Source organism: Ferrimonas sediminum, from assembly GCF_900100175.1.
GTDB classification, from domain to species: Bacteria; Pseudomonadota; Gammaproteobacteria; order Enterobacterales; family Shewanellaceae; genus Ferrimonas; species Ferrimonas sediminum.
Map to the genome: position 1 here is coordinate 243,843 of NZ_FNEM01000003.1, position 57,239 is coordinate 301,081.

Consider the following 57,239-nt stretch of genomic DNA (forward strand, 5'->3'; position numbering starts at 1 on the left):
GTGGCGCTGGCAACTGCTGCGCGCCAGCAAAGCACAGCAGTGGGCGCTGACCCGGCTGGCTTTTGAGCAGGGCTGGCACTACCTGAGCGTCGAAGGCACCATCACCGCCAAGAGCTGGGATGCGGTGCCATGGCGCTTTCCCGACGCCTATGGCGACGACTTTACTCACTTTGCCCGCCAGCGGCAGCTGGACGACACCCTGCTCAGGGCCGTCGCCCGCCGGGAAAGCGCCCTCTACCCGCTGGCCCGTTCCGGCGCCAATGCCTATGGCCTGATGCAGCTGCTGCCCACCACCGCCAAACAGGTGGCCCGCCAGCAAAAGCTGAGCTATTCCGGTGCCCGGTCACTGTATCAGCCCAGGTTCAACATTCAGCTTGGCAGCGCCTATCTGAAGCAACTGATGGATCAATATCAGGATAACCGCATCCTGACGGCGGCCGCCTACAACGCCGGTCCCAACCGGGTGAAGCGCTGGCTGAAGAACAGCGATGGCAAGCTGGCGATGGATCAGTTTGTGGATACCATCCCCTACCGGGAGACCCGGGACTACGTCAAAGCCATCCTCAGCTACCAGTTGATCTATCGCACCCTGCAACAGCGCCCCTCGGACCTGGTCAGCCAACCGGAGTGGCAGCGGCACTACTAAAGCCTGCTCCCCGAATGAAGCTGAACTATTCTTGTTGAAGCTGAATCAACAAGGAGTGTTCGATGCCGCAAGCTCTGGAGCCGGTGATTCACCAGTTACAACAGGTGCTGCTGGACAAACCCGTCGCCATTCGGCTGGCACTCACCTGTCTGATTGCCCGGGGTCACCTGCTGATTGAAGACCTCCCTGGCATGGGCAAAACCACCCTCTCTTACGCCTTGGCCCGTACCCTGGGGCTGAGCCACCAGCGGGTGCAGTTTACCGCCGATATGCTGCCGGCGGATCTCATCGGTGTGTCGATTTACGCCACCCCCAAGCAGCAGTTCGAGTTTCATCCCGGCCCGCTGTTCAGTCAGCTGGTGCTGGCAGACGAAGTCAACCGCGCCAGCCCCAAGACTCAGAGTGCCCTGCTGGAGGCGATGGCCGAAGGCCAGGTGTCCACCGACGGCATCACCCGGGCGCTACCGCAGCCATTTTTCGTCATCGCCACCCAAAACCCCATGGAACAATCCGGCACCTTTCCGCTGCCGGAGTCCCAGCTGGATCGCTTCATGATGAAACTGAGCCTGGGTTACCCCAGCCTGGAAGCGGAAAAACAGCTGTTAACCGGCCAACACCTGGCCGACAGTGGCGAGAACCTCTGTGCCCTGATGGGATCGGCACAACTGCAGGATCTGCAGCAACAGGCCGATGGGGTCGGGGTCGCCGACATGGTACTGGATTACCTGCTTGAGCTGATTCAGGCCAGTCGTCACGGCCATCAGGGCACCACACCATTGTCGCCCCGCTGCAGCCGGGCATTGTTGGCCGCCACCAAAGCCTGGGCCCTCCTGCACGGCCGCAACTTTGCCGTTCCGGATGACGTACAGGCGGTGTTTGCCGCCGTCACCGCACACCGGCTCGATGCCGGCCGTCATCAAGGTAACAGCCGGGCCCAGTCCCTGCTGGAGGCGGTCAACCCGATACGCTGATGAATCTGAAATTCTGGCAGCGGCCGCCACTGCAGGCCAGCCCTCAACGGACTTTGGGCCACAATGACATCCTGATTCTGCCCACCCGTTTCGGAGTGCTGTTTCTTGGCTTATCGCTGGTGCTGTTTCTGTTCGGCTCCAACTACCAGAACAACCTGATATTGATGCTGGCATTCCTGATGGTGAGCCTGTTCAGCTCCTGTCTGTTGATCTGTTATCGCAACTTGGCCGGAGTCACCCTTAGTCCTCAACCGGCGCCCGGCACCCACGCCGGCGACCCGGCCCGGTTCCCGATCAGCCTGTCCGGCACTGGCCACAGCTACCACCTGCAGCTGGGGTTCGTGCAGGGGGACAAACAGCTGCTGCACACGTTGTCGGCCACCCCCTCCCGGTTGGAGGTCGCCTGGCCCTCCCGACGGCGCGGACCGCTGCTCCCACCGCCGCTGATCATCAGCAGCCGCTATCCCCTTGGCCTGTGCCGGGTCTGGAGCCGGCTGGCCCTGAATCAAGCCGCCTGGGTCTGGCCTCGGCCGCTCGCTGGCGACACGCCGCAGGCACACCGGCCCCGGCAAGAGCAGGGGGACAAACATCAGTCGAACAGCAACGATTTCGATGGCCTCAAGCCCTGGCAGCGGGGCCACAGCCTGGGCCGGGTTGCGTGGAAACAGCTGGCCCAGCAACGGGGGATGCTGGTTAAGCAGTTCGACAGCCCCGGCCCCAACCCCGAACTCCTGACCGTTGACAACCGGCACCCGCAGCTGGAGCACCACCTCAGTGAGCTGGCCGGGCGCCTGCACCGGTTGCACCAGCAGGGTGTGCCCGTTGGCCTGTCTACCGACACCGAGACCCTGATGCCAGCGCTGGGCCGGACTCACCTGCACCACTGCCTGACCCTGCTGGCCCGGGTGGAACCCCATGCTTCCTGATCCCCCCTTAACCACCGTCGCCCTGCGCCAGACTCAGGGTTGGCTGCTGATGACCCAGCAGATGCTGGTGATTCACCTGATCGGCATGGTGCCCAACTGGGCGCTGGCCATCGTCAACCTGTCGCTGCTGTGGAGTCTGGCCATCTTCCTTGGCAAAGTCCCGCGCCCCCCTACCTGGCTGCTGTTTACCCTGACCCTGACGGTGCTGCTGGCGCTGTTCCCCATCTACCTGCAACAGGGCATCGCCGTTGCCCTGGGGATCATGATCGCCCTGAGTTACTGCCTCAAGTCCCTGGAGGTGCGCAGCCGCCGGGATATCCTGACCCTGGTACTGGTGGGCTTCTTCCTGATCACCCTCAGCCTGATTGAACAGCAATCCTGGTTGAAACTGATGTCGGCACTGGCGCTGTTTGTGCTCAACGCCACCATACTGCTGAGTCTGCATCGCCCCATGAGCGCCCCCCACAACCTGAAGATGAGCCTGAAGCTGGTGCTAGGCAGTCTGCCAATGGCGTTGATTCTTTACCTGCTGCTGCCTCGGCCGGATCCGCTGTGGCAGCAACCGGTAGGTGGCCGCGCCAGCACCGGCTTAAGCGCCGAGCTGGCCCTGGGGGAGATCGCTCTACTGACCCAATCCAATGAACCGGCCTTCAGCAGCCGCTTTACCCAACCGCCCCTGGATCGTGATCTGTACTGGCGGGTATGGATTCAATCCCATTTTGACGGTCAGGTGTGGCGGTCACTGCCAGCCCTGCCCGGCCGCTCACCGGATAATGGAGAAGGGAAGACTCACCATGGCTACCAGATTCTCGGCTGGCCACAGACAGAGTTACGCGTACCCAGCCTGGCAGGCAGCCAAAGCCAGGATGCCTCGTTGGGTCAGGTTCGCGGTGATCTGTGGCAGAGGCTGTATCAGTCCGGATCACCACAGCTCACCTTTCGCTGGCAACCGGGCCGTGGCCCGACACCGCCCAAGGCGGGCCTGGATTACCTCCAGCTTCCCGAGCACACTAACCCCAGAACCCTGGCCTGGGGCAAACGGCTGCGGTCCGAGGGGCTGGCCCCCACAGCCGTTCTGCAACGGCTGCTGACCTTCTTTAAGCAGCAGCCGTTTGTCTATACCCTCAGCCCACCTGCCACCGGCCGCCACCAGGTGGATGACTTTCTGTTTACCACCCAGGCGGGGTTCTGTGGCCATTACGCCAGTGCCACCGTGACCCTGCTGAGAGCCGCTGGCATTCCCGCCCGCCTAATCAGTGGCTACCAGGGGGGACGCTGGCTACCGGACGGCCGCCTGATGGTGCGCCAGCTCAATGCCCATGCCTGGGTTGAGCTCTGGGTTGAGGGGGTTGGCTGGCTGCGCAGTGATCCCACCCAGCAGGTGTCGCCAGACCGCATCGAACAACTGGGGCAGCAACGATTGTTCCAGGCGTTGTCCTTACCCTCATGGCTGCAAAACCGCGCCCTCACCGACTCACTGAATACCCTGCTGGATCGCCTCGATTACCAGTGGCAACGCAGCGTGCTGGAGTTTGATAAGCAGCAGCAGCGGCAGTGGCTGGCCGAGGTGTTGGCCTACAGCGACAGCCACCAGATCCTGCTGCTGACCGCCGCCCTGCTGGCGGCACTGGTCATGATACAGCTGGGGCTGGCCGGCATGCTGCCGCGCTGGCGGGCACCGGTGTGGGAGTTGCTACTCTGGCGGCAGTTGCGCCGCCTGCTGATTCGACGGGGCCAGGCGCTACCGGCCAACGCCTCCATGACTTCGATCATCAACGATGCCGCCACTCACTGGCCCCGGGCCGCTGCTGATCTCAGGGGATTTCAGCGCCGGTTTGAGCAGTTGCGCTACAACCCGAAACAGACCGGCCACCACCAGGGCCGACGGATTCTATGGCAGCGACTGATGCGGATTCGCCGCCACCTGGCCCGCCCCCCTGCCGACGGGCGGGGGTAACAATGTATACTCAGCGGTGATGCAGATCGGCATCAATGTCTTTGTCGGTGAGTGATCCCGGCACATCAAAGCGCCACTTTGCAAACCAGAGCCAAGCCTGAACGGCAGCCAGTACAAACGTCAGTGTCAGGGTGAAATGAATTAATCCGGTAGTTGCGGTTGAAAATGCTGACATAAACACCTCTCTTTCGCCCGAGGATTACGGAACAAAACCCAGTGACCTCAATCATGTTGGCGCTTTCCAAGTCGATAACGGCAACCCGTTTGCTCCGGTTGCAACGGCATCAGCCGGGTTCTGACAAGCAAACTGTCCATAGACACAGCCCTTGTTCTACTTCGACGTTAGACCAAATAATTAGGCGATACTGCCTAAATTTTAACCAACAGAAAACATCGACGGACCGGGGAGTACTGCAGCCACCAGCTAGCCGTTGATGAGTAGGGCTTGGTTAATCGGCGTATTGAACGCCACTTCAGGAAAGGGAATCCGTCACACCTCGCTTTAAGGCCACCGGTGTTGGAGACCGTCGAATAGGCTCGCCCACTCAATCTGTTAACGGTTATTTTAGAAAAAGAGTGAGTAGGAACGGCTGACAGCGTAAACGGCTGATCCCACGGGATTTCAGCGCCGGTTTGAGCAGTTACGCTCCAACCCTAGACTGGCCTGTGTCCGCTTAGGCCGGCGGCTTCTGTGGCAACGGCTGATGCGAATTCGCCGCCACCTGGCTCGCCCCCCCTGCCGACGGGCGAGGATAGTGGTGTATACTCAGCGCAAACCCTTTAAAAGAAAACAGATTGATGACTGACGGCCCAACTCTGCTGTGGCACGACTATGAAACCTGGGGTGCCAATCCGGCCCGGGATCGCCCGGCGCAATTCGCCGCTATCCGGACTGATCTGGATCTGAACCCCATTGGCGAACCCATAGAACTGTTCTGCCAGCTGCCGGCAGACTACCTGCCCAGCCCGGAGGCGATGTTCATTACCGGCATCACCCCGCAGCGGGCCAATCGCCTCGGCGAGGTCGAAGCCCAGTTTATCGCCAAGGTTGAAGCCCAGATGGCCCGGCCCGGTACCTGCACCGTGGGCTACAACTCCATCCGTTTCGACGATGAAGTGACCCGCTACACCCTGTACCGCAACTTCTTCGACCCCTACGCCCGGGAGTGGCAAAACGGCAACAGTCGCTGGGACATCATCGATCTGGTTCGGGCCTGTTACGCCCTGCGTCCGGAGGGCATCGAGTGGCCACTGCGGGAAGACGGCAACCCCAGCTTTAAGCTGGAGCACCTGACCGCCGCCAACGGCCTGGACCACGGCAATGCCCACGATGCGGTGTCCGACGTGGAAGCCACCATCGCCCTGGCCCGGCTGATCAAAACCCGTCAGCCGAAGCTGTACGACTGGTTTTTCTCCCTGCGCCGCAAACAGGCGGTCTCCAAACTGGTGGACGTACTGGCGATGAAACCGCTGCTGCACGTCTCGTCACGCTTTCCCGCCAGCCAGGGCTGCGCCACTCTGGTGATGCCCATGGCCTGGCACCCGGACAACCGCAATGCGGTGGTGGTGGTGGATCTGCATCAGGACATTACCCCTCTGCTGGAGTGGGACGCCGAGCGACTCAAGCAGCGGCTGTATACCCCCAGCCGGGATCTGGAACCGGGGGAACCGCGAGTGCCGGTGAAGCTGCTGCACTTCAACAAGAGCCCCTTTATCGCCCCGGCGGCCACCCTTGAGGATCAGCAGGCCGAGCGACTGGGTCTGGACAAACAACGCTGTCGCGACAACTATGCCCTGCTGCGCCGCCATCATCAGCAGATTCGTGAAAAGCTCACCGCCTTGTACAGCGACGACCGCGACGGCAACGATGACCGCGACGTCGATCAGCAGTTGTACGGCGGCTTCTTCTCCGATGCCGATCGCAGCCAGATGGAACTGGTGCGCAACACCGCCCCGGAGCACCTGGCGGCACTGAACCCGCAGTTCAGCGATCCGCGGTTGGCACCACTGCTGTTCCGATACCGCGCCCGCAACTACCCCTTTACCCTGTCGGAGCAGGAGCAGAAGCGCTGGCAGCTGCACTGCCAGGAAAAAATTAATGATCCGGAATACGCCATGAAGCTGGAGCAACTAGTGGAAACTCATCAACAAGATGAGACCAAAATGGCGTTACTGAAATCCCTCTACCACCATCTTCAGTCACTGTAAATCTGAGAAATGTCGCCCACTTCCCCTATATTTGGAAGTGGGCGTGATCTTGATCACATCAGATTGATCAACAACTCCCTAAACTGTAATTCAGTTCCATAAATTGAGGATTGAGGATGAACACCCGTTTTAACGACGCGTTAACTCAATTGCCCAAAGCTCTGGCTGACACCGTGTCACCAATGCTGACGGACCATTTTGCCGGACACCTGTCCGCTGAGCAGTTAAAGGAATTAAGCGATCAATCCGGCCTGTCTGGTGCCGAGCTGTATCTAGCTCTGTTACCCATTGCCGCGACGCTTTCATACGCGCCCATCTCCAATTTCTTCGTTGGCGCCATCGCCCACGGTGAGTCGGGAGACATCTACATGGGGGCCAATATGGAGTTGGTGGGCGAAGCCCTGTTCCACTCCGTCCACGCCGAGCAATCCGCCATCAGTCACGCCTGGCTGGCGGGGGAGCAAAAGCTGGTTGGCATCACCGTCAACTACTCGCCGTGCGGGCATTGTCGTCAGTTTATGACCGAACTGAATAACAATGACAATTTAATCATCCGCTTGCCGGAGCAACCGGCCCAACCGCTGACCCACTACCTGCCCTATGCCTTCGGGCCGAAAGATCTGGGCATGGAGGATGGCCTGCTCGATGGCAATGACCACGAGATGACCCTGGACAGCGACGACCCGCTGGTGCAACGTGCGCTACGGGAAGCCAACGCCTCCTACGCCCCCTACAGCAAAACCCCTGCCGCCATCGTGCTGGCCACGGAATCGGGTCAGGTGTTCGTAGGCCGTTACGCCGAAAACGCCGCCTTTAACCCCAGCCTGCCACCGATGCAGATGGCCATTAATGCCATGGCCCGCCAGGGTATCGGCTTTGATCGCATCCACCGCGCCATTCTGGTAGAAGGTGATAAAGGGCAGATCAGCTTCCTCCACAGTGCCAGCGACGCCCTGGGCACCATCAGTCAGGTCCAACTTGAAACCTATAAAGCACAGAGTTAAAACCCGCAAACTTCAGGTGGCCCACCGCCGCCTGAGGTTCCTGCAGGCCGCTTCGGCGAAAAGTCAAACAAACAGCGCTGCCTGAAGGCAGCGCTTTTTTATGCCTTCATCCGGCATCATTTGCTCTTGGGAAGGCGCATCTTCAGTGATGAGGTATCGAAACGACTGCCCCCCAATCGCTGCACATCGGCATAGAACTGATCCACCAACGCGGTCAGCGGCAGTTGGGCACCGTTGCGGCGTGACTCATCCAGGGTGATCCCCAGATCCTTACGCATCCAATCCACGGCGAAGCCAAAGTCATACTCATCCTTGAGCATGGTGGCACCGCGGTTGTCCATCTGCCAGGATTGCGCCGCGCCCTTGCCGATCACCTCCAGTACCTTATCGCCATCCAGGCCAGCCTGCTGGGCAAAATGCATCCCCTCTGCCAGGCCCTGGACCACGCCGGCAATGCAGATCTGATTGACCATCTTGCACAACTGGCCGCTGCCTACCGGCCCTAACCGTTCGGCGCAGCGCGCGTAAGCGTCCATAACGGTCCGGGCACGATTAAAATCCTCCGGCTCGCCACCGGCCATCACCGTCAACACGCCATTTTCCGCACCGGCCTGACCACCGGACACCGGTGCATCCACAAAGCCAATCGATCGCTGGCTGGCCACCGCCGCCAACTCGCGGGCGACATCGGCAGAAGCGGTGGTGTGATCCACCAGCACCGCCCCCTCGCCCATGGCTCCCAGGGCGCCGTCATCCCCGAGCACTACCTGGCGCAAGTCATCGTCATTGCCGACACACACAAACACCAGTTCGCACTCCCTGGCAGCCTCGGCCGGCGTCATGGCGTAGTCGCCACCATAATGCTGCTGCCACTGCTGGGCCTTGGCGGTGGTCCGGTTAAACACCGTCACCTCATGCCCCGCAACCTGAAGATGCCCGGCCATGGGGTACCCCATGACGCCCAATCCGATAAAGGCCACCTTAGCCATCACTTTCCCTCTTTGATGAAGCGCTAAACAGGACTCCATTGTGGGTCAGTGACAAACAGAATGCGAGGCCTTCTGTTCCGACATTCATCCATTTGATATGCCGGCGCTTTATATACTCCACTCCACAGATTGGCCCGACACCGGAAACACCTTCTGCAGCGGCGCTTTGTCCACATCGTAAAACCACACCTCCACCAGAATCTGCTGCTGGTCCCTACCGGTCATCACCTCGGTCTCAAAACGACCGTTGTGGATGCCGCCACTGGCCAGCCGGCGCTGATAATTGGGCTGGTACCCCTGGACGCCCGCTTCAAAGTGGGTATAGAGCGACACAAACGCCCGCTCATCGCCGCCCAGGGACACCACCACTTTCAGGCGGCGGGCCCCCTCGAAACGCATCTGGGGCGAGGCCACCAGATCGGCAGTGGTCAACGGCTGAGGCTCCGCTGCCGGGTCATCCTCCGGCTCATCTTGCGGGTCGTCCGCCGGTGTGGTCGGAGTCGGTGGCTGCGGCGTATCGGATCCACCACCACCACCGCCGCCGCACCCGACCAACAACGCACTCATAAACAGCAAAGACAACAGGTTGATGATTTTCATAATTCGGTCCTTGTCTCAGAATCAGTTAAACAGCTTGTCGGCATTGGCGTTGTTACGGTGGTACCAGTCCAGGTACTGGCCGCCGTCGTACTCGATGTATTGCTGGAACTGGGGATAGGTTTGCAGCAAGTCCTGCTTCTCTGCCGGATAGTGCCAACTCTGGGGAAACTGCAGTCCCCAGGGCAGGCTGTTGCTGTTGCGGTAGTAGCGGTTGCTGCCCGGATTACTGTCGTCGTCAAAGGTACCAAAGTAACTGCTGCTGCCCTGATCCGTCGGCGGGAAGTCCGCCAGATGAATCTCTAACGGCCGGCCCGGTGGCGTATCGAAGCCGGTACGATAACGATTCGGACTGGCAAAGATGAACGGGTCGTAAGGGGCCGCCGGCATAGCGTTGGGCACCACGCCTTCGTTGAACACCAGGATCAGCTGAAACTGAAACTGGAGACCGTCGTCACAACCGGTCTGGGTTCGGTAGAAGCCGCACCCCATGGTCACCTCGTCAAACAGATCCTCACTGAGGATCAACACCGCCTCGCTCTGGCCGCTTTCCAGCACGCCACTGGTATCGGCGGCCACGCCGTTTTTCAGGTATTCCAGCTGGGCCACATCGATATTACTGCGACTGATTTGCGGCAGATGAATGGCAAAGCCGTTGTGCTGCTCGGCGCCCAGCGCCTGCAATTTGCCATTGATGACCACCTTGGTCACTTTGGCCAACTGGGTGTATTCGGTGATCTGCAGATCCATCACCACGTCGTTCATGTCGTAGTCGGCTTCAAACGGCCAGCGATCCTCAAAGGCGATGCTGGCAAACTGGCCCTCATTGGGGTAAGTCTGGGTCGTGGATCCCGGAGTACTCACCGCCACCGCGTAATCCTCCACCTCGCCGTCCGCCGAGCCGCCCTTGGGGCCCAATCCGGTGTCTGAGGAGATTCGGAACCGCGCTTGAGTCAATCCCCCCAGAGCATCTGCCGGCACGGCAATGGAGAGACTGGTGCTGCCGGGTTGCAGTTCCCTGTCGGTGATCACCAACTCATCGACGCCGGCAAACACCCCATCCTGGTTCCAGTCGATGAACCCCTGCAGGTAACCGGATTGCTGAGTGACCTGAACCTGGATCACGGCAGAGCTACCGGCTTCAAAGGCGGTGACAAAATCCACCCCGTCCTCATCATCCTGGCCATCAATGTCGTCACTCCAAGGGGCACTGAAACCGTCGTTGTCGGCGTCCACGAGCTCGCCCAGTTTCGGCCCCAGGCTGCCCAGAGCATGACGGGCGCCATTGTCCTCCATACGGGTACCGTAGCTGGCCGGGGCATCACCGAAGTCCACGTTAACGGGGATCACATCGGCACTGGCGCAGCGGGCGCCGTCGTTGGAGGAGGAAGCCGGCCCATAGGCGAAAAACTCGGCGCTGGCATCCAGCTGGTCGGGGTTACGCAAGTCGATGCGAAAGATATGGCCATCCTGGTTGCGACTCAGGTAGTAGTAGCCACTTTTCTCAAAATAGCCGGCGCCAAAGGTGCCGGTGACGCCGCTGTTGCCCAGCACCTCACGGGAGCCATCGGAAGTATCAATCTGATACAGATTGCCGCTGCTGTTGTCCACCGCGTACAACCGCTGGTTACCGGGATGAAAAGCAAAGTCGGTCAGGATCATGCTGGTGTCGGCCCCCACCACCTGCTGCGCCTGCAGATAGAGGGCAGAAGTTTCATCCAGAGACACCGAGTACAGGCCGTGGTTTCTGTGGTAGATCCAGTAGGTGTCGTTGTGAACATCACCCACATAGAAGTGCACTCCACTGGGCAGCCCGGTCACGCCCAGAGCGGTCGCCTGATAGTCCGAGTCCACCTGAACCACGTCTTTCAGATGTTTACTGAAGCCGTAGATGTAGCGGTCGGTTTCATTAAATCCGATGCCATTGACGTTGCCGGGAATGCCCAGATCATCGCTGAGCTCCTCATAGGCCCCGGTCACCAGATCCACGCCGTACACCACCGTGTCTTTCTGAAACAGATACGCCTCGGTCGGACAGGTGGTAAACGCCGCCCCCTGAGCCTGACCGGCGACCATCGCCCCCAACATCCACCATAGTTTTCCCATTAGCGCGCTCCCGTTAGCAAGATAGGAGTACTTAAGGAAAAATCATGCCAAGTTCATAACGCCATGTTATTTAAAATAAAAAAAACAGGAATGCTTAAGAAAGTTGCATTCTGCAATGGCCGCAGAGGCGCAGGGAGGGTGACAATTCGCAATCCGAACTGTTTGATTTATGAAATTAAAAATCGAGCAATAACAAAAACTAATCTATCAACAGTGACAGCATATCGTTCGGTAATATGTCGCTTACCGATACATCTCAGGGAAAGAGTATGAAACTGCAAATTGAGGCGGTGCGAGCTTTTGTTGCAGCGGCCGAAAACGGTTCATTTACCGCCGCAGGAAAAGAGGTAAAAAAACTCAGGCCGTCATCAGTCAACAGGTTCAAAATTTAGAGATTGACCTCGGTTTTGACCTATTTAGCCGCCTCGGTAAATACCCGGTATTAACCCCCAAGGGCACACGATTGTTGAAAGACGCCCGCGTTATGCTGTCTCAGGTAGAACACTTTTCCAAGCAAGCCCGGGCCATGGAAGGCAACGTCTAACCCAGCCTGCTGCATCAAGATCCCCAGGCCCGCATCTACTTCGATTTCGACCGCAGCGATCTGACTCCGGCTTCGGTGGCAATTCTGAAAGAGGTGGCCCAAAGATTAAAACACAACCCCCGCGCCATCGCCGTTACCGGCCACACCGACGACCGTGGCAGCGCCAGTTACAACCAACAGTTGGGTCTGGCCCGGGCAGACAGCGCCAGCCGGGCTTTGGCAGAGATGGGGGTCGACGAATCCAAACTGGACAGCAGTAGCGCCGGCGAAAGCCAACCCTGGAAAAGCAACGACAGCAGCGAAGGCCGGGCCGCCAATCGTCGAGTGGAGATTCGCCGCGACTGACCCGCCCCAAACACAAAGAACGGCACCAATAGGCGCCGTTTTTTTTCATCACTGTGCCACTTAGCAGCCGCTATAGGTCATGGCCTGGGCCACTTTGTCTGCACCACTGGGGCGGGTCAGTGACAGGTAACACTGAGTCGCCTTGGCTTTGATCACCATGGCGTTGGAGCTTTCACCGTCCACCAACGAATCGAATCCGGAAGGTACTACCACCACCTCGGTTTCCATGGCATCGCCCACCACCACAAAGCCATCTATCTCCATCATGCCGTGGAGGTTATGGGGAGTCAGCTTGATGGTGCCATGGGCAGAGGACACCAACTCGACGTTGTTGTCGTCGTACAGGGCCTGACTGGTGGCCGCATTCATATCCAGCCCCTCCAGCGCAAACTTGGTAATCACCAGCCGCTCCGATTCAGTAAAAGCGCCGGCAAAGGCATTCAGACTCTGTTGCCTGGCTTCAGAGGAGGGGGCGATCAGCGATGGCGCCGCCACCACGGCCAATACCGCCAGCACCACAATGACGATGATCAGTTCAACCAGGGTAAAGCCCCGGGGCTTAGCAACCACGTAGGCCATCTTAGAATTCACATTGGAAGGAGAAAACAGGGGGCACCGGGCGGTGCCCCTTTGAATTAGGCTTTCTTAAACAACAGAGAGCCGTTGGTACCACCAAAGCCGAAGGAGTTACACAGGGCGTAATCCAACTCGGCCTGACGCGCTACCGGACCGACGAAGTCCAGATCGCAGCCTTCATCCGGGTTGTCCAGGTTGATGGTCGGTGGCACCTGCTGATCACGCAGGGCCAGGATGGTGAAGATCGATTCAACCGCACCGGCGGCACCCAACAGGTGACCGGTCATGGATTTGGTGGAACCCATCATCAACTTGTAGGCATGTTCGCCGAACACCGACTTAACGCCGTTCACTTCGGCGATATCACCGGCAGGCGTAGAGGTGCCGTGGGCGTTGATGTAACCCACGGCCTCGGGCGCCACACCGGCGTCATTGAGGGCGTTGGTCATCGCCGCCGCACCACCGCGACCGTCGCTCGGTGGCGAGGTCATGTGGTGGGCATCGCCACTCATACCAAAACCCACCAGTTCGGCGTAGATCTTGGCGCCACGGGCCTTGGCGTGTTCATACTCTTCCAGCACGATCATGCCGGCACCGTCGCCGATCACGAAGCCATCGCGATCTTTATCCCAGGGACGGCTGGCCTTGGTGGGCTCGTCGTTACGGGTCGACAGCGCCTTGGCTGAAGCAAAGCCGCCAACACCCAGTTCGGTGGTGGCCATCTCGGCACCGCCGGCAATCATCACATCGGCATCGCCGTAGGCGATCATCCGCGCCGCGTGACCGATGTTGTGCACACCGGTGGTACAGGCGGTAGTAATGGCGATGTTCGGGCCGGTAAAGCCGTACATGATCGACAGGTGACCGGCAATCATGTTGATGATGGTGGATGGCACAAAGAACGGCGAGATGCGGCGGGGGCCGGACTTAACAAACTGGCTGTGATTGGCTTCAATCAACTGCAGTCCGCCCATGCCGGCACCAATGGCAGCCCCGATACGGTGGGCGTTGCCGTCGTTCACTTCCAGCCCGGAATCCTTGAACGCCTGGATGGACGCGGCCATTCCGTACTGGATAAACAGATCCATCTTGCGGGCATCTTTCTTGGAAAGATAGGCCTCAATATCAAAATCCTTGACCGAGGCAGAGAAGCGGACAGCGAACTCGCTGGCATCGAAGTGGGTAATGGGCGTGACACCACTCTGACCGGCCAGTACGTTGGCCCAGGTAGTATCGACGTCATGGCCAACCGGGGTAACCGCCCCAAGGCCTGTGACCACAATGCGGCGCTTGGTCATTATTATTCTCCGTCAGAAACAAAAACAGGCGGCCCAAGCCGCCTGTTTTAAAATTCGTCGGCTTACTGGTTAGCCGTTACGTAGTCGATCGCTGCCTGAACGGTAGTGATCTTTTCTGCTTCTTCGTCAGGAATCTCAGTATCGAACTCTTCTTCCAGAGCCATTACCAGCTCAACGGTATCCAGAGAGTCAGCACCCAGGTCATCAACGAAAGAAGCTTCAGCTTTTACGTCGTCTTCTTTCACGCCCAGCTGTTCGATAATGATCTTCTTAACGCGTTCTTCGATGTTGCTCATAGTCTTCGCTTTCCTATTTATTTTACGCCATTGCGTAGAGTTGCGAGTAGTTTATTCGATTCGTCTGACAATGCAAGCCACGCTTTTGTGGTCAAACCACGGAGATGACTTCATTTAGCCGAATTTCGCTTCAAATTAGCTACTGGATCACGGTTTCGGCCCAAATCAGGCCATTACCATTCCGCCGTTGACGTGCAGAGTTTCACCTGTGATATAGCTTGCACGATCTGACGCCAGAAATACAACCGCATCAGCAATTTCTTTCGCCTGCCCCAAACGGGCCACCGGCACCTGGCTCATGATGGCTTGCTTCTGGTCATCATTAAGCTCTTCGGTCATGTCGGTCTGGATGAATCCGGGCGCCACCGCGTTAACGGTAATGCCGCGGCTGGCAACCTCTTTGGCCAGGGACTTGGTAAAGCCCAGCAGGCCGGCTTTGGCCGCACAGTAGTTGGCCTGACCCGGGTTGCCCATGGTACCCACCACAGAGCCGATATTGATGATCCGGCCGGCGCGTTTCTTCATCATCGCCCGCAGTACCGCCTTGGAGGTGCGGAACAGAGAGGTCAGGTTGGTGTCGATGATGTCGCACCACTCCTCTTCCTTCATCCGCATCATCAGGTTATCGCGGGTAATACCGGCGTTGTTCACCAGAATATCGATATCACCATGTTCGGCCTTAATCGCCGCAAAAAGTTCCTCAACGGAGGCCTGTTCGGTCACATTAAGTACCATGCCCTGGCCGTGAGTCCCCAGGTACTCACTGATGGCGGCAGCGCCGCGCTCACTGGTGGCGGTACCGATCACCTTGGCGCCGGCGGCCACCAGAGTTTCGGCAACCGCGCGACCGATGCCACGGCTGGCGCCGGTTACCAACGCCACTTTTCCGGTCAAATCGATGCTAATGGTCATGAGAAGTCTATTCCTTATTATAACGCCGCAGCTAAGGTTGCTGGACAGTTCAGCGCCGCAGCGGAGATCGTCTTGTTAATTCGTTTCGCCAGACCGGTCAGGACCTTGCCCGGGCCACATTCGTAGGTGGCTTCAACCCCCTGCTCGGCCATGGCGTTGATGGTTTCGGTCCAGCGTACCGGGCTGTACAGTTGTCGAACCAGTGCCTGACGAATGGCGTCGGCCTCGGTTTCCGCGGCCACATCGACGTTGTTGATCACCGGCACCTCAGGGGTGCTCAGGGTCAGCTCATTCAACGCCAGCGCCAGTTTGTCGGCAGCGGGCTTCATCAGGGCGCAGTGAGACGGCACACTGACCGGAAGCGGCAGCGCACGCTTGGCACCGGCTTCCTTACACAGGGCTCCGGCGCGTTCTACGGCGTCTTTTTCACCGGCAATCACCACCTGCCCCGGGCTGTTGTAGTTCACCGGCGACACCACCTGCCCCTGAGCCGCCTGCTCGCAGGCGGCAGCAATGGCGTCGTCATCCAGGCCGATAATGGCGTACATGGCGCCGGTTCCCACGGGAACGGCTTCCTGCATCGCCAGGCCACGCAACTCCACCAACTTAATCGCGTCTTTAAAATCCAGTACACCGGCACACACCAGGGCAGAATACTCACCCAGGCTGTGACCTGCCATGGCGGCCGGAGCTGCGCCCCCCGCCTGGCGGTAAGCCCGGTACAACGCCACACTGGCGGCCAGCAAAGCAGGCTGGGTGCGCTGGGTCTGGTTCAGATCTTCAGCCGGACCCTGGCTGACCAGGCTCCACAGATCATAGCCCAGAACCTCCGATGCCTCGGCAAAAGTCTGGCTGACGACGTCGTTTTCTGCGGCCAGTTCAGCCAGCATGCCAACGGTTTGGCTTCCCTGTCCGGGAAATACGAATGCAAATTTAGACATGATAATTCCTTAGAATTTAACCAGGGCCGAGCCCCAGGCAAAGCCGGCACCAAAGGCTTCCAGCAACAACACCTGGCCGCGCTGGATACGACCATCTCGTACCGCCACATCCAGGGCGATCGGCACCGAGGCCGCCGAGGTGTTGCCGTGTTCGGCCAGGGTCAGAACCACCTGGTCCATGCCCATGCCCAGCTTCTTAGCCGTGGCTTTAATGATGCGATAGTTGGCGTTGTGGGGAACCAGCCAGTCGATCTCCGACTTGTCCATCTGGTTGTCCACCAGAGTCTCTTCCACCACCTGGGCCAAACGGGTCACGGCGTGCTTAAACACGTCGTTGCCCTTCATAAACATGTATTCCTCTTCGCTGGTGGCGCGAGGGGCCTTGCTGCGAACCGGGTTGGCCGCTTTCAGCAGCGGACCATGGCGACCATCCGCATGGATGTGGGTCGACATCACCCCGGGCTGCTCAGAGGCGCCAACCACGGCGGCACCGGCGCCATCACCAAACAGAATGATGGTGGAGCGGTCATCCGGATCGCACAGATCCGCCAGGGCATCGGCGCCGATCACCAGCACCTTCTGGCAGGCTCCGGATTTGACGAACTGATCCGCCACCGCCAAAGCGTAGATAAAGCCGCTGCAGGCTGCCGCCACATCAAAGGCGGGAATGCCCTGAATGCCCAGCATCGCCTGCACTTCACAGGCTGCAGACGGGAACGCATTGGCGGCACTGCAAGTACCACAGATGATCATGTCGATCTCGGACGCGTCAACCCCGGCCATCTCCAGAGCCTTCACAGAGGCCTGGTGGCTCATGTAGGACACGGTCTCGTCGCCAGTGGCGATATGACGCTGGCGAATGCCGGTGCGCTCCAGGATCCACTCGTCGGTGGTGTCCACCATTTTTTCCAGATCGGCATTGGTGCGGATCTGGGTGGGCAAGTAGCTCCCAGTACCTAAAATTTTTGTATGCATAGGAATATCAACAGGATTTTTCTAGTAGCACCGACTCGAGTCGAGCTTTGATTTTGCCAGGCACCTGCCTTTGAACCTCCGTTATGGCCTCTTCGATGGCGCGCAAATAGGCCATCTCATCGGCGTTCCCGTGGCTCTTTACCACAATATGGCGCAATCCTAACAGACTCGCACCGTTATAGTGGTCGGGGTTCATTTGCAAAAAAAGCTTTTTTAATCGCCCTTTCAACAGCCAGCTCAGACAGCGGGCCATCAGATTCTGTTTCACCGACTGTGCAATCTGGTGCATCAGCAGGCGGGCGATCCCTTCGGTGGTTTTAAGAGTGACGTTGCCGACAAAGCCATCGCAGACGATTACGTCCGCGTCACCGGTAAAGATCCGGTCGCCTTCGACAAAGCCTATGTAATTGATATGGGGAGTACTCTGCAGCAACCTTGCTGCTTGCTGAACCTGATCGTTACCTTTGATCTCTTCGGTACCGATGTTAAGCAGGGCCACTCTCGGATTGGGATTTCCCGTGACCTGTTCCGCCAATACGGCCCCCATGACCGCAAACTGAAACAGGGCTTCCGAGTCGCAACAGGCGTTGGCGCCCAGGTCCAGCAGGTATACCGGCTGTCCATGCATGCTGGGTAGTGCGCTGACCAAAGCCGGCCTGTCCACCCCGGGCAGGGTTTTCAGTACCACTTTAGCCATAGTCATCAGTGCACCGGTGTTACCGGCACTGACGCAGGCGTTGGCCTGGCCATTGGCCACCAGGTCCAGCGCCAACCGCATCGAACTCTGTTTCAGGCGCCGTAAGGCATGCAGGGGCTTGTCGCCCATCTGCACAACCTGATCGGCATGCAAAATCTGCAACCGAACGGATTCGGACGCATGATGCTGACGTAAAACAGAGAGAATCTCGGGGCGATCGCCCACCAGAATAAGATGCAGGTCGGAATAAACCGACAGCGCCTGCAAAGCTGCAGGCACTGTCACATGAGGGCCGTGATCGCCCCCCATGGTATCTAACGCTAGGGTTAGATGAGTCAAGTCGGTAACAACTTACTTGTTGATTACCTTCTTGCCACGGTAGTAACCGTCGGCAGTTACGTGGTGACGACGATGAGTCTCACCAGAAGTCGCATCTACAGACAGTTGACACTCAGTCAGAGCATCGTGTGAACGACGCATACCGCGACGAGAACGAGTCACTTTACTTTTTTGTACGGCCATGGCCCCAATCTCCTAATTACTTACTTTTAAGGTTTTGTAACACCGCAAAGGGATTCGGACGCTCTTCCTCAGGACTGACGGGTGGCAATTCACCCACGACGATCTCAGTTTCAGGGCGGTTGCAATCAGCCAGATCATGCATAGGCATCATCGGTACGGCCAACAACAATTCGTCTTCCACTAATTCCTGTAGTCTGATCTCGCCGTGCTCATTGAGTTCGACGGGATCGTAAGCATCCGGGAGCTCTTCGACCTGTGAATCGTCGGTCACAGGACTGTATGCGAATTCAACTGCGATAGGATGCTGAAAAGTTTCCATACAGCGCTGACACGTCAGAGTGAGCTCCGTCACAGCCTTCCCCTTGAGGTAGACTATCCCCTGGATGTCAGTGCCGCATTCAACGGACACTTCAGCATCAGTGCAATCGCCGGAACTCACACCAATCAAACGCTTCAGGTGCTTGGCTTGAAGGATACCTTCATAGCTAAGACCCCGTTGAGCAGCTCGTTTTGGGTCGAGCGATACCGGAATTTGAACATTCTGCATAGGGCGCGCAGTTTATAGATTGAGTTCCACAGAGTCAAAGAATATTTTAGACCCTGAGTTCCCATCTGAACACGCTGTAATCAGCGCCCTGCCTTAGTCTACTCACCACATCGACATCACCACAACCACGGTGATTCCACTGACGCTCCCCTATCCCCTGATTTACCGCGCCGTCATCCCGCCCTTGGTGGTTTGCCAACACCGTTCACAAACCCGGCAAAACGCCCTGTCAGAATCCAATTCTGAAGAATTTGTGACCCTTTTTCGCCGAAGTTTGCCTCGAGATTGAACCAGATCAAAAACCCGCCAACCCCCCTTATGGTGATTTCGAATCTCATCTGCTAGTCTTGCGGCCTGAAAATTTGTATCAACTTTTGAAGTGTCATCATGAAAAAGCCGCTTATCCTTGGCTCCACCTCACCTTTTCGACGTCAGATTCTCGAAAAACTGAATCTCCCTTTCCGTTGTGAAAAGCCTGAGGTCGATGAAACCCCACTGGACGATGAAACCGCCTATCAACTGGTAATGCGTCTGGCCGAAGCGAAAGCCCGTGCCGCCGGCCAGAGCCACGACGATGCCTGGGTCATCGGTTCCGACCAGGTTGCCGTGATCGACGATGAGATTCTGGGAAAGCCCGGAACCCACGACAACGCCGTCGAGCAACTGCAGGCCGCCAGTGGTAAAAAAGTCACCTTCTATACCAGCCTGTGTCTGCTGAACACCGATACCGGTGAAAGTCAGGTGGATGTCGAGACCTTCAAGGTCTACTTCAAGAACCTCAGCCTGAAGCAGATTGACGCCTACCTGAAAGCCGAACAGCCTTACAACTGTGCTGGCAGCTTCAAGAGCGAAGGCCTGGGTATCGCCCTGTTTGACCGTCTCAGCGGCCGCGATCCCAACACCCTGATGGGTCTACCGCTCATTCGCCTGACCGAAATGCTGCAAGCGGAAGGGTTCGACGTACTGCGCGCCCAGGCGGATCTTGCCTCCTGAATGCAGTCATGATAAACCTGTTCTGGTCAACTTTTGGTCAGAACAGGTTTATGGAACAGCGATTCACCTCATTTCAGGAGTTCTACCCCTACTATCTAGGGGAGCACCAAGACCGCCGCTGCCGCGTGCTGCACTATATCGGCTCTACGCTGGTGCTGCTGACTGCCGGGATTGCCGTGGCCTCCGGCCAACTGCTGCTGCTGCTGCTGCTGCCGGTAATTGGTTATGGCTTTGCCTGGGCCGGTCACTTTGGCTTCGAAAAGAACCGCCCGGCCACCTTTACCTACCCCTTTTACAGCCTGCTGGCGGACTGGGTGATGCTCAAAGACGCCATTACCGGCGAACTGGCACCCAAGCTCAAGCAACTGCAGGCCCCCAAACACAAGCCAGTTCGGTGAAACCGCAGTGACTGCGTTTCAAGCCGAAAACCGGGTTCGCGGGTCGGCTCGCAACCACACCACTGACGCTACCCTCGCCCACGGACGATAGGATACACTGGCGCCCTTCCCGAACTGCACGTACCTGAAATTACCATGAGCCAAGCACGGATTGGCAATGCCCTGGCGGCGTTGTCTTTTGTTCTGTGGGGCATTCTGCCCCTGTACTACCACTTTCTTCCCCAGGCCAACATGAATGAGTTGCTGGCGATCCGCATCATCACCTCGGTGCCGGTGATGCTGCTGCTGATTCGGTTGCTGAGCCGCAAGCCGATGTCGCTGGCGGCAGTGGTGGCCGATCGGCGCTCGCTGGGGTTATGCCTGCTTGCCTCACTGCTGATGTGCGTCTCCTGGTACAGCTTTACCTACGCCCTCACCCATGGGCAGGTACTGGCGGCCAGCCTGGGATTTTTCATCAATCCGCTGATTGCCATCGCCCTGGGAGTGATGTTTCAAAACGACCGGCTGTCACCGGCGCAGTGCCTTGCGGTGGTGCTGGCCACCGCCGGTATCGGCTATCAAGTCTATCAATATGGCGAGCTGCCGTGGATCTCTCTGCTCATGGGCAGCTTTTTTGCTCTGTACGGGCTGGTGAAAAAGTACATCCGCTTCGATTCCCTGACCTCGGTGGCGGTGGAAGCGGTGCTATTAACCCCGCCTGCACTGGCGTTCCTGCTGTACGCCCAGGCCACCTCGGGGCTGTCCTCCCTCGGCGGCAGTGGCAGCACCCTGCTGCTGTATCTCGGTGCCGGCCCCATTACCCTGGCGCCCCTTATCCTGTTTACCCTGGCCATCAACCGCACCTCTCTGACCATGGTGGGATTGATGCAGTACATCGAACCCAGCTTGCAGTTCCTGCTGGCCACCGTCCTGTTTGCCGAGGTGTTTGACCAGGTCAAGGCCGTGACCTTTGGCCTGATCTGGCTGGGGCTGTTGCTGTGCTCGGTCGAAGCACTGACCCAACAGCGGCGAAGACGGCGGTTGGCCCCCTAGACCGCCGCCACTATCAACCTAATCCATGGATGGGGTTCAAAGTTTTTCCATCACAGTGCCCGCCTGGGCGGCTGGAGTGATAGGGTTTACCGATCGCCGTCCCAAGGAGTGGATTTCATGTTCCCCAAGCTGGCACTGTTGGTGGCCTTCAGCATCTTCGGTCTGATGCCGCTGTATCTGCCGCTGATGCCCGGTGCCGATGTGGTAGAGCTCATCAGTCTGCGCATCGTAATGAGCGCCGTGCTGTTGCTGTCGCTGATGCAGTGGCAGGGCCAAAGCCAGCGAATCCTTTACGCCTGCCGCCATAACCGGCCGGCGCTGCTGCGCTGCGCCCTGGCGGCACCGCTGCTGGGGGTCGGGGGCATGCTCTCCACCTGGGCCTTCAGCCACAACCAGATTCTGGCAGCCAGCATGGGGCAGTTTCTGTCACCATTGCTGTCGATGGTGCTGGCGGTAGTGGTGTTTCGCGACTGCCTTAACCGCATTCAGATGCTGGCGCTGATGCTGGCAACGGTCGCGGTGGTGATTCAGTTCCACAGCCATGCCGACAGCATCATTCTGGCCCTGGTACTTGGCGGCCTGTTCGCCGCCTACGGCGCCCTGAAAAAGCAGGTGCAGCTGGACACCCTGACCTCGCTGTCACTGGAGCAACTGGTGGTGCTGCCGCCGGCACTGCTGTATCTGGGCTACCTGTGGCTTAACGGCGATTCGGTTCTGCAGCAGGGTGATGGTGCCCGAATCGCCTACCACCTGGGTTTCGGTATCTTGATTCTGACCGCGGTCATTCTGGTCAACTACGCGGTAAAACGGATCAGTTTCTGCCATTTCAGTTTGATGCAGTATTACGACCCCAGCCTGCAGTTTCTCCTGGCGGTATGGGTCTTCGACGAGGCCTGCCACCCCAATCGCTTACTGGGCTTTATACTGATATGGGGAGGGCTGGCTGCCGTTATCGGCACCGAGCTGTGGCGGCGGCACCGGCGCCCGTCTATGGCCACCACACCACCGAGTTAGCAAACTCACCAACAGTTGGTCAATTGCCGCAACATCTTGTTAACCCCACCAAAATTTCAACATGAAAATCACATAACCCATTGATTTAGAAAGCCTCAAAACTTTGGCACAGAGCCTGCATTGCCGTTGCTAACGTACGACTTAAGCAACCAAGGAACTGTGCTATGAATTGCCGCCTGTCTGTGACTGCCCTGTCTCTGATTCTCATCCTGACCGCCTGTGGCCAGGCTCCCGCCAATGACACCGGCGCCGACACCCCCGAAACGGCCCAGACCAGCGAAACCGACCAAAGCATCGTCACTCTGCCGGTGGAGACCCGGAATGTGGTCAGCGGCACCGTCGCCTCCTACTACAGCTCCACCGCCATCCTGGAAGCTCCGGAAGAGGCGATGGTGGTCAGCCGGGTGCCCGGCATCATTACCCACATCGCCGTCGAAGAGGGAGACAAGGTGGTTGCCGGTCAGTTGCTGGCCAGCATCGAGTCCGAGCGCTACCGCTACAACCTCAACAAGGCCCAGGCCGAGCTGGACGTCATCGACCAGGAGCTGAACCGTCTGAAAAAAATCGCCAACAAACAGCTGGTGAGCGAAGAGACCATGGCCAAACTGGAGTTCCGGCGCCTGTCGGCTATCGCCGATAGGGATCTGGCGGCACTGCAGCTGAAAGAGTCCAGGGCAGTGGCCCCCTTCGACGGCGTGGTCGCCAAACGTCTAGTCAAGCGGGGCAACATGGCCGAGCAATATAAAGAGCTGTTCTATGTGGTACGCCAGGATGAGCTGCATGGCATTTTATACCTGCCGGAGCAGGAACTCAGCCAGGTACGCAAGGGCCAACTGGCGCAGTTGATTCTCGGGGCCAACGACCAGCGCTTCGAGGCTCGGGTAGAGCGCATCAGCCCCATCGTCGACAGCAACACCGGTACCTTCAAGGTCACCCTGACGGTCCCCAATGACCAGGGACAATTGAAGGCCGGCATGTTCGCCAAGGCCAAACTCAAATACGACAGCCATGACAACGCCCTGGTGATTCCGAGAACCGCGCTGCTGCGACAGGATCAGGGCCATGCGGTGTATGTGGTGGAAGAGGGCAAAGCCCGCCGTCGTCAGGTCGAACTGGGGTTTGAGGACGAAGGCCGCGTAGAGATTCTGTCCGGCCTGAGCCTGCAGGACAAAGTGGTGGTTCGCGGTCAGCATCAACTGAAAGAGGACGCCCACGTCGAAGTGATCGAGCCTCTGCAACTGGCCCAGCGCTAAGGGTTCGACATTATGGGAATCATTAATACCTCAGTAAAGCGGCCGGTAACGGTGTGGATGTTCATTCTGGCCGTGGTGATGTTCGGACTGGTGGGCTTCAGCCGCCTGGCGGTCAACCTGCTGCCGGACATGAGCTACCCCACGCTCACCGTGCGCACCCAGTACGCCGGCGCCGCCCCCGCCGAAGTAGAGCAACTGGTCAGCAAACCCATAGAGGAAGCCATCGGCGTCGTCAAAGGGCTGCGCAAAGTCTCCTCCACCTCCCGCGCCGGCTTATCCGACGTGCTGCTGGAGTTTGAGTGGGGCACCGACATGGACCTGGCAGCCCTCGACAGCCGGGAAAAGCTCGATGCCATTCAACTGCCCCTGGACGTCGACAAGCCGCTTATCCTGCGCTTTAACCCCAACCTGGATCCCATCGTCCGACTGGCGGTCACCGCCGAGGACAGCGCCCAGGCCAATCTGGTGCAACTGCGGACCTGGGTCGAAGAGGAGCTCAAACGCACCCTTGAAACCGTCCCCGGCGTGGCCTCGGTGCGCCCCTCCGGCGGCCTGGAGCAGCAGGTGCAGATCCTCATCGACCAGCAGAAGATGGCCCAGCTGGGCCTCAATGTCGAGCAGTTGATTGAACGCATCCGCAATGAGAACATCAACCTGTCAGCCGGCAAACTCACCGAAGGCGATCAGGAACTGCTGATCCGCACCCTCAATCAGTTCCAGAACCTGGACGAGCTGAGGCAGCTGATCGTCTACCGCGACGGCCAGCGCCAGGTGCGGCTGTTCGAGATTGCCCAGGTTCAGGACAGCTTCAAGGAGCGGGACAACATCAGTCGTTCCGCGGGCCAGGAAGCGGTGGAACTGGCCATCTACAAAGAGGGCGACGCCAACACCGTGGCGGTGGCCCAGGCCCTGAAGCGCAAGCTCGACCAACTGCAGCCGGACAGCCGCTACCCCATCACCCTGCTGTATGACCAGTCCCGCTTCATCGAAAGTGCCGTCAGCGAGGTCACCAGTGCCGCGCTGATCGGGTCGGTGCTGGCGATGCTGGTGATCTTCCTGTTCCTGGGCGAGCTCAAGCCGACCCTGATCATCTCGCTGTCGATCCCGGTGTCGGTAATCGCCACCTTTAACCTGATGTACTTTGCCGGCATCAGCCTCAACATCATGTCTCTGGGCGGCATCGCCCTGGCGGTGGGGCTGCTGGTGGACAACGCCATCGTGGTACTGGAAAACATCGACCGCCGCCGCAGCCTGGGGGACGACCTGCAGCAGGCCGCCCGCACCGGTACCGAAGAGGTCAGCGGCGCCATCGTCGCCTCCACCCTGACCACTCTGGCGGTGTTTGTGCCGCTGATTTTCGTCGATGGCATCGCCGGCCAGTTGTTTGCGGATCAGGCCATGACCGTGGCCTTCGCCCTGATCGCCTCGCTGCTGGTGGCCCTGTCCGCCATCCCGATGCTCTCTTCCCGCAAGGGGATTCGCCTGCGCCCGGCGCCGCCGGCAGCCCCCAAGCCCCGGGCCGACACCCGGCTGGGGCTGGTGCGCCAACGGGCCGCCACAGTATTCAGCTTCCCGTTTGTGCTGCTGTTCTCCTACCTGCCGAACCTGCTGATCGCCCTGGTGATGGTGCTGAGCCGGCTGCTGCGCCGAGTCGCACGGCTGCTGTTCATGCCGATCCTGTTGGCCTTTAACGCCCTCTACGGTGCCCTGACCTTGTGTTATCCAAAGATGCTGAATCTGGCGATGTCCGCCCGCTGGGTGACCCTGGCTCTGGCCATTGCCATTACCGGGTTTGCGGCTACCCTGGTGCCTAAGCTGGGCATGGAGCTGATTCCACCGATGAATCAGGGTGAGTTCTATCTGGAGGTGCAACTGCCACCGGGCACCGAGGTCGGCCACACCGACCGGGTACTCAACCACCTGGCCAATGCCATTGTTGATGACGGCGATGTGGATCAGGTCTACTCCCAGGCCGGCAGCGGCGGCCTGCTCAGCTCCGCCTCGCAGATTGGCGGCGAAAACTGGGGCCGCCTGCAGGTGGTGCTGGCCAACGCCGGTGCCCAACCTCGAATCATGGCCCAGCTTCGGGCCGTTGCCAGTCGCATCCCGGATCTGGAGTACACCGCCCAGTCGCCGGAGCTGTTCAGCTTTAAGACCCCCATGGAGCTGGAGATCAGCGGCTACGACCTGCAGCAACTGAAACAGGCCAGCCTGATGGTGTCCCGGGTGCTGGGGCAGTCCGAGCGCTTCAAAGACGTGCAGAACAGCCTCAAAGAGGGACAACCCGAGCTGACGGTGCGCTTCGACCACAGCAAGCTGGCGACCCTGGGGCTGACCGCACCGGAGGTGGCCAACCGGGTGGCCTCGGTGATCGGCGGCAGCGTCGCCTCTCGCTACACCGTACGCGACCGTAAGATCGACATCCTGGTGCGGGCCCTGCCCAACCAGCGGGATCAGATGGAGGATCTGGCCAGCCTGATCGTCAACCCGGACTCGGCGCACCCCATTGCCCTCAATGCGGTGGCCAGCATCAGCGAAGAGATCGGCCCGGCATCCATCAACCGCATCGCCCAGCAGCGGGTGGCCATTGTCTCGGCCAACCTCAGCTTCGGCTCCCTCAAGGAAGCGGTGGCCGACGCCACCACCCTGCTGCAACAGCTGCAGCTGCCTGCCGGCACCAGCATTCAGTTTGGCGGCCAGAACGAGGAGATGGAGCACTCAGTCAACTCCCTGTACATCGCCCTGGCCCTGGCCGTGTTCCTGGTGTACCTGGTGATGGCCAGCCAGTTTGAATCCCTGCTGCACCCGCTGCTGATCCTGGTGGCGGTCCCCATGGCCCTGGCCGGCAGCGTCTACGGCTTGTGGCTCACCGGTACCCACATCTCGGTGATCGTCTTTATTGGCCTGATCATGCTGGCCGGCATCGTGGTCAACAACGCCATCGTGCTGGTCGACCGCATCAATCAACTGCGCAGCAGCGGCCAGGACAAGGCCCGGGCGATTCATGATGCCGCCCATTCACGACTGAGACCGATCCTGATGACCACCCTGACCACCACCCTGGGGCTGGCGCCGATGATGATTGGCCTCGGAGACGGCGCCGAGATGCGCGCGCCGATGGCGATCACCGTCATTGCCGGCTTGCTGCTGTCGACCCTGCTGACGCTGGTGGTCCTGCCGGTACTCTACAGCCTGTTCGACACCAAGGGTTTTGCCACGGAGGCTCGTCATGACCAGTAATCTGACCGCTCTGGCCTTACGGCGGCCGGTGACCGTCTCCATGGCCTTCATTGCCATGTTGCTGATGGGCATCGTCTCCAGCCGCTTGCTGCCACTGGAGATGTTTCCCGGTCTCGACATTCCCGAGATCATGGTGGAGGTGCCCTATCAGGGTGCCTCTCCCCAGGAGGTGGAGCGCAGCATCACCTCGGTGCTGGAGGAGTCGCTGGCGACCCTCAGCGACGTCAAGGCGATGCGCTCCACCTCCACCGAGAATGGCGCCTTTATTCAACTGGAGTTTGACTGGGGCAGCAGCCTGGCCACCAAAACCGTGGAAGCCCGCGAACGGCTGGATTCGGTGCGCCACCTGTTGCCCGAAGACGTAGAGCGGGTGCTGCTGCGCCAGTTCTCCACCGCCGACATGCCCATCTACACCCTGAGGATCTCCTCCGAGCGGGATCTCAGCGGTGCCTATGATCTGCTGGAAAAGCAGCTGAAACGGCCACTGGAACGCCTGCCCGGGGTTTCACAAGTCACCCTGTATGGCGTCGACAAACAGCGCATCGAGATTCGCATCGACCCGGACCGGCTCACCGCCAGTGGCGTGCCCGCCTCGGTGCTGCAGCAGCGCTTGAACCAGGAAAACTTTGTCATCAGCGGCGGCAACCTGCGTACCCAGCAAACCCTGTGGCAGTTGTCGCCCAAAGGGGAGTTTCGCAGCCTCGACGAGATCAAGCAGCTGATCCTGGCCCCCAACATCCGCCTCGGGGATGTGGCCAGCATCGACTACACCCTGCCGGAGCGCATCGATGGCCGCCACCTCAACCGGGCCTACGCCATCGGCCTGGACATCTTTAAGGAGTCCGGCGCCAACCTGGTGGAGGTCGCCGCCCGGGTGACCAAAGTCATCGACGCCACCAATGCCAACCCGCAGTTTCGCGGCATCGAACTGTTCTCCATGGACGATCAGGCCAAAGGGGTCAAAAACTCACTGCATGATCTGCTGATGGCCGGCCTGGTGGGGGCGGCGCTGTCGTTCGGCGTGCTGTTCCTGTTCCTGCGTAACGTCGCCATGACCCTGGTAATCGTGGTATCGGTGCCGATCTCCATCGCCATTACCCTGGCCGCCATGTACCTGATGGGCTACACCCTCAACATCCTGTCGATGATGGGGCTGCTGCTGGCGGTGGGCATGCTCATCGACAACTCGGTGGTGGTCACCGAGTCGGTGCTGCAGGCCCAGGAGCACAGCGACGATGGCGACCGTCACCGGGCGATACTCGATGGCGTCAACAAGGTGGCCCTGGCGGTACTGGCGGGCACCCTGACCACCATCATTGTATTTCTGCCCAACATCTTCGGGGTCAAGGTGCAGATGACCATGTTTTTGGAACACGTCGCCATCGCCATCTGCATCTCGCTGCTGGCGTCACTGCTGCTGGCCAAAACCCTGCTGCCGCTGCTGCTGTCACGGCTAAGCCGCATTCGCCTAGGCTCCCATGGCGAACCCAGGGGCCAGCGCCACTATCAACGCGCCCTGAGCTGGTGTCTGAACTGGCCCAAAACCACCGGTCTTATCACCCTGGTGATCCTGGCCAGTACCGCTCTGCCGATCAGCCAGGTCAACATGGCCGACGACGACGATGCCCAGGACCGGCTCTATCTGCGTTACCACCTTGAAGGACAGCACGCCCTGGCCGTGACCGAGGGGATGGTGAACCGGGTGGAAGCCTACCTGTATGACCATCAGCAACAGCTGGGGTTTGACAGTGTCTACAGCTACTACGCCACCGACAACGTCACCACCACGCTGATCATGAAGGAAACCCTGCCGGCAGACATTGAGACCATCAAGCAGACCATTCGCGACGAGATGCCGAAACTCACCGACGCCAACCCGGAATTTGGCTGGAATGGCGGCAACAACGCCGGCATGCGGGTCACCCTCACCGGACGCTCCACCACGGTGCTGATGGAGTTGGCCGACCAGCTGGTGCCACTGTTCCAGGAGATAGACGGCCTGGAGGATGTGCGCTCCGACGTCAGCAGTGGCCAGTATGAACTTCAGGTGCAGTTCGACCGCCAGCAACTGTCGCGGCTCGGCATCGATATCGCCGACGCGGCTCAGACCGTGGCACTGGCCGTCAGGGGGGATAACCTGCGCTCCTTCCGCCACGACCCCAGTGGCGAAGTGCAGATTTTCCTGGCCTGGGACAAGCAGTGGCACCAGTCACTGCAGCAGCTGAAACAGCTGCCACTGGCTCGACATGAGAACCGGGTCTATACCCTGGAGATGCTGGCCCGCATCACCCTGATGCCCAGACTGCAGGAGATTAAGCACTACAATCGCCAGACCGCCCTGACCATCGGCGGCAACGTCGAGGACAGCTCCCTGGATGAAGCCAAAGCCGCCCTGACCCAGGTACTGGACTCCCTCCACTGGCCGGCGGGATACGACTATCAGTTTGGCGGCGGATTCCGCCAGCAGGAGGACGACCAGGCGGTGATGATCACCAACATGCTGCTGGCCATCGCCATGATCTACATTGTGATGGCGGCGTTGTTTGAGTCGTTGCTGCTGCCCACGGCGGTGATCTCCTCAATCCTGTTCTCCATCACCGGGGTGTTCTGGACCTTCTTTATCCTCGGTCAGGAGATGTCGATGATGGCGATGATCGGCATCCTGATCCTGATGGGCGTGGTGGTCAACAACGGCATCGTGCTGGTGGATCAGATCAATCAGCGTGAACCGGACATCGACAAGCTGAAACAGGCCATTGTCGACGCCGCCGGGTCGCGGCTGCGGCCGGTGCTGATGACGGTGGCCACCACGGTGCTGGGCCTGGTTCCGCTGGCCCTGAACGATACCCGGCTGGCCGGCGGCGGTCCCTCCTACACCCCGATGGCGCTGGCGATCATCGGCGGGTTGCTGTTCTCCACCGTCACCAGCCTGTTCCTGGTGCCTTACTGTTACCTGCTGCTGACGAGAATGCGCCATTTCTATGCGCAGAAGAGCGCTCGCATCAAACAGTGGAGCGACGGCGCCCTGCCCAAGTGGTTGTAAGTCACCAATCTGTTGTTGTATCCCGATGGCCAGTCGTTCCCCTGGCCAGTTTGGAGAGGCCAACGCCTCTCCTTTTTTTATTCTCCCTTAATGATACTGAAAAATGATTTTAAGCCACTGTTTGGTCAATAAAAATCACAAAGACCATTAGAACAGTCCGCGCTGATTTATCGCGTTTGATTCTAATTCCACAAAAATGGAAATGTTAACCTTGCCGCCATTGATATTACCAATAGTTATAAAAAGGCATTTCCTTATGCACTCAAACCTTGTTGCGTTGGCTGTCGCAGCGAGCATTACAGCCCCCCAGACCCTGGCCTCCCAGGACAAGGTCGAAACCATTGAGGTGATCGGCTCCCGCATCGCCCTGCGCACCGCCACCGACAGTGCGGCGCCCATCGACATCATCAGCGGCGAGCAACTGCAGGCCACCGGCATGACCGAAACGGCCCAGGCGCTGCAATTTGCCGCCCCCAGCTACGCCTTTCCGTTCTCCTCGGTCACCGACGGCACCGACGCCGTGCGCCCGGCCAACCTGCGCGGCATGTCACCGGATCACACCCTGGTACTGGTGAACGGCAAACGTCGTCACGGCTCGGCGCTGGTGCACACCAGCGGTACCGTCGGCAAAGGCTCCTCCAATGTCGATCTGAATGCCATCCCCATGGCCGCCATCAAACGGATTGAGATTCTTCGCGATGGCGCCGCCGCCCAATACGGCTCCGACGCCATTGCCGGGGTCATCAATGTGGTGCTCAACGACGCGGATCAGGGCGGCAGCATCGCCACCCAGGTTGGCCAGACCTATGAGGGGGATGGCGAGCAGATTCGAATCGGCCTCAATCATGGCCTGGGCCTCGGCGACGACGGCTTCCTCAACCTGTCACTGGAAGCCCAGCAGAAAAACGCCACCAACCGGGCCGGCGCCGATCCTCGCCAGCAATACCCGACCCTGGCCGATGGCAGTCCGGATCCCCGCGAGGCGACCTTTGACCGCAACAGCCACCACATCGGCAACAGCGACTACGACAACTACGGTCTGTTCGCCAATGCCGGCTACTCCCTCGATGGCGACGACAACCTGTATGCCTTTGGCGGCATCAGTCAGCGTGAATCCAAATCCGGCGCCTTCTACCGCCGCGCCCTGGATGGCCGCAATCTGCCCGAGATCTACCCGGACGGCTTCCTGCCGCAGATCAATCCGGAGATCATCGATTACTCCCTAGTGCTGGGCTACGAGTTTGATCTTGGCCAGTGGCGTCTGGACGCCTCCGCCGGTTACGGCAGCAACAGCTTCGAATACCGGGTGGTCAACAGCCTCAACGCCTCTCTGGGACCGGACAGCCCCACCGAGTTCGATGCCGGCACCCTGTCCACCGAAGAGCTGAACCTGAATCTGGACGCCTCCCGCTACTACGAGTTTTACAACGACTCCGAGCTGGTGGTGGCCATGGGCCTGAGCTGGCGCAACAGCGGCTATCAGATTGAAGCCGGCGACGAGGCGTCTTACATCAAGGGCGACTACCAGGGCAAATCCGGCGGCAGCCAGGGCTTCAGCGGCTTTACGCCGGAGTCGGAAGTGGACGAGGATCGCCACAATCTGGGGCTGTACCTGGAGCTGGAAAATCAGTACAGCGATCAATGGTACTGGGCCGCGGCGGTGCGCTTCGAGGACTACTCCGATTTTGGCACCAACACCAGCTGGAAGCTGGCCGGACGCTACGACATCACCGACAACCTGGCCCTGCGCGCCACCACCAATACCGGCTTCCGAGCCCCGAGCGTGCAGCAGCTGTACTACACCAGCATCGCCACTTTCTTCGATCCGGATCCGGACACCGGCGAGTTTATCCCCAGGGAATCGGGCACCTTTAACACCCTGTCCCCCATCACCCAGGCTCTGGGCATCGATGAGCTGGAACCGGAGATCTCCCACTCCTACAGCCTGGGACTGGTGTACCTGACCGACTTTGGCCTCACCGTCACCGTCGACGCCTACCAGATTGATGTGGATGACCGCATCATCCTGTCCGGCTCGCTGGACAAGGACGCCTCGCCGGCCATCGCCGCCCTGTTCGACGGCACCAATGCCGAGTCCGGCCGCTTCTTCCTCAATGGCCTCGATACCCGCACCCGCGGCCTCGACGTGGTGGCGTCCCAAGAGTTCGACCTGGGCAGCTGGGGCGATCTGGAGGCCAACCTGGCCTACGCCTACAACAGCACCGACATCGAACAGGTGAACCTGCCGGCCATCCTCGACGGTCAGGAGGCGTCGCTGTTCGACCGTCGCGAGGAGATTCGGCGTACCGACGCCAACCTGCACCACAAGGGCAACCTGGGCTTTAGCCACCGCTACGGCGACTTCACCACTCACCTGAGGTTTAACTATTTCGGCACCTACACCGTCGGTTATTCCCGCAGCGAGGTCAAATACGATGCCAGCTGGACCACGGATCTCAGCGTTCGCTACCAGGCCACCGACGCCATCAGCCTCACCGCCGGCGCCCAGAACCTGTTTGACACCTACCCGGAGAAACGGCCCGACGACAACAACTTCAATGGCATCTTCCAGTATCCGGTCACCAATACACCCTATGGCTTCAACGGCGGCTACTACTTCGTTGATCTGACCTACCGCTATTAACCCCCCTCATAGCAACAGCCCGGCGTTGGCCGGGCTGTTGTCACCCCGGCTGGGTTCACTTCAGGCTGTCACACCCCACTGCGCTTTCACTACCCCGCACTGAAAAACGGTGCTATTTTCAACAGTCCCCCTCAATCTGGATGAGTCATTATGCGTAAGCTGCTGCTGTTAACCCTGATCTTTGCCCTGCCCGCCAGCGGCGATGATCGGTTCAAGGATATCGAGATTGTCTCTCAGGAGGTGGCCCAAGGGGTGTACATGCTCACCGGCAGCGGCGGCAACATCGGCGTCAGCGCCGGCGACGATGGCATCCTGATCATCGACGACCAGTTTGCTCCATTGGCGGATCGCATCGCCGCGGCCCTGACAGCCATCAACCCCAAACCGGTCAAGTACCTGCTCAACACCCACTATCACGGCGATCACATCGGTGGCAACGCCGAGTTCGCCAGCCAGGCCACCATCTTTGCCCACCACAATGTGCGCCTGAGGCTGGCCCAGGACAGCAGCCTGACACCGGCCCACCTGCCGGTGGTCACCTACAGCGACGGCATCACCATCCATTTCAATGGAGACCGCCTCAGAGTGGTGCACCTGCCCTCCGGCCACACCGATGGTGACAGCCTGGTGCGCTTTGAGCGGGCCAACGTGGTACACATGGGGGATCTGTTCTTTAAAGACACCTTTCCCTATGTGGATCTGAAAGGTGGGGGCAGCGTCGAGGGCTATTTGAATAACGTCACCACGGCTCTGGGCTGGATGGACGACGACACCAAGGTCATTCCCGGTCATGGCGGCCTGGCCACTAAGGCCGATATGCAAAAATTCCAAGAAATGCTGCTAAACTCAATAACATGGGCTAGAAAGCAACCGATGGACGCGTCATTGCAGCAGTGGCAGGCAGCCTTTCCCGAATCCCTCCACTCCTGGAGCTGGCGCTTTATCACCACCGAACGCTGGGTAACCACCCTGTACGAGGACAAAGCGCGCATTCATGATTGAGCTGCTGCTGTTGATCATTGGCATTATGGTGGTGGCGATGGTACCTGTGTACCTGGCCGCCATTCTGATCCGATCGCCCACCCCGGGGCTGTTCATCGGCATCATTACGGTGGCGGTGTCATTGACCCTGATCGAGTTGTCCCTCAGGCAGGTCGAGGGCCAGTGGGGCTGGGTGGTGGCAGGCGCCTTTGCGGCGGTGAGTTTCAGCCTGCTGTTTGCCACCAAAACCTGGCGGGGAATATTGTTGGCGGCAGTGTTATGTGCCACCTACTCCTACGGCACCGATCACCTGTTGCACGGCAAAAGCCTGGGGGCAAAATTGACCGCCCAGGCCAGTATCGCCCAACAGCAGCTGTGGCCGAAGTAGCGGCTCAGCGACTCAGAATCGCCTGAACCCGGGCCAGATCTTCCGGTGTGTCCACCCCGGCTGGCGGCGTTTCCACCGCCCGGGCCACATGAATCGACTCACCGTAATACAGCACCCGCAACTGCTCCAGTGACTCAATCGCCTCCAGCGGGCTTGGCGCCCAGTTCACATAGCGACGAATAAAGCCGGCACGATAGCCGTAGATCCCCACATGGCGCAGTGCGCCCGGGCTGACCGCCGGGCCCTTTGCAAAGGCATCGCGATCATGGGGAATGGCGGCGCGGGAGAAATACAGCGCTTTACCATCTTCGGCGCACACCACTTTGACCGCATTGGGATTGAACATCTCATCGCTGTCATCGATGGCGACGCCCAGGGTGGACATCGGGGTGCCACTGGCCACCAGGTTATCCGCCACCTGGCGAATGTTGGCCGCCGGGATCAGCGGCTCATCCCCCTGAACGTTGACCACCACCTGATCGTCATCCAGGTTCAACAGAGAGACCACCTCAGCCAGCCGTTCGGTACCGGAGTTGTGGTCGGCAGAGGTCATGATCACCTCCCCGCCAAACGCCGTCACCGCCTGCTGCACACGAACGTCATCGGTGGCCACCACCACCCGCTCGGCACCGGATTGCTGCGCTTTTTCGCACACCCATTGAATCATCGGTTTACCGGCAATGTCGGCCAGCGGCTTACCGGGAAGACGGCTGGATGCGTAACGCGCCGGAATCACCACCACAAAGGACATGAGTTATTCGCCTTTCATCTCGGTAGCACGGTTTTCCAGCAACACCGGAATGCCATCATCGATGGGGTACACCAAGCGATCGCCCTTGCACGTGAGGGTTTGCTCGGCCGCGTTAAACTCCAGTTTGCCTTTGCATACCGGGCAGGCAATGATTTCCAGCAATTTTGTATCAAACGCCATGTTGTTATTCCTTCAGTCGTGACAGCAACGCGCCGTCAAAATCTTTCGACAAGCTAGCAGCAACCGGTAAGTAAAACCAGTTGGGCTGCGCAAAAGCGCGGCATTTAACCGCATCTTTTTCAGTCATTAATAGGGTTTCGGCCGCCGGCGTCAGCTGCCTCAGCTCGGGGGCGGTATAGGGGTGATGATCGTCAAAGGGCACACAGCGTACCGGCATCAGCCCCTGGCTCTCCAGCGAGGTAAAAAAGCGCGGCGGGTGGCCGATGCCGGCCATGGCAACAATGTCCCGATCCGCATCAAACGCACGGTCGCTGCCGTCCACCGCCCTCAGCGGCAGCGGCTGCAACTGCATCGGGTACTCACCGGGCCTGGCGGTGCCACCGTTGCAGATCACCAGGTCCACGCTGGTTAACCGGCTCACCGGCTCCCGCAGGGGGCCCATGGGCAGTCGGTGGCCATTGCCGAAGCGACGCTCACCGTCCACCACCACCAGCTCAACCTGACGGCCGAGGCGGTAGTGCTGCAGGCCATCATCGGACAGAATCACATCGACGTCGGCACGCTCCAACAGCATCTGGGCGGCAGCGATGCGATCCGGCCCCACGGCCATGGGCACACCGGTTCGCTGAACGATCAACCTGGGCTCGTCTCCCACCAAGGCGGCGGGGGTATCGCGACCGACCCACTGTGGCCAACTGTCGGCTTCGCCGCCATAACCACGGGAGATGACTCCGACCCGCTTACCCTGCGCCTGCAGCAGTTCAATCAGGTACAGCACCACCGGTGTCTTGCCATTACCACCGACGCTGAGGTTGCCCACCACAATCACCGGCACCGGCAGAGTGACGGATTTCAACAGGCCGACCGAGTAAGCCCAACGGCGCAGGCCACTGATCACAACGAACAGCAGGGTAAAAGGCGCCAGCACCCACAGCAGCAGACTGCCCTGCTGCCAGGCCCGCTCCAGCCAGTTACTCATTGTCACCAAACTGCATCTGGTGCAGTTGACTGTAGACGCCGCCCTTGGCCAGCAGTTCGGCGTGGCTGCCACGCTCAATCACTTCGCCCTTGTCCACCACCATGATCACATCGGCGTTCTCGATGGTCGACAAGCGGTGGGCGATCACCAGCGAGGTCCGGCCCCGCTGCAGGTTATCCAGCGCCGCCTGAATGGCTCGCTCAGACTCGGTATCCAGCGCCGAGGTGGCCTCATCGAGAATCAGCACCGGGGCATCGCGCAAAATGGCCCGGGCGATGGCGATGCGCTGACGCTGGCCTCCGGAAAGCAGGATACCGTTCTCACCGACCATGGTGTCCAGCCCCTCGGGCAGATCCCGGACGAACTCCATCAGGTAGGCGGCCTCGGCAGCGGCTTCAATCTGCTCACGGCTGCAGTTGTCACAGGCGTAGGCGATGTTGTTGGCGATGGAGTCGTTAAACAGGGTCACCTGCTGCGACACCATGGCAATCTGGCTGCGCAGGTTACTCAGTGAGTATTCATTCACATTGACACCATCGAGCAGCACTTCGCCCTCGGTGACGTCATAGAAGCGCGGCAACAGGTTGGAGATGGTGCTCTTACCGGAACCGGAGCGCCCCACCAGTGCCAGGGTCTGACCGGCCCCCACCTGCAGCGACACATTGCGCAGGGCCGGCTCCTCTTTGTTGGTGTTGGGGTAGCTGAAGGTCACATGGTTCAGTGCCAGCTGTCCCTGTACCCGCTCCACCTGGTGGGTGCCGCTGTCGGCGGCGTCGGGCTTATCCAGCACCGCAAACACGGTATGGGCGGCGGTAATGCCTCGCTGGAAGTCGGCGTTGACCTTGGTCAGGTGTTTCATCGGCTGCATCAGACCCATCATGGAGCCGATGATGGTGACAAAGGTGCCCGGCGTCAGGGTCTGCAATACCGAATCAAAGCTGGCCACAAACAGCACCACACCGATGGCGCCGGAGCCGATGATCTGAATGATGGGCTGGCTGATGGCCTGGGCGGCAGACAGCTTCATGTTATGGCGACGGTTGAGGTTGTTGATGCGGGCAAAGCGCTCGGCTTCGATCTCCTGACCACCAAAGGCAATCACGTTTTTGTGGCCTTTGATCATCTGCTCAGAGGCCGTCGTTACCCCGCCCATGGCCAGCTGAATCGCCTTGGACACCTTACGGAAACGGCGGCTGACAATGGTAATCACCCAGGCCACGACGGGGCCCACCATGAAGAAGATCAGCGACAACTGCCAGCTCTGATAGAACATGATAAACAGCAGGCCGATAACGGTGGCGCCGTCACGCACCATGCTGACCAGGGCGCTGCTGGAGGCCCGGGCCACCTGTTCGGTATCAAAGGTGATGCGGCTGATGAGATCGCCGGTGCTCTGGGTATCGAAGTAACTCACCGGCAGGCTCAGGTATTTATTGAATACCAACTGGCGCATGTTCTGCACCACCTTCTGGCTGACCCAGGCCAGGCAGTAGGTCGACACGAAGTTGGCACTGCCCCGAATCAGGAACATGCCCACCACAATCAACGGCGCCATGCGCAGCACCTCGCTGCGCCCCTCGTTGAGGCCACTGTCGATCAGCGGCTGCACCAGCCAGATCATGCCGGCATCGACGGCACCGTAGATGAGCATACCGACGATGGAGATGATAAAGGCGGTGCGGTATGGCAGCACATAGGGCCACAAGCGTTTAAACGTGGCCCAGGTTTGGCCTTTCTCTGCGCGTTGGGGTTTGGCGCTCATATCATTAACCATTCACAAACTGAATCAGACATTCTACCGACTCCCCTGTGGGATACCAATATTAACTCGCCAACCGCTTATTTATCGGCCATTTACCACGGTCGGTGATTGTACCAATAGGGCGCCAGCTGCTCCCGGAAACTCATCAGCGTGACGCCGTCGGCATCGAAGTAAGCGCTTACCTGGCCATGATCGCCGGTCACCCACTGCTGCGCTCCGAGATTGTGATAGCGGGTGACCACCTCCGGGTGGGGGAATGCCCAGCGATTGCGCCAGCCGGACGAATGCACCACCCAGCGCGGCCGCACCTGCGCCAGCCACTTGGGGCTACTGGAGCTGCGACTGCCATGGTGGGGCGACACCAACAGATCCACCGGGGCCACCGTCATTCTCCGCTCGGCTTCCAGCTCGATGTCACCGGGCAACATCACCCGGTGGTGGCCATCGCCGATCACCAGTACGCAGGAGCCGTTGTTGCCCGACATGGACTGCCGATACCAGCTCAGACTCAGCCCCTGCCACTGCGAGGGGGCGGACAAGCACCCTGCCCCTTCGATCACCTCGGCATCGGGCCAGTAGTCTTGAATGACCCGGCGTCCGCCGGCATGGTCATTGTCGCCGTGACTCAGTACCAGATGGTCCACCGCAACGATGCTGCGGCCGCGCAAAAACGGCTGCAGCACCCGGTCGGCGTAACTGAAGCCGGAGGGATAGGCGGCACCGGTATCGAATACCAGCGCCCGATGGCGCCGCTCCACCACCACACTCAGACCCTGACGCACATCCAGCACATGCACCTGCCAGGGATCCTCTCTGGTCGGAAGCGCCGACAACAGCAGAGGCAGCAGCAACAGCCCGGCCCAGGCGCCGCTGCGGGGCAGCGGCCTTCGCCATACCAACAGCAACGCCAACAACGCCAGCGCCGCAGCAACCGGAGACAGGCTCCAGCCCAACTCCGCCCCGGGCAACGACGCGGCCAGGGTGGCGATCCTGTCCAAAGGCCACAGGGCGGCGTCGGCCAACCACAGGGCTTCGTTGCCGCCGGGGCCACCCAGCCACAACCACAGCGCCGCCATCAGCGTCAGTGGCAAGGCCACCACCGACACCCAGGGCACCATCAGCAGGTTGGCCCACAGGGCGTGCAGGGTAACGCTGCCGAACCAGCCCAGCTGCACCACCGCCAACATCAGGGTCAGGCCACATTGAATCCACACCAGGGTCGCGACCTGACTGCGTATCGCCGGCGGCTTTAACCACAGCAGCAGTAGAATGCTGGCCACCGCGGCACAGGACAGCCAGTAACCCGGCGCCAGCACCGCCAGGGGGTCAAACAGCAACAACAGTGCCATGGCCCGCAGCAGAATCTCCCACGGCCGGGCATGACGGCCGCTCACCAGCAGCGCCATCCCCGCCAGGGTCATGATCAAGGCACGCTGGGTCGCCAGCCCCAACCCCGCCAGCAAGGCGTAGCCGATCACCACCGTCGCCGCCAACATCATGATGACACCGCGCCCCCGCCCCGAGGGGCTGGGCAACATCCGCCGGCCGGCCCAGGTCAATCCGGACACCACCAACGCCGCGACCAGTGTCAGGTGCAACCCGGAGATGGCCACCAGGTGGGTCAATCCGGATTGACGCAACTGACGCCAGCGCTGATCACTCAGTCCGGTGCGATCGGCCATGGCCAGGGCTCGAATCAGATCCCCTCTGGGCAACGACCCGGTCGCCAGCTGCAACCGCTCCGCCAGCCGCTGTCGCCAATGGACGCTCCCCTCAAGTTGCTCGAAGCCTTGAATGCGACCGGTGGCCACAATCCGCCGGGAAAGGTAATGGCGACGACTATTCCAGCTAAACTGGTTTAATGTGCCTGAGGGCGGGCGTAATGTAACATCCAGTAGGTAACGTTGGCCAAGTCGCCAGGGAGACTCTCCCTGATGGGTCAATGAAATACGATTTGAGTGGTGTATCTGCAGGGGCGTGCCATCAATCTGCTCGACCTGCCATAAAGTTCGCTGGTATAGTGCGGCGCGGGTCGGCAATGACTGCAGGGTGGCCACCACCTGATACTGGCCCGATTGTAAGGGCTGTTTCGGGTCAATCAAACCACTGGCCTGCCAGCTAAACCAGCAGACCCCCATCAGGACTCCGGCCCACAGCGGCTGGCGTCGCACCAGCACCAACGCTGCGACGATGAGGACTATCCGATCCAGAGCCGGTAGCAACCCTGGCCAGATCAGCCCTGAGCTGATGGCCGCTACCCAACCGATAAGAAAACTGTTCACCTGACACTGTTTAGGCGATTGTGGACCGCTATGCCAAAAAAAACGATTAAACGGCTGATGCCGAACCCAGATAAACTGAGACAACATAGACACCTGAGAATGTTCGGTGATGTCATTGACCGACCGGGACTATGGCACCTGAACCGCCGCTCAGCTGCCGGAGCTCTGGCGGCCGGGATGTTTGTCGCCTGGGTTCCGGTACCTTTTCAGATGATTCTGGCAGCAGCCGCCGCCATTCTGCTTGGGGTCAACCTGCCGCTGGCGGTTGCCACTGTCTGGTTCACCAACCCGGTCACCATGCCATTCATGTTCTACCTGGCCTACCTGGTGGGCGCCTCGATGTTAGGCCTCGAAGCGGGTCACTTTCAGTTTGAGCTCAGTTGGGAGTGGCTGGAAACCAGCCTGGGGCAGATCGGCGAACCCTTCCTGCTGGGGTGCCTGATTCTCGGCATCTGCAGCTCGCTGTTTACCTATCTGGTGATCAACAGCCTGTGGCGCTACTCCATTCTGTTCAGTTGGAAGAAACGCCAAAAGAAACGCAATGGCAATGGCAATGGCAATGGCAATGGCAATGGCAATGGCAATGGCAATGGCAATGGCAATGGCAGACGCTAACCCGGTTCCGCGAATAAAAAAAGGCCGCAACTGCGGCCTTTTTTATTCGTTCTTTAGCCGTTAGCCCAGCGCCTGGGCCGGCTCCTGCTTGGCCGCCTGCCAGGCGGGGTACAGCGACGCCAGCACCGTCACCACAAAGGCCACACAGGTCACCGACACCACATCGGACAGCATCAGCTGCGACGGCAGAAAATCGATAAAGTAGACGTCTCCGGACAGCAGTTTAACGCCCAGGGCCTGCTCCAGGCCACGAATCAGATCAGACAAGCGCCACGCCAGTGCGCTGCCCAGAACCGCCCCCAACACGCAACCGGTCAGACCGGTCAACGCCCCCTGAATCACAAAGGCCCCCATCACCGCTTTGCGACTCAGCCCCATGGTGCGCAGGATGGCGATCTCCGCCTGCTTGTCCTGCACCGCCATCACCAGCGAGCAGATGATGTTAAAGCTGGCCACCGCCACCATCAACACCAGCACCAGGTACATCAGGGTTCGAATCAGCTGAATGTCGGAATACAGGTGGCCCTGGGTACGGGTCCAGTCATTCAGGTACAGGTAATGGGTCTGCTCATAGCCCACGGCACGAATCACCGCCGGAGCCGCAAACAGATCGTCAAGCTTCAGCCGCAACCCGCCGACGCCGTCGCCAAAGCCGCGAATCTCCGACGCCACCGCCAGGCTGGTGAAGGCCATGGTACGGTCAATCTCACCGCCCAGGTCAAACAGGCCGGTCACGGTAAACACCACCCGCTGCGGCGGACGGCGCCCCTGGGACTGGGGCCTCGGCACCATCAGCGTCACCCGGTCGCCCACCTCCAGCTTAAGCTGCTGCGCCAGCGCCTTTCCCAGCACCAAAGGCTTGCCCGAAGCCGACAGCGACTGCCAGGCCTCGGAACTCATGTAATGATCCGCTTCAGAAACCTGTTGCTCCCACTGCGGCATCACCCCGCGAACCGACACCCCTTTCAGTTTGTCGCCCTTTTGCAGCAACCCGTTAACCAGGGTAAAGGGCGCACTCGCTACCACCTCTTTATGGATGGCCGCCTCGGCGGCCATGGTGTGCCAGTCCATGATGGGAGCCTCGACGGCGATCATCTCCGCATGGGGCACCACTGCCAGCAGCCGCTCCTTCAACTCACGTTCAAAGCCGTTCATGGCCGACAATACCAGGATCAGCACCGTCACTCCCAATGCCACACCGACGATGGACGACACCGAGATAAAGGAGATAAATCGGTTGCTGTGACGGGTACGCAGGAAGCGCCAGCCCAGCCCCCACACCAGACTCATGCGGCTCATGAGTCCTGGACCTGCTGCAGACGGCCGCCGTGCATCGCCACCTGCCGATCCAGCCTGGCGGCCAGGGCGGTATCGTGAGTCACCACTACAAACGCCGTGCCCTCCTCGCGGGCCAGCTGCCGAATCAGCTCATACACCTCTTCGGCGGTGGTTTCATCCAGGTTGCCGGTGGGCTCGTCCGCCAGCACCAGTGCCGGCCGGTTGACCAGGGCCCGGGCAATGGCCACCCGCTGTCGCTCACCACCGGACAGCTCCGACGGCTTATGATTGAGGCGGTGGCTGAGCCCCACCTTCTCCAGCAGCGCTTCGCCACGGTGACGCGCCGCCACTTTCGGTTGACCGGCGATCAGCAGCGGCATGATCACATTTTCCAGGGCACTGAACTCGGGCAACAGATGATGAAACTGATACACAAAGCCCAGCTGCTGGTTGCGCAACTGGGTGCGGGCACCGTCGCTCAGGGCAAACAGATTCTGCCCCTGGAACAGCACCTCCCCTTCGGTGGGGGTGTCCAGGGTACCGACGATGTGCAACAGCGTGCTTTTACCGGAGCCGGAGCTGCCGATGATCGCCAGCAACTCGCCCGCCGCCACCTGCAGATCCAGATTCGACAGCACCCGGGTTTCGAGCTTGCCTTCACGGTAGACTTTTCCCAGCTGCGTGCAGCGCAGCAATGGCTCACTCATATCTCAATGCCTCTGCGGGTTTGATCAGGGATGCCCGCCATGCGGGGTACAGGGTTGCCAGGTAACTGAGTAACAGTGCCCCGACCACAATCAGGCCAATCTGGCCGTAGTTCAGAATCACCGGCAGCGGCTGCCCCGGTGGCAATAGCCAGATGCCCATGGCGGCCATCAAAGGTTGCAGATTGAAGGCCAGCAGCAGCCCCGCCAGGGTACCGATGGCCACCCCCAGCACCGTACTGGTCATTCCCTGCACCGAAAACACCCCCATGACCGCCACCGGCCCCAGGCCCATGGTTTTCAGGATGGCGATGTCCGAGGTTTTGTCGGTTACCATCATCACCAGGGCCGACACCACATTGAACGCGGCGATGGCGATGATCAGCGCCAATAGCATCGCCATCATGTTCTTCTCCATCTTCACCGCCCCGAACAGCTGCCCGTACTGGCTGCGCCAGTCGTCGACCCGGTAGCCGCCATCGAGTTTCACGGCCAGAACCGCCGCCACCGCCGGCGCCGCAAACGCATCGTCCAGATACAGGCGGATGGACTGCACCTTGTGTTTCCCCAGTCGGGTCAGCTTGGAGGCGTCATCGATGTGAATGTAAGCCAGGCTGGCATCCACCTCCGCCCCCAGCTCAAACACACCGGAGACCGTGAAATTACGCTGGCTGGGCAGACGCCCCACCGGGGTGTACACCGCCCCGGTGGCCGACAGTACTCGAACCTTGTCGCCCACCATCACCCCGAGGCGACTGGCCAGCTGACTGCCGAGTAAAATCCGATAACCACCGCCCTGCAGACTGTCCCAGCGGCCACTGCGAAGGTGGCGACTGACCGCCGACAGGGGCGCCTCCAGCACCGGGTCAACCCCCAGCACCTGGGCCCCGGCCAGCTCCTGGCCGGATTGAATCATCGCTTCGGTGCTGATCAGCGGCACCGCACCGATCACGTGTGGCTCCGCCGCCAGCTGGTTGGCCAGCAGGGTCGGCTTCTGCAACGGCGCGTCGGCACTGACCACCACCTGGGGCACCGCGCCCAGCAAACGGGTCTTTAATCGCCCCTCCAACCCGTTCATCACCGCACTGACCACTATCAGTGCGGCCACGCCCAGGGCGATGCCGGCAACGGAAAAAAAGGTGATAAAAGAGACGAACTGGGTGTCTTTACGGGAGCGCCAGTAGCGAAGGCCGATAAATAGGGATACTGACGGTGACATTTAACCATTTGCCAAATAGATAAGTTATCGGATAATAAAGTTATTCACCCCCATTACACAAGCGCCGGCCATGACTAACGAGCAACAAAGCTTTTTCAGCGTCCCCTGTGACTTTCTGCTGCTAGCGGATCCTCTGCAGCCAAGCCAGCGATTAATGGACAAAGACGCCTTGCTGGCGATGATGCCCAAAGCGTTCCGGTTGATGGCTCAGGTCAACGACGTCGAGCAGCGCTGTCTGCCGCTGATGAACAGCCTGGCCCAGCACGCGGCCGAACTGGCGGAATACCTGAGCCTGCAGAATAAGAAGATCGACCTGGTGCTACAGATGCAGCTGGCCCAGAGCAGCGATGCCCGCTACCGCTGTGACGGCGTCCGCTTTGGCGGCAGTGGCCTGGTGGTCCGCCACGCCAGCGCCATCGAGATCGGCAGCATTGTCGAAACCCGGGTACTGTTGTTGGAACAGAGCGTTGCCATCTACGCCATCGCCGAAGTCACCGATTGCCAGGTGGATGACGATCAGTTCTTGTGGACATTGGACTTCACCAGCATCATGGATGCGGATCAGGAGCAGCTGGTGCACGCCAGTCTGCAGGTCGAACAGCGGCAACTGCGGGCACGCGCCCAGGCCCGCCGCCAGAGCGACGCCTCTTGAGCCCCTCAGTCGCGGCCTTGGCCGCGGTTGTCTACACTAGCCCCAAACCTATCAGTAAGCTTGATTTATGAGTAGTTTCTCCCCTCTTGCTCCGGCCAGTGCCGGTGCAGGCACCAAACGTCGCCTTACCGGACTGATCGGCAGCGCCCAGTCTCTGACCCTCAGCCGCCTGGCCCGCCAGCACGCCGGCATCAGCTTACTGATCACCCAGGACACACCCAGCGCCCTGCATCTGGAGCAGGAGCTGCGCTATCTGTGCCCGGAGCTGCCGGTGACCCTGTTCCCGGATCGGGAGGTGTTGCCCTACGACAGCTTCTCTCCCCACCAGGACATCGTCTCCCAGCGGCTGGAAGCCCTGTACCGGCTGCCGACCCTGACTCGGGGCCTGGTGATCGTGCCCATCAGCACCGCCCTGGTGCGGCTGCCGCCGGTAGACTACGTCGGCAGCAACGTGCTGTTGCTGGAACCTGGGCAGACCATCCACATCGACACCCTGCGTCACAACCTGACCCAGGCCGGCTACCACCATGTGGAGCAGGTGTTCGAGCATGGCGAATTTGCGGTACGGGGCTCGATCATCGACCTGTTCCCCATGGGCAGTGACCAACCACTGCGGCTGGACCTGTTCGACGACGAGCTGGAAGCCATCCGCACCTTCGACGTCGACAGCCAGCGCAGTGGCGGTTCACTGGAGCAGGTACGACTGCTGCCGGCACGGGAGTTTCCCACCCACCCCAAGGCCATCGAGCGATTTCGCAGTCAGTGGGGGCAGCACTTTAGCCGCATCAGCAATGAGAGCGAATCGGTCTATCAGCAGATCAGCAAAGGACTGATGCCCGCGGGCGTAGAGAGCTATCTGCCACTGTTCTTTGACTCCACCGCCACCCTGTTTGACTACCTGCCGGAGCAGGTGCAACTGCTGACCAGCGGCGACATTCAGCAGGCCTGCGAACAGTTCCTCAAAGACGCCCACAACCGCTATGAGAACTATGGCGTCGATCCGCTGCGGCCGCTGCTGGCGCCGCCACAGCTGTTCCTGCAGACCGAAGAGCTGTTTGCCCGTATCAAGCCCCATGGTCGCATTCAGCTGACCAGCGCCACCAGCGAGGTTGCCCGCGACCCCAGGGCCGCGGTGGCCGCCATCGGCGACATCGCCGTGAACCATCAACTCAAACGGCCGACCCAGGCGCTGAGCACCCGCATGGGCGAGGTCAAACGCACCCTGTTCAGTGTCGAATCCGACGGCCGCCGCGAAGCGTTGCTGGAACTGCTGCGGCCGCTGAAACTGACCATCGAGTCGTTCGCTCACCTGGATGACTTCATCGCCGCCAGCGCCCCGGTGGGGCTGATTGTCAGCCCGCTGGAACAGAGCGTGGTGCTGGAGAAAGAGCGGCTGGCGCTGATCTGCGAAGAGGAGCTGCTCGGCGGCCGGATCCGCCAGCGACGGCGTCAACGCAAAACCGTCAGCTCCGACACCCTGATCCGCAACCTGGCCGAGCTCAAAGTCGGCCAGCCGGTGGTGCACCTGAAACACGGCGTCGGCAGCTATCAGGGGCTGCAGACCCTGGACGCCGGCGGCATGAGCACCGAGTTTCTGGTGCTGGAATACAAAGACCAGGCCAAGCTGTACGTGCCGGTCAGCGCCCTGCACCTGATCAGCCGTTACAGCGCCGGCGAAGACAGCGAAGTCCAGCTCAACCGCCTGGGCAGCGAGGCCTGGGACAAAGCCAGGCGCAAGGCCGCCGAGAAGGTGCGCGACGTTGCCGCCGAACTGCTGGACGTGTACGCCCGCCGGGAGGCCAAACCCGGGTTTGCATTCAAACTGGATCAGGCCGACTACCAGAAGTTCTCCGCTTCGTTCCCGTTTGAGGAGACCGCCGATCAGGAGGCCGCCATCGATGCGGTGGTGCGTGACATGCGCACCGGCAACGCCATGGATCGTCTGGTGTGCGGTGACGTCGGCTTCGGCAAAACCGAAGTGGCCATGCGCGCCGCCTTTGTGGCCGTCAACGAGGGCAAACAGGTGGCGGTGCTGGTGCCCACCACCCTGCTGGCACAGCAACATTACGACAACTTCCGCGATCGCTTCGCCGACTGGGCGGTGCGCATCGAGGTGATGTCGCGCTTCAACACCGCCGCCGAACAGCGCCAGGTGCTGCAGCAGCTCAGCGAAGGCAAGGTGGACATCGTCATCGGCACCCACAAGCTGTTGCAGTCGGACATCAAGTTTACTGACCTCGGGTTGCTGATCGTGGATGAGGAGCACCGCTTCGGCGTCCGCCAGAAAGAGCAGATCAAGTCGCTGCGGGCCGAAGTGGACATCCTGACCCTGACCGCCACCCCGATTCCGCGAACCCTGAACATGGCGATGTCCGGCATGCGCGATCTCTCCATCATCGCCACCCCGCCGGCACGGCGGCTGTCAGTCAAGACCTTTGTCCGCCCCAAACAGGGGGACCTGATTCGCGAAGCCCTGATGCGGGAGATTCTGCGCGGTGGCCAGGTGTACTTCCTGCACAACAGCGTTGAGACCATCGACGACTGCGCCAAAGAGTTGGCCGAACTGGTGCCCGAAGCCCGCTTTGCCATTGCCCACGGCCAGATGCGCGAACGGGAACTGGAGAAGGTGATGAGCGACTTCCATCACCAGCGCTTTAATGTGCTGGTGTGCACCACCATCATCGAAACCGGCATCGACATTCCCAGCGCCAACACCATCATCATTGAACGGGCCGACCGTTTCGGTCTGGCCCAGCTGCACCAGTTGCGGGGCCGGGTCGGCCGCTCCCATCACCAGGCCTACGCCTACCTGCTGACCGCCGGCAAGAAGATGACCAAGGACGCCAAAAAGCGGCTGGAGGCCATCGAACAGCTCGAAGATCTTGGTGCCGGCTTTATGCTGGCTACCCAGGATCTGGAGATTCGGGGCGCCGGCGAACTGTTGGGGGATGAGCAGAGTGGCCACATCGCCAAGATCGGTTTCAGCCTGTATATGGAGATGCTGGAGCAAACCGTGGCCGCCCTCAAGGCGGGCAAAGAGCCCTCGCTGGATCAGATTCTGGCGGAACAAACCGAACTGGAACTGAAGATCCCGGCCCTGCTGCCGGAGGAGTACATTCCCCACGTCAACACCCGCCTGGCCCTCTACAAGCGCATCGCCTCCTGCCAGAACGAGGACGAGCTGATGGAGACCCGGGTTGAGCTGGTAGACCGCTTTGGCACCCTGCCCGCCGCCACCGAGAACCTGCTCAAACTGACCCGCTTCAAGCTGTGGGCCATGGCCCTGGGGCTGCGGCGCATCGATGCCCACGCCAAGGGCGGCAGCATTGAATTCAACCAAGACACAATCGTCGCTCCGGAAACCCTGATAGGTTTGCTACAATCGGATCCGGGACGCTATCGAATGGATGGGCCCACCAAATTACGTTATCAGGGCGACCTGCAGGATGCGGCGTCTCGCCTTGATGCAGTAGAGCAGCTGCTCAAGCTATTGGACAAACGATGATCAACCTGAAAGCACTCACCGCCGGCCTGATGCTGACTCTAGCATGGTCGGCCCCGCAGGCCGAAGAAGCCACCTGGTTCGAGGTCGAAATTGCGGTGTTCCAGCGCCCGCAAACGACCACCGAAGCCTGGTCTCAGGAAACGGCGCCGCTGAAAACCGCCAACACCCTGGATCTGCTGGGGCCGGCCATGATGCCGGACCTCAGCGCTCTGGAGGAGGCGCTGACCCCCTGCGACAGCAGTGACTGGCTGAGTCAGCCGGAGAACTGTCAACCTCAGCCTACCGAGCCGACGCCAATTCCGGAGCAACTGCCCGCGACCGTGACCGCGCTGGAAACCGGCTCGCCGCTGTCCGGTACCCCGTTCCTGCTGCCCGCAGAGGCTCTGCAGTTCGATGAAGCACTGGCCAAGCTGCGTCACAAAGGCGCCCGGGTACTGCTGCACAGCGCCTGGCAACAGCCGGTGTTCAGCCGCGGCAACAGCCAGGCCTACCGGCTCTACAACGGTCGCAATTTCAGTGACCGCTTCTACGCCGATGGCCGCCTGCGTCCGCTTAATGACCCCTTAGGATCGGTGTTTGATTTTAATTTTTCCATGATGCCGGAAACCGCACAGGCAGAGCCGGTATGGGAACTCGATGGCTGGTTACGTATCTATTTGAACCATTTCTTGTTCATTGACACCTCCCTGCAACTGCGGGAGGAAAGCGAGCGACCGGTTCCTGGTCTGGAATTGATGGCCGCCGAATCGAATGCAGCTGCCGATCAACCGGTGCAAAACCAACAGGGCCATGCGACCTCCACCGCCGCCACAGAGCCGTTTCTAAACATCATCGAACTGCGTCAAACCCGTCGGGTACGCAGTCGCGAAATTCACTACTTTGATCACCCCAAGATGGGGGTCGTGATTCAGATTCGGCGCATGACCCAACCGAAAGATATGGAGCCGATCCCGGCACCGGACAGCGACACCCTGGTTACTCGGTAACTTCGAAGTCCAGGTACAGATCGGTACCGTCATAATCGGACACCAGTACATCGGTCACCTCGGCTTGAGGTGGCCCCTGGTGGGCCCAGTCCAGCATGGCGTCCACCGCCTTGTCTGCCCCCTGAGCCAGCATCTCGACGCTGCCATCATCCAGGTTACGAACGTAACCGGTGACCCCCAGACGCAGCGCCGCCTCCTGAGCCGACGCCCGGTACCAGACTCCCTGAACCCGGCCACTGACCTTAACCATCAAACGCTTCATAGCATCGCCCACCCTCAAGTCGATAACTTCACTATAGCAGCTATCCAGGTGGTGCGAGTTTTCCCGCCAAGGACACAATAAGGTCTTGATCGGCGTCGTATTCGCTCAGGAACACCCAAGCCCGGCGTCCACAGACACCGGGCCCTATTCGACATGGGGAGACAAGGGGGCTGACAGACTCTGCCCCGAGGTTCAGGCGGTCTTAAACTCCGCCAGTGCTTTCAGTTGGTGGGAGATGTCTTTAAATTTGTGGGTCTGGGTGGTGTCCCAGATGATGGGATAGAAGGGTTTCATCTCCGCTTCGATTCGCGAGGTATCCAATACCTCATCGTGGCAGGCCAGCACGCACAGGCAATGATCACGATTTTTCTTTCGAAACTCGGTGACGCACTTTTCCTTGATGTCCCGATACTCCTCCGGGCGATCAATCCGCCCCTCCATGTTCTCTTCCGGCCACAGGTTAGGGTTAAACACCACCGATTTCATGCCGGTCAGGAAAGCGATGCGCTCGGCCCAAAAACCGCCCAGGCCAACCCCGACAATCAGCGGATTAGGATCGTCGCTGTAGCGCTTCTGTTTATCCACCTCTTTCAACAGATGCTGCATATCATGGCGGGGATGAAGAGTGGAGTAACTTATAAAACGCACGTCTTCATCAGCAAACTGAAGTTGCAGAACTTTCTCGTGATTTCCAGGGCTGGTAGCATCAAACCCGTGCAGATAAATTATCATAGTAAAACCATTCCATTAGCTTGGATCCACTATAGCCATTGGCAAACCGCAAGCAAAGCACCGAAGATGATCTGGATCACGGTCGAGCCCATTTTGCCAACTCGAACGGCGGTCGTTAAAGATAAAGATTCAATAACATCAGCGTTTTGCTTCATTTATTTGCTGAAAACCATTCAAAGACTGAATCCAGGCGCCAGTCGAGTGGGCAATTGCGCTGACGAAACCGACTTAACCTGACAGCCACCTTGCCAGCAACGTCGATGGCAACATTTTATACTGTATCAGGAAGGTTCGATTTTGCTTTTCCTCCTGCTGGGGTACCATCGGCACCATCGCCACAACGCACCATTCAACAGGGATACCGTTATGATTAGCGTGTTCGATATGTTCAGTATTGGCATTGGCCCATCCAGCTCCCATACCGTCGGGCCGATGCGCGCCGCCAACCGGTTTATCGAAGCACTCAGGGCACACCATCAGTTTGAGCACACCACCGAGTTGCAATGCGAACTGTTCGGCTCTCTGGGCCAGACCGGCAAAGGGCACGGCACCGGCAAAGCCGTGGTACTGGGGTTGCTGGGGGATCAGCCGGAAACGGTCGACACCGATTCGGTAGACCAAAAGTTGGAGCAGGTTGCCAACCGCCAGGTTCTGTCGCTGGATGGCGAACGCGAAGTGGCCTTTACCCGCAATCAGGGCATCACCTACCACCGCCGCAAAACCCTGCCTCAACACGCCAACGCCATGACCCTGCGCGCCCTGGATCAGAACCAGGTGCTGTATGAGCAGACCTACTTCTCCGTTGGCGGCGGCTTTGTATTGGACAAAAGCGAGATCGCCCAGCCTTTAGCCACCAGCAACGGTCCAACGCTGCCCTACCCCTTTGATACCGCAGCCCAACTGCTGGATCACTGCACCGACAAGGGCCTGTCCATCGCCTCATTGATGATGGCCAATGAAAAAGTCGTCTGCGATGAGGCCGAGATTCGCCGTCAACTGTGGCAGATTTGGCAAACCATGAAGGGCTGCGTCGAGCGTGGGTGCCGAGAGGAGGGCATTTTGCCCGGCGGACTGAAACTGCGCCGCCGCGCCTCCACTTTGTACCGGCGACTGGCCGCCGAAGGCAACAACAGCCGCGATCCGCTCAATGCCATGGACTGGGTGGACCTGTTCGCACTGGCGGTCAATGAGGAGAACGCCGCCGGTGGCCGGGTGGTCACCGCCCCCACCAACGGCGCCGCCGGCATTCTGCCCGCGGTGCTGTGTTACTACGACAAATTCATTCAGCCGGTGGATGAAGAGATCGCCTGTCGCTACCTGCTGACCGCCGCCGCCATCGGCATCCTGTACAAAAAAAATGCCTCCATCTCCGGCGCCGAAGTGGGCTGCCAGGGCGAAGTGGGCGTCGCGTGTTCTATGGCCGCCGGCGCCCTGACCGAAATCATGGGCGCCACACCGGCGGTGGTGGAATGTGCCGCCGAAATTGGCATGGAACACAACCTGGGCCTGACCTGCGATCCGGTTGGCGGACTGGTACAGGTGCCCTGCATCGAGCGCAACGCCATGGGCGCGGTCAAGGCGATCAATGCGTCGCGACTGGCCTGTCGCGGTGACGGCCAGCATAAGGTTTCTCTGGACAAGGTGATCAAGACCATGTGGGAAACCGGCCAGGACATGCGCACCAAATACAAAGAAACCGCCAAAGGTGGACTGGCAGTCAACATCGTCGAGTGCTAACGTCCCGGCCCAGGCACAACCGCACCACAATCAAAAAAGACCGCAACAGCGGTCTTTTTAATATATAGACAGCCAAGATTAATCCCCCTCCATAGACACCCATTTTTAGATTCATGACCAACCACTGCAAAACACATTCAGACATGGGGCGGCGAAAAGGTTCTGGGATCTTGTGGTTGTTGCCAAAATACTAGGCTTTGGCGCACTCAGTGGAATATTCACCAAAAAACAGGCATCAGCCCCCTTTTGGCCGAACCAGAGACATCTAATAGGAGGGGTGGAGGTACTATCTAGGCACCCAGTAACCGTTTGGCGTTTCCCGACCCCCGAATTCGATGCATACCATCAGTTTGCCGGCAGTGTTGTAAACTGTGAAGCCGCCCTGCCAGATGGCAAAACTGGCCCTCAAAGCCCTCCGTGAGCTCCACCCAGCTTTCTAAATCAATCTCCAGTCGCTGCAGCAACGTTCCAATGCAAGGCGGGATGGCGCCGACTTTATCGTCTCTGATGGCTCTGCCAGTAAACTCCACCAGCTCCAGATAATCGTTAAGATGGCACGGTAAGGCGTGTGACTCAAAACTGCCGGCATTAAACGATTTTAATCGCTCAGGCTGCTTGCCCTGCAGCGCCGCGCGGATGCGCATCTGAATACTGGTAAAGTCCGATTGCTCAGGTGTTTTTGCGATGCCGGAGCGAATAGGGTTGAGATCAACATACGCCATGCAGGCCAGCAGTGCCTGCTCATCCAAGAGCGCCTGGGACTTAAACCGTCCCTCCCAGAAGCGACCGGTACACCCGTCCTCTTTATTGGCTTCACGGGCGATGTATTCATTAAGCGAGCGCATAAACCAGCTTAAATCAGCCAGACGATTTCGGTAGAGCTCTACTTGGTGGTCCACCTGATCCAGCTCAATTCGAGTAAGATTTTCACGCTGCTCATCATCGCAATAGCGGCGGGTAACGTCCGTCCCGGCAAACAACCGATGCCAACGAATAAGCACTTCCAGAGCATTCCAATCATCCGCTTTTTGAGCATCCACGTGCAGCACTACGTGGGTATGGTTAGTCATTACCGCGAAGGCGCATATTTCAATAGCAAACGCCTGAGTTAATTCGAGTAACCGCTTTTCGACCCAGTCGCGGCGGTGCTCATAGCTGACGCCAGAGTAGGCATCGACGCCACAAAGGTAACTGCGGCGAACGCAGCGACTGACGCAGTGGTAGAAGGGGGTATCTTGCAGAGATACCAGCCGGTTTCTGGCTGTGGGCATAGTCTCATCCTTGAAACTAACAAACACACAGTGTAGTTGATGATGGCCAGGACGCTGTTAAAGCGGGTGTATTGCTAAGGCTAAGGGACGTTAAATTGGGTGTCTTGTTAAGAGGCTAAGGCTAAGGGACGTTAAATTGGGTGTCTTGTTAAGAGGCGTTAAAATTGGGTGTCTTGTTAAGAGTTAAATTGGGTGTCTTGTTAAGAGACGGACGTAGTTACCTCTAGCATGAGGCTGCCATCATGAAAAAAATGCCGCTCACTTGTGGTGAGCGGCATTTTCGCCATTAGGGCCTCTAGCCGGAACTCAGTCGATGTTCAGGTATTTGTGGGTTTGTACCGACAGCCGCCAGTTGCGCTCGATGCACACCCGAATCGCCATCTCGGTCGCCCGTTTCTGGGTGGAGATAGGTTGCAGGCAGATCTGCGGCTTGCGCGGCAATGCCACCCCCTGCAGTAACTGGTCCAGCTCTTCGATGTGCTTCTCCAGCGCCACCGGGTGCTTGATTTCGTCGGCTCGCTGCAGAGCCTGGGTCAACACCGGCAAACCGCCTTTCATATTGATTTTCGGCGACACCGTCACCCAGGTATGATCATCCACCTTCACTTCGGCGCAGCCGGAGGTTTCGACCTGACAGCGCCACCCTGCCCGATGCATCTGCTCAGTCAGTGCCCGAAGATCGTACAGACAGGGCTCACCGCCGGTGATCACCAGGTGACGGGCCCGAAAGCGCCCGTCGGTGAGCAAAGCCACCAACTGCTCCACCTCATAACTGGCCCAGCGGGGCGTATCGCCACTGATGCCGATAACGCCTTCTCTGGCCACCTCATCGGCCTCATCCAGCTCCCAGGTATGACGAGTATCGCACCAGGGGCAGCCCACCGGGCAGCCCTGCAGTCGCACAAATACCGCCGGCACTCCGGTAAACTGACCCTCCCCCTGGATGGTCTCAAACAGCTCATTAACCGGTAAACTCATCAGACTCTCCTACCCCTGCTCACCGGCGGCTGCCGGCAAGTCGGTACTTGGCCAGGCGTTCACCACCGCTTTGACCAGAGTCGCCAATGGAATGGCAAAGAACACGCCCCAGAAGCCCCACAGGCCGCCAAAGATCAGCACCGACACGATGATGGCCACCGGATGCAGGTTGACCGCTTCAGAAAACAGCAACGGTACCAGCACGTTACCATCCAGCGCCTGAATAATGCCGTAGGCCAGCAGCAGGTAACCGAACTGCGGCGACCAGCCCCACTGGAACAGGCCCACCATGGCCACCGGAATGGTCACCACGGTCGCACCGATGTAAGGGATCAGCACCGACAGGCCCACCACCAAACCCAACAGGGCCGCGTAGCGGAGATCCATAAACAGGAACGTCAGGTAACTGGTTACGCCGATGATCAGAATCTCTATCGCCTTTCCGCGAATGTAGTTAACGATCTGACCGTTCATCTCAGCCCAGACTTTTTTAGCCAGCTCACGGTTGTCCGGCACGAAGCGGCTGAAGCCCCGCAGCAGCTCACGCTTGTCTTTCAGGAAGAAGAACACCAGCAGCGGCACCAAAATGGCGTACACCGCCAGGGCAACCAGGTCGATCAACGATCCCAAAGAGACCTGCAACACCTGCTGGCCCCAGGCCAGCAGGCGGCCGTTAAGGTTTTGCATCAGATCGTGGATCTGCGACTCGCTGATGAACTCCGGATACAGCTGAGGCAGGGTCAGCACCTGCCCCTGGGCCCAGGAAAACATCTCCGGCAACTCGCGGGCCAGGCTGATGCCCTGATTCCAGATTTGCGGCAACGCAACCAGGCAGAACAGCGCCATGGCACCGACAAAGGTCAGCAGCACCAACGAAGCAGCCAACACCCTGGGCATGCCGCGATTGGCCATCTGCGCCACCGGCCACTCCAGCATGTACGCCAGCACAATGGCCACCAGCAACGGGGTGATCAGTTGACCGTAAAAATAGATAACGGCAAACCCCACCACCAGAATCATCGCCAGGGTCACCGCCTGGGGATCAGAAAACTTTTCCTGGTACCAGCTACGGACCAAATTCCACATTATGCAAACAACCTTATCGTTTCATCATCTGTCAGGAGCACGTAACTGTACCAGCACCCTGGTACCATCAAGCCGCGTCACCGTTGTTTCAAAGCCCTGCTTTTGCGCATATTTTGGCACATCCTGCACGGCGCCGGGGTCGGACAACATCATAACCAGCTGCTGCCCCGGTGCCAGACTCCTCAACGCCTGCTTGGCTTTAACAAACGCCAGCGGGCAACGGTGCATGGTTAAATCCAGCGGCAACATGGTCTCTCCCGTTATTTTGGCGGCCATTATCCCGTGACCCGGGGCAAGTTACAAACACCCATCACAATAAAATGCCCTACCCTTGTGATCCGGGTCAATGCGGCCAGGACTCGAGCCCAATCCACACCAAAGTGACCGATTACGAATTATCAACTGCCTCTGTTTATTGGTAAAAAATGTTAAAGCCTGTGGAACCTGCACGCCGATGTGGCAGACTAACCCTTAACGGGCAGTATCTGGCCTAACGCCGGCGCTTACGGGTACACTGTCGACATTATCAAAAGGGGAACCGGGCACACGTGACCAAACAGCTAAAATCTCTCTGCGCCGCCGCTCTGCTGATGGCCGGTCTGGGCACCACCGCCACCAGTATGGCTCAGCCGGAACTGCCGGAACTCGGCACGGTCGCTGCCAGCACCCTGTCTATCGATAAAGAGAACCAGATCGGCGATTTCTACATGCGGATGCTGCGCGGTCAGTTGCCGGTAGTGCACGATCCGGTGATGACCGAGTACCTCAACGACATCGGCAACCGGCTGGTCGCCCAGGCCGACAACGTCAAAACCCCGTTCACCTTCTTCGTGATCAACAGTACCGAACTGAACGCCTTCGCTTTTTTCGGCGGGCACGTCGGGGTACACACCGCCATCATCGAAGCCGCCGATAATGAAAGCGAACTGGCCTCGGTCCTGGGCCACGAAATCTCCCACGTGACCCAACGCCACCTGGCCCGCTCCATCGAAGCCCAGAAGAAAACCGCCCCGGCAACGCTGGTGGGGGTCATCGGCTCCATCATTCTGGCCATGGCGTCTCCGGAAGCGGGTATTGCCGCCCTGCAGTCCACCCTGGCCCTGAGCCAGCAGGCATCGATTAACTACACCCGCAGCAATGAAAAAGAAGCCGACCGTATCGGCATCAAGACCATGGTCGCCGCCGGGTTTGATCCCAACGCCGTGCCCAGTTTCTTTGGCAAAATGGCCGCCAAGTACCGCTTCGCCAGCAAGCCACCGCAGATGCTGCTGACCCACCCATTGCCCGAATCCCGCATCGCCGATGCCCGCGCCCGAGCGGCGCTGTACCCCTACCGGCCGGTACCGGAAAGCCTGCTGTTCCATCTGGCCAAATCACGGGTGCAGGTTCGCTACAGCAACCTCAACATCGATCATGCCCTGTACCTGTTCGACAAGCAGGCCAGCAGCGGCGACCCGGTGCTGCGGGACGCTGCCCTGTACGGCAAAGCCCTGGCGCTGCTGGCCAAAGACCAGCCCAAACAGGCCGAAGCGATCATTCGGCCACTGCTCGACGGCGCGCCCAATAACCTGTTTTACCTGGATACCACCACCGATGCCCTGATGGCACAGGGGCGGGCTAAAGAGGCCGGCGCGATTCTGAAACAGGCGCAGAAGATTCGCCCTAACAACGCCGTCATCGAGCTGAACCTGGCCAACGCCCTCATCGAGAGCGGTGACTACGCCCAGGCCCGCACCATCCTCGAGCGCCAGGTGATTTTGAATAAAGACAGTGTGGTGGCCTACGACCTGCTGTCCACCACCTACCGTCACCTGGATATGGTGGCCAACCGCCATATGGCCCAGGCTGAACTGATGGCCCTGTCCGGTGGTTTCAGCCAGGCCATCGAACAGCTGCAGTTTGCCTACCGCCAGACCCGCAATAACCCATTGCAGAAAGCCCGCATCGATGCCCGCATCAAGGAGCTTCGTCAGGCGGAGCAGGAGCTGAAATCCCTTTAACTCACTCTCATGGGCCCGTAGAATGGGCCCATTGAGATCCAGATCACAGGACGATCCCCCATGAGCAACCCCACCCTTATTTGGCACAACCCCCGCTGCTCCAAGAGCCGCCAAACCCTGGCCCTGCTGGAGCAGCGCGGCATCACCCCAGAGGTATTCGAGTACCTGAAAACGCCGCCAACCCAAGCCCAGCTGGAGCAGGTGCTGTCGATGCTGA

Annotated in this window: 53 protein-coding genes (2 of these 53 cut by a window edge); 26 read left to right on the forward strand and 27 right to left on the reverse strand. The window is 59.6% G+C overall.

The window, feature by feature from the left end:
- The 4 genes from BLT77_RS05490 to BLT77_RS05505 form a co-directional block, all read left to right on the forward strand.
- On the forward strand, positions 1-646 hold the 3' portion of the coding sequence (locus BLT77_RS05490; protein WP_090363213.1) for a transglycosylase SLT domain-containing protein. It extends 1,250 nt beyond the left edge of the window; 646 of the gene's 1,896 nt are visible here — the last part of the coding sequence; the start codon falls outside the window, past its left edge; it ends in the stop codon at positions 644-646.
- Positions 647-708: 62 nt separating this feature from the next.
- Positions 709-1,617, forward strand: coding sequence for an AAA family ATPase (locus BLT77_RS05495; protein ID WP_090363218.1), 909 nt, complete (start codon positions 709-711; stop codon positions 1,615-1,617).
- The gene (locus BLT77_RS05500; protein WP_090363220.1) at positions 1,617-2,543 is read left to right on the forward strand and encodes a DUF58 domain-containing protein; all 927 of its coding nucleotides are present in this window, start codon (positions 1,617-1,619) and stop codon (positions 2,541-2,543) included. The genes BLT77_RS05495 and BLT77_RS05500 overlap by 1 nt, the downstream gene beginning before the upstream one ends.
- A complete protein-coding gene (locus BLT77_RS05505; RefSeq protein ID WP_090363223.1) occupies positions 2,533-4,500 on the forward strand; it encodes a transglutaminase TgpA family protein in 1,968 nt (655 codons plus the stop codon). The genes BLT77_RS05500 and BLT77_RS05505 overlap by 11 nt, the downstream gene beginning before the upstream one ends.
- A 10-nt stretch (positions 4,501-4,510) precedes the next feature.
- Here the strand turns inward: BLT77_RS05505 and BLT77_RS20205 are convergent, their stop codons facing one another.
- Positions 4,511-4,675, reverse strand: coding sequence for a hypothetical protein (locus BLT77_RS20205; protein WP_176819195.1), 165 nt, complete (start codon positions 4,673-4,675; stop codon positions 4,511-4,513).
- A 623-nt stretch (positions 4,676-5,298) separates the two neighbouring features.
- Between BLT77_RS20205 and sbcB the strand changes: the two genes are divergently transcribed.
- Together sbcB and cdd are read left to right on the forward strand one after the other, a co-directional pair.
- Complete coding sequence (gene sbcB, locus BLT77_RS05510; RefSeq protein WP_090363225.1) at positions 5,299-6,708, forward strand: exodeoxyribonuclease I; 1,410 nt, start codon at positions 5,299-5,301, stop codon at positions 6,706-6,708.
- Between the two features lie 116 nt (positions 6,709-6,824).
- Positions 6,825-7,712 carry a cytidine deaminase gene (gene cdd, locus BLT77_RS05515; RefSeq protein ID WP_090363228.1) on the forward strand — a complete coding sequence of 296 codons (888 nt, stop codon included), beginning with the start codon at positions 6,825-6,827 and terminating at the stop codon, positions 7,710-7,712.
- Between the two features lie 116 nt (positions 7,713-7,828).
- On the opposite strand, the gene BLT77_RS05520 is transcribed toward cdd, so the two are convergent.
- From BLT77_RS05520 to BLT77_RS05530, 3 genes are all read right to left on the reverse strand, one after another.
- The gene (locus BLT77_RS05520) at positions 7,829-8,701 is read right to left on the reverse strand and encodes an NAD(P)-dependent oxidoreductase (protein WP_090363230.1); all 873 of its coding nucleotides are present in this window, start codon (positions 8,699-8,701) and stop codon (positions 7,829-7,831) included.
- A gap of 108 nt (positions 8,702-8,809) precedes the next feature.
- Positions 8,810-9,301 carry a hypothetical protein gene (locus BLT77_RS05525; protein WP_090363233.1) on the reverse strand — a complete coding sequence of 164 codons (492 nt, stop codon included), beginning with the start codon at positions 9,299-9,301 and terminating at the stop codon, positions 8,810-8,812.
- A gap of 21 nt (positions 9,302-9,322) precedes the next feature.
- Positions 9,323-11,404, reverse strand: a complete 2,082-nt coding sequence (locus BLT77_RS05530) for an LruC domain-containing protein (RefSeq protein ID WP_090363236.1) — start codon at positions 11,402-11,404, stop codon at positions 9,323-9,325.
- Between the two features lie 269 nt (positions 11,405-11,673).
- Between BLT77_RS05530 and BLT77_RS19990 the strand changes: the two genes are divergently transcribed.
- Genes BLT77_RS19990 through BLT77_RS05535 form a run of 3 tightly spaced genes read left to right on the forward strand, consistent with a single transcriptional unit; the run spans position 11,674 to position 12,293 of the window.
- On the forward strand, positions 11,674-11,796 hold the full coding sequence (locus BLT77_RS19990) for a helix-turn-helix domain-containing protein (RefSeq protein ID WP_143026571.1): 123 nt from the start codon (positions 11,674-11,676) through the stop codon (positions 11,794-11,796).
- Positions 11,797-11,798: 2 nt separating this feature from the next.
- Complete coding sequence (locus tag BLT77_RS20650) at positions 11,799-11,948, forward strand: hypothetical protein (protein WP_425431719.1); 150 nt, start codon at positions 11,799-11,801, stop codon at positions 11,946-11,948.
- Positions 11,949-11,981: 33 nt separating this feature from the next.
- Entirely contained in the window at positions 11,982-12,293 is a 312-nt protein-coding gene (locus BLT77_RS05535; protein ID WP_281241964.1) for an OmpA family protein, read from the forward strand.
- A gap of 60 nt (positions 12,294-12,353) precedes the next feature.
- Here the strand turns inward: BLT77_RS05535 and BLT77_RS05540 are convergent, their stop codons facing one another.
- The 9 genes from BLT77_RS05540 to yceD all read right to left on the reverse strand — a co-directional run bounded on the left by BLT77_RS05540 (position 12,354) and on the right by yceD (position 19,057).
- Complete coding sequence (locus BLT77_RS05540) at positions 12,354-12,872, reverse strand: prepilin-type N-terminal cleavage/methylation domain-containing protein (protein ID WP_090363241.1); 519 nt, start codon at positions 12,870-12,872, stop codon at positions 12,354-12,356.
- A 56-nt stretch (positions 12,873-12,928) separates the two neighbouring features.
- Positions 12,929-14,167, reverse strand: coding sequence for a beta-ketoacyl-ACP synthase II (gene fabF / locus BLT77_RS05545; RefSeq protein WP_090363243.1), 1,239 nt, complete (start codon positions 14,165-14,167; stop codon positions 12,929-12,931).
- A gap of 62 nt (positions 14,168-14,229) precedes the next feature.
- Entirely contained in the window at positions 14,230-14,463 is a 234-nt protein-coding gene (acpP, locus tag BLT77_RS05550; RefSeq protein WP_028113710.1) for an acyl carrier protein, read from the reverse strand.
- Positions 14,464-14,628: 165 nt separating this feature from the next.
- Entirely contained in the window at positions 14,629-15,375 is a 747-nt protein-coding gene (gene fabG, locus BLT77_RS05555; RefSeq protein WP_090363246.1) for a 3-oxoacyl-ACP reductase FabG, read from the reverse strand.
- A 17-nt stretch (positions 15,376-15,392) separates the two neighbouring features.
- A complete protein-coding gene (fabD, locus tag BLT77_RS05560) occupies positions 15,393-16,316 on the reverse strand; it encodes an ACP S-malonyltransferase (protein ID WP_090363249.1) in 924 nt (307 codons plus the stop codon).
- 9 nt (positions 16,317-16,325) lie between these two features.
- Entirely contained in the window at positions 16,326-17,291 is a 966-nt protein-coding gene (locus tag BLT77_RS05565; RefSeq protein WP_090363251.1) for a beta-ketoacyl-ACP synthase III, read from the reverse strand.
- A 7-nt stretch (positions 17,292-17,298) separates the two neighbouring features.
- On the reverse strand, positions 17,299-18,327 hold the full coding sequence (gene plsX, locus BLT77_RS05570) for a phosphate acyltransferase PlsX (protein WP_090363254.1): 1,029 nt from the start codon (positions 18,325-18,327) through the stop codon (positions 17,299-17,301).
- 12 nt (positions 18,328-18,339) lie between these two features.
- Entirely contained in the window at positions 18,340-18,510 is a 171-nt protein-coding gene (gene rpmF / locus BLT77_RS05575) for a 50S ribosomal protein L32 (protein WP_090363256.1), read from the reverse strand.
- A gap of 16 nt (positions 18,511-18,526) precedes the next feature.
- On the reverse strand, positions 18,527-19,057 hold the full coding sequence (gene yceD / locus BLT77_RS05580) for a 23S rRNA accumulation protein YceD (protein WP_090363259.1): 531 nt from the start codon (positions 19,055-19,057) through the stop codon (positions 18,527-18,529).
- A gap of 387 nt (positions 19,058-19,444) precedes the next feature.
- Between yceD and BLT77_RS05585 the strand changes: the two genes are divergently transcribed.
- The 10 genes from BLT77_RS05585 to BLT77_RS05630 all read left to right on the forward strand — a co-directional run bounded on the left by BLT77_RS05585 (position 19,445) and on the right by BLT77_RS05630 (position 34,043).
- Complete coding sequence (locus BLT77_RS05585; protein ID WP_090363262.1) at positions 19,445-20,050, forward strand: Maf family protein; 606 nt, start codon at positions 19,445-19,447, stop codon at positions 20,048-20,050.
- Positions 20,051-20,100: 50 nt separating this feature from the next.
- Positions 20,101-20,448 carry an Mpo1-like protein gene (locus tag BLT77_RS05590; RefSeq protein ID WP_090363479.1) on the forward strand — a complete coding sequence of 116 codons (348 nt, stop codon included), beginning with the start codon at positions 20,101-20,103 and terminating at the stop codon, positions 20,446-20,448.
- 135 nt (positions 20,449-20,583) lie between these two features.
- Complete coding sequence (rarD, locus tag BLT77_RS05595) at positions 20,584-21,480, forward strand: EamA family transporter RarD (protein WP_090363265.1); 897 nt, start codon at positions 20,584-20,586, stop codon at positions 21,478-21,480.
- Positions 21,481-21,597: 117 nt separating this feature from the next.
- Positions 21,598-22,494 (forward strand): EamA family transporter, encoded by an 897-nt coding sequence (locus tag BLT77_RS05600; protein ID WP_090363267.1) that lies wholly within the window; start codon positions 21,598-21,600, stop codon positions 22,492-22,494.
- Between the two features lie 164 nt (positions 22,495-22,658).
- Complete coding sequence (locus BLT77_RS05605; RefSeq protein ID WP_090363270.1) at positions 22,659-23,747, forward strand: efflux RND transporter periplasmic adaptor subunit; 1,089 nt, start codon at positions 22,659-22,661, stop codon at positions 23,745-23,747.
- Between the two features lie 12 nt (positions 23,748-23,759).
- The gene (locus BLT77_RS05610) at positions 23,760-26,987 is read left to right on the forward strand and encodes an efflux RND transporter permease subunit (RefSeq protein ID WP_090363273.1); all 3,228 of its coding nucleotides are present in this window, start codon (positions 23,760-23,762) and stop codon (positions 26,985-26,987) included.
- Positions 26,977-30,030 (forward strand): efflux RND transporter permease subunit, encoded by a 3,054-nt coding sequence (locus BLT77_RS05615; protein WP_090363276.1) that lies wholly within the window; start codon positions 26,977-26,979, stop codon positions 30,028-30,030. Before BLT77_RS05610 ends, BLT77_RS05615 begins: the two co-directional genes overlap by 11 nt.
- A 256-nt stretch (positions 30,031-30,286) precedes the next feature.
- Positions 30,287-32,674: a TonB-dependent receptor plug domain-containing protein gene (locus BLT77_RS05620; protein WP_090363278.1), complete on the forward strand. Its 2,388-nt coding sequence runs from the start codon at positions 30,287-30,289 to the stop codon at positions 32,672-32,674.
- Between the two features lie 150 nt (positions 32,675-32,824).
- Positions 32,825-33,676, forward strand: a complete 852-nt coding sequence (locus BLT77_RS05625; RefSeq protein WP_090363281.1) for an MBL fold metallo-hydrolase — start codon at positions 32,825-32,827, stop codon at positions 33,674-33,676.
- Complete coding sequence (locus BLT77_RS05630; RefSeq protein ID WP_090363285.1) at positions 33,669-34,043, forward strand: hypothetical protein; 375 nt, start codon at positions 33,669-33,671, stop codon at positions 34,041-34,043. The genes BLT77_RS05625 and BLT77_RS05630 overlap by 8 nt, the downstream gene beginning before the upstream one ends.
- 4 nt (positions 34,044-34,047) lie before the next feature.
- On the opposite strand, the gene kdsB is transcribed toward BLT77_RS05630, so the two are convergent.
- The 5 genes from kdsB to BLT77_RS05655 form a co-directional block, all read right to left on the reverse strand.
- Positions 34,048-34,794 (reverse strand): 3-deoxy-manno-octulosonate cytidylyltransferase, encoded by a 747-nt coding sequence (gene kdsB / locus BLT77_RS05635; RefSeq protein ID WP_090363290.1) that lies wholly within the window; start codon positions 34,792-34,794, stop codon positions 34,048-34,050.
- A 3-nt stretch (positions 34,795-34,797) separates the two neighbouring features.
- Positions 34,798-34,974 (reverse strand): Trm112 family protein, encoded by a 177-nt coding sequence (locus tag BLT77_RS05640; protein ID WP_084144487.1) that lies wholly within the window; start codon positions 34,972-34,974, stop codon positions 34,798-34,800.
- Between the two features lie 4 nt (positions 34,975-34,978).
- The gene (lpxK, locus tag BLT77_RS05645; protein ID WP_090363294.1) at positions 34,979-35,953 is read right to left on the reverse strand and encodes a tetraacyldisaccharide 4'-kinase; all 975 of its coding nucleotides are present in this window, start codon (positions 35,951-35,953) and stop codon (positions 34,979-34,981) included.
- Positions 35,946-37,715 (reverse strand): lipid A ABC transporter ATP-binding protein/permease MsbA, encoded by a 1,770-nt coding sequence (msbA, locus tag BLT77_RS05650; protein WP_090363482.1) that lies wholly within the window; start codon positions 37,713-37,715, stop codon positions 35,946-35,948. Before msbA ends, lpxK begins: the two co-directional genes overlap by 8 nt.
- A 92-nt stretch (positions 37,716-37,807) precedes the next feature.
- Positions 37,808-39,997, reverse strand: coding sequence for a DNA internalization-related competence protein ComEC/Rec2 (locus BLT77_RS05655; protein ID WP_176819197.1), 2,190 nt, complete (start codon positions 39,995-39,997; stop codon positions 37,808-37,810).
- Positions 39,998-40,027: 30 nt separating this feature from the next.
- Here BLT77_RS05655 and BLT77_RS05660 point away from each other — a divergent pair, with 30 nt between their 5' ends.
- Positions 40,028-40,612 carry a DUF2062 domain-containing protein gene (locus BLT77_RS05660; protein WP_090363300.1) on the forward strand — a complete coding sequence of 195 codons (585 nt, stop codon included), beginning with the start codon at positions 40,028-40,030 and terminating at the stop codon, positions 40,610-40,612.
- A gap of 60 nt (positions 40,613-40,672) precedes the next feature.
- Here BLT77_RS05660 and lolE read toward each other — a convergent pair whose 3' ends face one another.
- Genes lolE through BLT77_RS05675 form a run of 3 tightly spaced genes read right to left on the reverse strand, consistent with a single transcriptional unit; the run spans position 40,673 to position 43,813 of the window.
- Positions 40,673-41,911, reverse strand: a complete 1,239-nt coding sequence (gene lolE, locus BLT77_RS05665; protein WP_090363302.1) for a lipoprotein-releasing ABC transporter permease subunit LolE — start codon at positions 41,909-41,911, stop codon at positions 40,673-40,675.
- A complete protein-coding gene (gene lolD, locus BLT77_RS05670; protein WP_090363305.1) occupies positions 41,908-42,597 on the reverse strand; it encodes a lipoprotein-releasing ABC transporter ATP-binding protein LolD in 690 nt (229 codons plus the stop codon). The genes lolE and lolD overlap by 4 nt, the downstream gene beginning before the upstream one ends.
- Positions 42,590-43,813: a lipoprotein-releasing ABC transporter permease subunit gene (locus BLT77_RS05675; RefSeq protein WP_090363308.1), complete on the reverse strand. Its 1,224-nt coding sequence runs from the start codon at positions 43,811-43,813 to the stop codon at positions 42,590-42,592. The genes lolD and BLT77_RS05675 overlap by 8 nt, the downstream gene beginning before the upstream one ends.
- Positions 43,814-43,883: 70 nt before the next feature.
- On the opposite strand from BLT77_RS05675, the gene BLT77_RS05680 reads away from it, so the two are divergent.
- The 3 genes from BLT77_RS05680 (at position 43,884) to BLT77_RS05690 (ending at position 48,956) form a co-directional block, all read left to right on the forward strand.
- On the forward strand, positions 43,884-44,465 hold the full coding sequence (locus BLT77_RS05680; protein WP_090363310.1) for a hypothetical protein: 582 nt from the start codon (positions 43,884-43,886) through the stop codon (positions 44,463-44,465).
- A 67-nt stretch (positions 44,466-44,532) separates the two neighbouring features.
- Positions 44,533-47,970: a transcription-repair coupling factor gene (gene mfd / locus BLT77_RS05685; protein ID WP_090363313.1), complete on the forward strand. Its 3,438-nt coding sequence runs from the start codon at positions 44,533-44,535 to the stop codon at positions 47,968-47,970.
- On the forward strand, positions 47,967-48,956 hold the full coding sequence (locus tag BLT77_RS05690; protein ID WP_090363315.1) for a CsiV family protein: 990 nt from the start codon (positions 47,967-47,969) through the stop codon (positions 48,954-48,956). The genes mfd and BLT77_RS05690 overlap by 4 nt, the downstream gene beginning before the upstream one ends.
- Here the strand turns inward: BLT77_RS05690 and BLT77_RS05695 are convergent.
- Together BLT77_RS05695 and ycfP are read right to left on the reverse strand one after the other, a co-directional pair.
- Entirely contained in the window at positions 48,946-49,218 is a 273-nt protein-coding gene (locus BLT77_RS05695) for an acylphosphatase (protein ID WP_090363318.1), read from the reverse strand. The genes BLT77_RS05690 and BLT77_RS05695 overlap by 11 nt on opposite strands.
- Before the next feature lie 192 nt (positions 49,219-49,410).
- Positions 49,411-49,950, reverse strand: a complete 540-nt coding sequence (gene ycfP, locus BLT77_RS05700; RefSeq protein ID WP_090363320.1) for an alpha/beta hydrolase YcfP — start codon at positions 49,948-49,950, stop codon at positions 49,411-49,413.
- 366 nt (positions 49,951-50,316) lie between these two features.
- Between ycfP and BLT77_RS05705 the strand changes: the two genes are divergently transcribed.
- On the forward strand, positions 50,317-51,687 hold the full coding sequence (locus tag BLT77_RS05705) for an L-serine ammonia-lyase (RefSeq protein ID WP_090363323.1): 1,371 nt from the start codon (positions 50,317-50,319) through the stop codon (positions 51,685-51,687).
- 290 nt (positions 51,688-51,977) lie between these two features.
- On the opposite strand, the gene BLT77_RS05710 is transcribed toward BLT77_RS05705, so the two are convergent.
- From BLT77_RS05710 to BLT77_RS05725, 4 genes are all read right to left on the reverse strand, one after another.
- The gene (locus BLT77_RS05710; RefSeq protein WP_090363327.1) at positions 51,978-52,958 is read right to left on the reverse strand and encodes a transposase; all 981 of its coding nucleotides are present in this window, start codon (positions 52,956-52,958) and stop codon (positions 51,978-51,980) included.
- A gap of 306 nt (positions 52,959-53,264) precedes the next feature.
- Entirely contained in the window at positions 53,265-53,936 is a 672-nt protein-coding gene (queE, locus tag BLT77_RS05715; RefSeq protein ID WP_090363330.1) for a 7-carboxy-7-deazaguanine synthase QueE, read from the reverse strand.
- 9 nt (positions 53,937-53,945) lie between these two features.
- The gene (locus BLT77_RS05720) at positions 53,946-55,022 is read right to left on the reverse strand and encodes an AI-2E family transporter (RefSeq protein ID WP_090363333.1); all 1,077 of its coding nucleotides are present in this window, start codon (positions 55,020-55,022) and stop codon (positions 53,946-53,948) included.
- 24 nt (positions 55,023-55,046) lie between these two features.
- Positions 55,047-55,271 carry a sulfurtransferase TusA family protein gene (locus BLT77_RS05725; protein WP_090363485.1) on the reverse strand — a complete coding sequence of 75 codons (225 nt, stop codon included), beginning with the start codon at positions 55,269-55,271 and terminating at the stop codon, positions 55,047-55,049.
- Positions 55,272-55,570: 299 nt separating this feature from the next.
- On the opposite strand from BLT77_RS05725, the gene bepA reads away from it, so the two are divergent.
- Together bepA and arsC are read left to right on the forward strand one after the other, a co-directional pair.
- Positions 55,571-57,022: a beta-barrel assembly-enhancing protease gene (gene bepA / locus BLT77_RS05730; protein WP_245709877.1), complete on the forward strand. Its 1,452-nt coding sequence runs from the start codon at positions 55,571-55,573 to the stop codon at positions 57,020-57,022.
- A gap of 60 nt (positions 57,023-57,082) precedes the next feature.
- A protein-coding gene (arsC, locus tag BLT77_RS05735; RefSeq protein ID WP_090363336.1) for an arsenate reductase (glutaredoxin) crosses the window boundary here: on the forward strand, positions 57,083-57,239 show its beginning. The gene runs 194 nt beyond the window's last position; only the first 157 of its 351 coding nucleotides appear in the window; its start codon is at positions 57,083-57,085; the stop codon falls past the right edge of the window.

Excerpts from the sequence above, each read along its gene's own strand:
- fabG (WP_090363246.1), bottom strand. The coding sequence starts at position 15,375 with ATGACCATTAGCATCGATTTGACCGGAAAAGTGGCGTTGGTAACCGGC.
- BLT77_RS05705 (WP_090363323.1), top strand. The coding sequence starts at position 50,317 with ATGATTAGCGTGTTCGATATGTTCAGTATTGGCATTGGCCCATCCAGC.
- msbA (WP_090363482.1), bottom strand. The coding sequence starts at position 37,715 with ATGAGCGCCAAACCCCAACGCGCAGAGAAAGGCCAAACCTGGGCCACG.
- cdd (WP_090363228.1), top strand. The coding sequence starts at position 6,825 with ATGAACACCCGTTTTAACGACGCGTTAACTCAATTGCCCAAAGCTCTG.
- BLT77_RS05610 (WP_090363273.1), top strand. The coding sequence starts at position 23,760 with ATGGGAATCATTAATACCTCAGTAAAGCGGCCGGTAACGGTGTGGATG.
- rarD (WP_090363265.1), top strand. The coding sequence starts at position 20,584 with ATGAGCCAAGCACGGATTGGCAATGCCCTGGCGGCGTTGTCTTTTGTT.
- acpP (WP_028113710.1), bottom strand. The coding sequence starts at position 14,463 with ATGAGCAACATCGAAGAACGCGTTAAGAAGATCATTATCGAACAGCTG.
- ycfP (WP_090363320.1), bottom strand. The coding sequence starts at position 49,950 with ATGATAATTTATCTGCACGGGTTTGATGCTACCAGCCCTGGAAATCAC.
- BLT77_RS05720 (WP_090363333.1), bottom strand. The coding sequence starts at position 55,022 with ATGTGGAATTTGGTCCGTAGCTGGTACCAGGAAAAGTTTTCTGATCCC.
- BLT77_RS05585 (WP_090363262.1), top strand. The coding sequence starts at position 19,445 with ATGAAAAAGCCGCTTATCCTTGGCTCCACCTCACCTTTTCGACGTCAG.
- BLT77_RS05725 (WP_090363485.1), bottom strand. The coding sequence starts at position 55,271 with ATGTTGCCGCTGGATTTAACCATGCACCGTTGCCCGCTGGCGTTTGTT.
- BLT77_RS05695 (WP_090363318.1), bottom strand. The coding sequence starts at position 49,218 with ATGAAGCGTTTGATGGTTAAGGTCAGTGGCCGGGTTCAGGGAGTCTGG.
- BLT77_RS20205 (WP_176819195.1), bottom strand. The coding sequence starts at position 4,675 with ATGTCAGCATTTTCAACCGCAACTACCGGATTAATTCATTTCACCCTG.
- BLT77_RS05615 (WP_090363276.1), top strand. The coding sequence starts at position 26,977 with ATGACCAGTAATCTGACCGCTCTGGCCTTACGGCGGCCGGTGACCGTC.
- BLT77_RS05680 (WP_090363310.1), top strand. The coding sequence starts at position 43,884 with ATGACTAACGAGCAACAAAGCTTTTTCAGCGTCCCCTGTGACTTTCTG.
- BLT77_RS05500 (WP_090363220.1), top strand. The coding sequence starts at position 1,617 with ATGAATCTGAAATTCTGGCAGCGGCCGCCACTGCAGGCCAGCCCTCAA.
- BLT77_RS05625 (WP_090363281.1), top strand. The coding sequence starts at position 32,825 with ATGCGTAAGCTGCTGCTGTTAACCCTGATCTTTGCCCTGCCCGCCAGC.
- kdsB (WP_090363290.1), bottom strand. The coding sequence starts at position 34,794 with ATGTCCTTTGTGGTGGTGATTCCGGCGCGTTACGCATCCAGCCGTCTT.
- BLT77_RS05590 (WP_090363479.1), top strand. The coding sequence starts at position 20,101 with ATGGAACAGCGATTCACCTCATTTCAGGAGTTCTACCCCTACTATCTA.
- BLT77_RS05495 (WP_090363218.1), top strand. The coding sequence starts at position 709 with ATGCCGCAAGCTCTGGAGCCGGTGATTCACCAGTTACAACAGGTGCTG.
- BLT77_RS19990 (WP_143026571.1), top strand. The coding sequence starts at position 11,674 with ATGAAACTGCAAATTGAGGCGGTGCGAGCTTTTGTTGCAGCGGCCGAA.
- BLT77_RS05675 (WP_090363308.1), bottom strand. The coding sequence starts at position 43,813 with ATGTCACCGTCAGTATCCCTATTTATCGGCCTTCGCTACTGGCGCTCC.
- BLT77_RS05630 (WP_090363285.1), top strand. The coding sequence starts at position 33,669 with ATGATTGAGCTGCTGCTGTTGATCATTGGCATTATGGTGGTGGCGATG.
- sbcB (WP_090363225.1), top strand. The coding sequence starts at position 5,299 with ATGACTGACGGCCCAACTCTGCTGTGGCACGACTATGAAACCTGGGGT.
- rpmF (WP_090363256.1), bottom strand. The coding sequence starts at position 18,510 with ATGGCCGTACAAAAAAGTAAAGTGACTCGTTCTCGTCGCGGTATGCGT.
- BLT77_RS05540 (WP_090363241.1), bottom strand. The coding sequence starts at position 12,872 with ATGGCCTACGTGGTTGCTAAGCCCCGGGGCTTTACCCTGGTTGAACTG.
- BLT77_RS05660 (WP_090363300.1), top strand. The coding sequence starts at position 40,028 with ATGCCAAAAAAAACGATTAAACGGCTGATGCCGAACCCAGATAAACTG.
- BLT77_RS05710 (WP_090363327.1), bottom strand. The coding sequence starts at position 52,958 with ATGCCCACAGCCAGAAACCGGCTGGTATCTCTGCAAGATACCCCCTTC.
- fabD (WP_090363249.1), bottom strand. The coding sequence starts at position 16,316 with ATGTCTAAATTTGCATTCGTATTTCCCGGACAGGGAAGCCAAACCGTT.
- lolE (WP_090363302.1), bottom strand. The coding sequence starts at position 41,911 with ATGAGCCGCATGAGTCTGGTGTGGGGGCTGGGCTGGCGCTTCCTGCGT.
- BLT77_RS05530 (WP_090363236.1), bottom strand. The coding sequence starts at position 11,404 with ATGGGAAAACTATGGTGGATGTTGGGGGCGATGGTCGCCGGTCAGGCT.
- yceD (WP_090363259.1), bottom strand. The coding sequence starts at position 19,057 with ATGCAGAATGTTCAAATTCCGGTATCGCTCGACCCAAAACGAGCTGCT.
- fabF (WP_090363243.1), bottom strand. The coding sequence starts at position 14,167 with ATGACCAAGCGCCGCATTGTGGTCACAGGCCTTGGGGCGGTTACCCCG.
- BLT77_RS05525 (WP_090363233.1), bottom strand. The coding sequence starts at position 9,301 with ATGAAAATCATCAACCTGTTGTCTTTGCTGTTTATGAGTGCGTTGTTG.
- BLT77_RS05565 (WP_090363251.1), bottom strand. The coding sequence starts at position 17,291 with ATGCATACAAAAATTTTAGGTACTGGGAGCTACTTGCCCACCCAGATC.
- BLT77_RS05605 (WP_090363270.1), top strand. The coding sequence starts at position 22,659 with ATGAATTGCCGCCTGTCTGTGACTGCCCTGTCTCTGATTCTCATCCTG.
- BLT77_RS05690 (WP_090363315.1), top strand. The coding sequence starts at position 47,967 with ATGATCAACCTGAAAGCACTCACCGCCGGCCTGATGCTGACTCTAGCA.
- mfd (WP_090363313.1), top strand. The coding sequence starts at position 44,533 with ATGAGTAGTTTCTCCCCTCTTGCTCCGGCCAGTGCCGGTGCAGGCACC.
- BLT77_RS05620 (WP_090363278.1), top strand. The coding sequence starts at position 30,287 with ATGCACTCAAACCTTGTTGCGTTGGCTGTCGCAGCGAGCATTACAGCC.
- BLT77_RS05520 (WP_090363230.1), bottom strand. The coding sequence starts at position 8,701 with ATGGCTAAGGTGGCCTTTATCGGATTGGGCGTCATGGGGTACCCCATG.
- lpxK (WP_090363294.1), bottom strand. The coding sequence starts at position 35,953 with ATGAGTAACTGGCTGGAGCGGGCCTGGCAGCAGGGCAGTCTGCTGCTG.
- BLT77_RS05505 (WP_090363223.1), top strand. The coding sequence starts at position 2,533 with ATGCTTCCTGATCCCCCCTTAACCACCGTCGCCCTGCGCCAGACTCAG.
- queE (WP_090363330.1), bottom strand. The coding sequence starts at position 53,936 with ATGAGTTTACCGGTTAATGAGCTGTTTGAGACCATCCAGGGGGAGGGT.
- BLT77_RS05640 (WP_084144487.1), bottom strand. The coding sequence starts at position 34,974 with ATGGCGTTTGATACAAAATTGCTGGAAATCATTGCCTGCCCGGTATGC.
- BLT77_RS05600 (WP_090363267.1), top strand. The coding sequence starts at position 21,598 with ATGTTCCCCAAGCTGGCACTGTTGGTGGCCTTCAGCATCTTCGGTCTG.
- lolD (WP_090363305.1), bottom strand. The coding sequence starts at position 42,597 with ATGAGTGAGCCATTGCTGCGCTGCACGCAGCTGGGAAAAGTCTACCGT.